At 43.9% G+C, this 55,422-nt stretch carries 62 protein-coding genes, 3 tRNA genes and 2 pseudogenes (2 of these 67 only partly in view); 51 read left to right on the top strand and 16 right to left on the bottom strand.

The features are described from left to right. The 3 genes in view from WC715_01490 to WC715_01480 are tightly spaced (at most 34 nt apart) and all read left to right on the top strand, a layout consistent with a single transcriptional unit that may run on beyond the window. A protein-coding gene (locus WC715_01490) for an NADP-dependent malic enzyme (protein ID MFA6171121.1) crosses the window boundary here: on the top strand, positions 1-878 show its 3' portion. It extends 256 nt beyond the left edge of the window; only the last 878 of its 1,134 coding nucleotides appear in the window; its start codon lies beyond the left edge, outside the window; the stop codon is at positions 876-878. Positions 879-912: 34 nt separating this feature from the next. Further along, positions 913-3,630, top strand: a complete 2,718-nt coding sequence (locus tag WC715_01485) for an HAD-IC family P-type ATPase (protein MFA6171120.1) — start codon at positions 913-915, stop codon at positions 3,628-3,630. Continuing rightward, positions 3,630-4,073, top strand: a complete 444-nt coding sequence (locus WC715_01480) for a septum formation initiator family protein (protein ID MFA6171119.1) — start codon at positions 3,630-3,632, stop codon at positions 4,071-4,073. The genes WC715_01485 and WC715_01480 overlap by 1 nt, the downstream gene beginning before the upstream one ends. 20 nt (positions 4,074-4,093) lie before the next feature. Here the strand turns inward: WC715_01480 and WC715_01475 are convergent. Together WC715_01475 and WC715_01470 are read right to left on the bottom strand one after the other, a co-directional pair. After that, a tRNA-Thr gene (locus tag WC715_01475) sits at positions 4,094-4,166 on the bottom strand. 12 nt (positions 4,167-4,178) lie between these two features. After that, positions 4,179-4,249, bottom strand: a tRNA-Gly gene (locus tag WC715_01470). Between the two features lie 97 nt (positions 4,250-4,346). Here WC715_01470 and WC715_01465 point away from each other — a divergent pair. From WC715_01465 to mtnP, 8 genes are all read left to right on the top strand, one after another. After that, positions 4,347-5,984: an RlpA-like double-psi beta-barrel domain-containing protein gene (locus tag WC715_01465; protein MFA6171118.1), complete on the top strand. Its 1,638-nt coding sequence runs from the start codon at positions 4,347-4,349 to the stop codon at positions 5,982-5,984. A 77-nt stretch (positions 5,985-6,061) separates the two neighbouring features. Further along, the gene (locus tag WC715_01460) at positions 6,062-6,265 is read left to right on the top strand and encodes a hypothetical protein (GenBank protein MFA6171117.1); all 204 of its coding nucleotides are present in this window, start codon (positions 6,062-6,064) and stop codon (positions 6,263-6,265) included. Positions 6,266-6,289: 24 nt separating this feature from the next. Next, positions 6,290-6,796, top strand: coding sequence for a prepilin-type N-terminal cleavage/methylation domain-containing protein (locus WC715_01455; GenBank protein MFA6171116.1), 507 nt, complete (start codon positions 6,290-6,292; stop codon positions 6,794-6,796). A 61-nt stretch (positions 6,797-6,857) separates the two neighbouring features. Next, positions 6,858-7,538, top strand: a complete 681-nt coding sequence (ftsE, locus tag WC715_01450; protein ID MFA6171115.1) for a cell division ATP-binding protein FtsE — start codon at positions 6,858-6,860, stop codon at positions 7,536-7,538. 30 nt (positions 7,539-7,568) lie between these two features. After that, a complete protein-coding gene (locus tag WC715_01445) occupies positions 7,569-8,480 on the top strand; it encodes a permease-like cell division protein FtsX (GenBank protein MFA6171114.1) in 912 nt (303 codons plus the stop codon). A 221-nt stretch (positions 8,481-8,701) separates the two neighbouring features. Next, positions 8,702-9,673, top strand: a complete 972-nt coding sequence (locus WC715_01440; GenBank protein MFA6171113.1) for an ATP-binding cassette domain-containing protein — start codon at positions 8,702-8,704, stop codon at positions 9,671-9,673. Beyond that, entirely contained in the window at positions 9,663-10,481 is an 819-nt protein-coding gene (locus tag WC715_01435; protein MFA6171112.1) for an ABC transporter permease, read from the top strand. Before WC715_01440 ends, WC715_01435 begins: the two co-directional genes overlap by 11 nt. Before the next feature lie 106 nt (positions 10,482-10,587). After that, the gene (mtnP, locus tag WC715_01430) at positions 10,588-11,388 is read left to right on the top strand and encodes an S-methyl-5'-thioadenosine phosphorylase (protein ID MFA6171111.1); all 801 of its coding nucleotides are present in this window, start codon (positions 10,588-10,590) and stop codon (positions 11,386-11,388) included. Between the two features lie 40 nt (positions 11,389-11,428). Here mtnP and WC715_01425 read toward each other — a convergent pair whose 3' ends face one another. The 11 genes from WC715_01425 to WC715_01375 all read right to left on the bottom strand — a co-directional run bounded on the left by WC715_01425 (position 11,429) and on the right by WC715_01375 (position 17,750). After that, positions 11,429-11,899 carry a phosphoribosyltransferase family protein gene (locus WC715_01425; GenBank protein ID MFA6171110.1) on the bottom strand — a complete coding sequence of 157 codons (471 nt, stop codon included), beginning with the start codon at positions 11,897-11,899 and terminating at the stop codon, positions 11,429-11,431. 119 nt (positions 11,900-12,018) lie between these two features. Beyond that, positions 12,019-12,735 carry an aromatic aminobenezylarsenical efflux permease ArsG family transporter gene (locus WC715_01420; GenBank protein ID MFA6171109.1) on the bottom strand — a complete coding sequence of 239 codons (717 nt, stop codon included), beginning with the start codon at positions 12,733-12,735 and terminating at the stop codon, positions 12,019-12,021. 3 nt (positions 12,736-12,738) lie between these two features. Next, the gene (locus WC715_01415) at positions 12,739-13,230 is read right to left on the bottom strand and encodes a nitrophenyl compound nitroreductase subunit ArsF family protein (protein MFA6171108.1); all 492 of its coding nucleotides are present in this window, start codon (positions 13,228-13,230) and stop codon (positions 12,739-12,741) included. A gap of 22 nt (positions 13,231-13,252) precedes the next feature. Further along, positions 13,253-14,281, bottom strand: a complete 1,029-nt coding sequence (locus tag WC715_01410) for a permease (protein MFA6171107.1) — start codon at positions 14,279-14,281, stop codon at positions 13,253-13,255. Between the two features lie 3 nt (positions 14,282-14,284). Beyond that, entirely contained in the window at positions 14,285-14,590 is a 306-nt protein-coding gene (locus WC715_01405; protein ID MFA6171106.1) for a thioredoxin family protein, read from the bottom strand. A 7-nt stretch (positions 14,591-14,597) separates the two neighbouring features. Beyond that, positions 14,598-14,912, bottom strand: coding sequence for a metalloregulator ArsR/SmtB family transcription factor (locus tag WC715_01400; GenBank protein ID MFA6171105.1), 315 nt, complete (start codon positions 14,910-14,912; stop codon positions 14,598-14,600). 193 nt (positions 14,913-15,105) lie between these two features. After that, entirely contained in the window at positions 15,106-15,978 is an 873-nt protein-coding gene (locus WC715_01395; GenBank protein ID MFA6171104.1) for a pentapeptide repeat-containing protein, read from the bottom strand. Between the two features lie 3 nt (positions 15,979-15,981). Further along, complete coding sequence (locus WC715_01390) at positions 15,982-16,317, bottom strand: PadR family transcriptional regulator (GenBank protein ID MFA6171103.1); 336 nt, start codon at positions 16,315-16,317, stop codon at positions 15,982-15,984. 101 nt (positions 16,318-16,418) lie between these two features. Beyond that, positions 16,419-16,979 carry a DUF4256 domain-containing protein gene (locus WC715_01385; GenBank protein ID MFA6171102.1) on the bottom strand — a complete coding sequence of 187 codons (561 nt, stop codon included), beginning with the start codon at positions 16,977-16,979 and terminating at the stop codon, positions 16,419-16,421. Between the two features lie 375 nt (positions 16,980-17,354). Further along, positions 17,355-17,582 (bottom strand): hypothetical protein, encoded by a 228-nt coding sequence (locus tag WC715_01380; GenBank protein MFA6171101.1) that lies wholly within the window; start codon positions 17,580-17,582, stop codon positions 17,355-17,357. A gap of 94 nt (positions 17,583-17,676) precedes the next feature. After that, positions 17,677-17,750 (bottom strand) — tRNA-Gln (locus tag WC715_01375). Positions 17,751-17,958: 208 nt separating this feature from the next. Between WC715_01375 and WC715_01370 the strand changes: the two genes are divergently transcribed. The 7 genes from WC715_01370 to WC715_01340 all read left to right on the top strand — a co-directional run bounded on the left by WC715_01370 (position 17,959) and on the right by WC715_01340 (position 24,871). Further along, a complete protein-coding gene (locus WC715_01370) occupies positions 17,959-18,336 on the top strand; it encodes a hypothetical protein (GenBank protein ID MFA6171100.1) in 378 nt (125 codons plus the stop codon). Positions 18,337-18,396: 60 nt separating this feature from the next. Then, positions 18,397-21,150, top strand: a complete 2,754-nt coding sequence (locus WC715_01365; protein MFA6171099.1) for an AAA family ATPase — start codon at positions 18,397-18,399, stop codon at positions 21,148-21,150. A gap of 14 nt (positions 21,151-21,164) precedes the next feature. Beyond that, complete coding sequence (locus tag WC715_01360; protein ID MFA6171098.1) at positions 21,165-22,247, top strand: MraY family glycosyltransferase; 1,083 nt, start codon at positions 21,165-21,167, stop codon at positions 22,245-22,247. A gap of 54 nt (positions 22,248-22,301) precedes the next feature. After that, entirely contained in the window at positions 22,302-23,399 is a 1,098-nt protein-coding gene (gene rlmN / locus WC715_01355; GenBank protein MFA6171097.1) for a 23S rRNA (adenine(2503)-C(2))-methyltransferase RlmN, read from the top strand. Between the two features lie 80 nt (positions 23,400-23,479). Next, positions 23,480-23,683 (top strand): hypothetical protein, encoded by a 204-nt coding sequence (locus tag WC715_01350; protein ID MFA6171096.1) that lies wholly within the window; start codon positions 23,480-23,482, stop codon positions 23,681-23,683. After that, complete coding sequence (locus WC715_01345) at positions 23,665-24,324, top strand: nucleotidyl transferase AbiEii/AbiGii toxin family protein (protein ID MFA6171095.1); 660 nt, start codon at positions 23,665-23,667, stop codon at positions 24,322-24,324. Before WC715_01350 ends, WC715_01345 begins: the two co-directional genes overlap by 19 nt. 10 nt (positions 24,325-24,334) lie before the next feature. Beyond that, entirely contained in the window at positions 24,335-24,871 is a 537-nt protein-coding gene (locus WC715_01340; protein ID MFA6171094.1) for a DNA polymerase ligase N-terminal domain-containing protein, read from the top strand. Between the two features lie 90 nt (positions 24,872-24,961). Here WC715_01340 and WC715_01335 read toward each other — a convergent pair whose 3' ends face one another. Next, a complete protein-coding gene (locus tag WC715_01335) occupies positions 24,962-25,462 on the bottom strand; it encodes a GNAT family N-acetyltransferase (GenBank protein MFA6171093.1) in 501 nt (166 codons plus the stop codon). A gap of 360 nt (positions 25,463-25,822) precedes the next feature. Between WC715_01335 and WC715_01330 the strand changes: the two genes are divergently transcribed. Together WC715_01330 and WC715_01325 are read left to right on the top strand one after the other, a co-directional pair. Beyond that, positions 25,823-26,260, top strand: a complete 438-nt coding sequence (locus WC715_01330; protein ID MFA6171092.1) for a CBS domain-containing protein — start codon at positions 25,823-25,825, stop codon at positions 26,258-26,260. Between the two features lie 15 nt (positions 26,261-26,275). Then, entirely contained in the window at positions 26,276-27,244 is a 969-nt protein-coding gene (locus WC715_01325; protein MFA6171091.1) for a hypothetical protein, read from the top strand. Between the two features lie 164 nt (positions 27,245-27,408). Here WC715_01325 and typA read toward each other — a convergent pair whose 3' ends face one another. After that, complete coding sequence (typA, locus tag WC715_01320) at positions 27,409-29,229, bottom strand: translational GTPase TypA (protein ID MFA6171090.1); 1,821 nt, start codon at positions 29,227-29,229, stop codon at positions 27,409-27,411. Between the two features lie 292 nt (positions 29,230-29,521). Between typA and WC715_01315 the strand changes: the two genes are divergently transcribed. From WC715_01315 to cfa, 3 genes are all read left to right on the top strand, one after another. After that, positions 29,522-30,817, top strand: a complete 1,296-nt coding sequence (locus WC715_01315; protein ID MFA6171089.1) for a hypothetical protein — start codon at positions 29,522-29,524, stop codon at positions 30,815-30,817. Between the two features lie 256 nt (positions 30,818-31,073). Next, entirely contained in the window at positions 31,074-31,646 is a 573-nt protein-coding gene (locus WC715_01310; GenBank protein MFA6171088.1) for a M48 family metallopeptidase, read from the top strand. A 141-nt stretch (positions 31,647-31,787) separates the two neighbouring features. Then, on the top strand, positions 31,788-32,921 hold the full coding sequence (gene cfa, locus WC715_01305; protein ID MFA6171087.1) for a cyclopropane fatty acyl phospholipid synthase: 1,134 nt from the start codon (positions 31,788-31,790) through the stop codon (positions 32,919-32,921). A gap of 150 nt (positions 32,922-33,071) precedes the next feature. Here the strand turns inward: cfa and WC715_01300 are convergent, their stop codons facing one another. After that, positions 33,072-33,257 (bottom strand): L28 family ribosomal protein, encoded by a 186-nt coding sequence (locus WC715_01300; protein ID MFA6171086.1) that lies wholly within the window; start codon positions 33,255-33,257, stop codon positions 33,072-33,074. A 131-nt stretch (positions 33,258-33,388) separates the two neighbouring features. On the opposite strand from WC715_01300, the gene WC715_01295 reads away from it, so the two are divergent. The 28 genes and pseudogenes from WC715_01295 to rplN form a co-directional block, all read left to right on the top strand. Further along, the gene (locus WC715_01295) at positions 33,389-33,997 is read left to right on the top strand and encodes a site-2 protease family protein (GenBank protein MFA6171085.1); all 609 of its coding nucleotides are present in this window, start codon (positions 33,389-33,391) and stop codon (positions 33,995-33,997) included. 430 nt (positions 33,998-34,427) lie between these two features. Next, complete coding sequence (locus WC715_01290; GenBank protein ID MFA6171084.1) at positions 34,428-36,719, top strand: serine protein kinase PrkA; 2,292 nt, start codon at positions 34,428-34,430, stop codon at positions 36,717-36,719. A 22-nt stretch (positions 36,720-36,741) separates the two neighbouring features. Beyond that, positions 36,742-37,791: a sigma-54 dependent transcriptional regulator gene (locus WC715_01285; protein ID MFA6171083.1), complete on the top strand. Its 1,050-nt coding sequence runs from the start codon at positions 36,742-36,744 to the stop codon at positions 37,789-37,791. Positions 37,792-37,986: 195 nt separating this feature from the next. Then, on the top strand, positions 37,987-38,403 hold the full coding sequence (gene rpsL, locus WC715_01280) for a 30S ribosomal protein S12 (GenBank protein MFA6171082.1): 417 nt from the start codon (positions 37,987-37,989) through the stop codon (positions 38,401-38,403). 81 nt (positions 38,404-38,484) lie between these two features. Then, positions 38,485-38,952, top strand: coding sequence for a 30S ribosomal protein S7 (gene rpsG, locus WC715_01275; GenBank protein ID MFA6171081.1), 468 nt, complete (start codon positions 38,485-38,487; stop codon positions 38,950-38,952). A 71-nt stretch (positions 38,953-39,023) separates the two neighbouring features. Next, positions 39,024-39,314, top strand: a complete 291-nt coding sequence (locus WC715_01270; GenBank protein MFA6171080.1) for a nucleotidyltransferase family protein — start codon at positions 39,024-39,026, stop codon at positions 39,312-39,314. A gap of 11 nt (positions 39,315-39,325) precedes the next feature. Then, entirely contained in the window at positions 39,326-39,676 is a 351-nt protein-coding gene (locus tag WC715_01265; GenBank protein ID MFA6171079.1) for a DUF86 domain-containing protein, read from the top strand. After that, on the top strand, positions 39,673-40,359 hold the full coding sequence (locus tag WC715_01260) for a hypothetical protein (GenBank protein MFA6171078.1): 687 nt from the start codon (positions 39,673-39,675) through the stop codon (positions 40,357-40,359). The genes WC715_01265 and WC715_01260 overlap by 4 nt, the downstream gene beginning before the upstream one ends. Positions 40,360-40,392: 33 nt before the next feature. Continuing rightward, complete coding sequence (fusA, locus tag WC715_01255) at positions 40,393-42,471, top strand: elongation factor G (protein MFA6171077.1); 2,079 nt, start codon at positions 40,393-40,395, stop codon at positions 42,469-42,471. Between the two features lie 141 nt (positions 42,472-42,612). Next, on the top strand, positions 42,613-44,829 hold the full coding sequence (locus WC715_01250; protein MFA6171076.1) for a CARDB domain-containing protein: 2,217 nt from the start codon (positions 42,613-42,615) through the stop codon (positions 44,827-44,829). A 212-nt stretch (positions 44,830-45,041) separates the two neighbouring features. After that, on the top strand, positions 45,042-45,344 hold the full coding sequence (locus WC715_01245; GenBank protein MFA6171075.1) for a hypothetical protein: 303 nt from the start codon (positions 45,042-45,044) through the stop codon (positions 45,342-45,344). Further along, positions 45,278-45,898, top strand: a complete 621-nt coding sequence (locus WC715_01240; protein ID MFA6171074.1) for a nucleotidyl transferase AbiEii/AbiGii toxin family protein — start codon at positions 45,278-45,280, stop codon at positions 45,896-45,898. The genes WC715_01245 and WC715_01240 overlap by 67 nt, the downstream gene beginning before the upstream one ends. Before the next feature lie 152 nt (positions 45,899-46,050). Further along, a complete protein-coding gene (locus WC715_01235) occupies positions 46,051-46,284 on the top strand; it encodes a type II toxin-antitoxin system HicB family antitoxin (protein MFA6171073.1) in 234 nt (77 codons plus the stop codon). Positions 46,285-46,309: 25 nt separating this feature from the next. Further along, entirely contained in the window at positions 46,310-46,480 is a 171-nt protein-coding gene (locus tag WC715_01230) for a type II toxin-antitoxin system HicA family toxin (protein ID MFA6171072.1), read from the top strand. 3 nt (positions 46,481-46,483) lie between these two features. Next, positions 46,484-47,140: a hypothetical protein gene (locus WC715_01225; GenBank protein MFA6171071.1), complete on the top strand. Its 657-nt coding sequence runs from the start codon at positions 46,484-46,486 to the stop codon at positions 47,138-47,140. A 116-nt stretch (positions 47,141-47,256) separates the two neighbouring features. Continuing rightward, positions 47,257-48,444: an elongation factor Tu gene (gene tuf, locus WC715_01220; GenBank protein ID MFA6171070.1), complete on the top strand. Its 1,188-nt coding sequence runs from the start codon at positions 47,257-47,259 to the stop codon at positions 48,442-48,444. A gap of 195 nt (positions 48,445-48,639) precedes the next feature. Then, positions 48,640-48,933, top strand: coding sequence for a 30S ribosomal protein S10 (gene rpsJ / locus WC715_01215; protein ID MFA6171069.1), 294 nt, complete (start codon positions 48,640-48,642; stop codon positions 48,931-48,933). 261 nt (positions 48,934-49,194) lie between these two features. Beyond that, positions 49,195-49,836: pseudogene (gene rplC / locus WC715_01210) on the top strand (50S ribosomal protein L3). A gap of 239 nt (positions 49,837-50,075) precedes the next feature. Beyond that, complete coding sequence (gene rplD, locus WC715_01205; protein MFA6171068.1) at positions 50,076-50,843, top strand: 50S ribosomal protein L4; 768 nt, start codon at positions 50,076-50,078, stop codon at positions 50,841-50,843. A 23-nt stretch (positions 50,844-50,866) separates the two neighbouring features. Next, positions 50,867-51,367, top strand: coding sequence for a 50S ribosomal protein L23 (gene rplW, locus WC715_01200; protein ID MFA6171067.1), 501 nt, complete (start codon positions 50,867-50,869; stop codon positions 51,365-51,367). A 116-nt stretch (positions 51,368-51,483) separates the two neighbouring features. After that, a complete protein-coding gene (gene rplB, locus WC715_01195) occupies positions 51,484-52,317 on the top strand; it encodes a 50S ribosomal protein L2 (GenBank protein ID MFA6171066.1) in 834 nt (277 codons plus the stop codon). 22 nt (positions 52,318-52,339) lie between these two features. After that, a complete protein-coding gene (gene rpsS, locus WC715_01190) occupies positions 52,340-52,636 on the top strand; it encodes a 30S ribosomal protein S19 (GenBank protein MFA6171065.1) in 297 nt (98 codons plus the stop codon). Positions 52,637-52,653: 17 nt separating this feature from the next. Further along, positions 52,654-52,980: pseudogene (rplV, locus tag WC715_01185) on the top strand (50S ribosomal protein L22). Positions 52,981-53,347: 367 nt separating this feature from the next. After that, on the top strand, positions 53,348-54,040 hold the full coding sequence (gene rpsC / locus WC715_01180) for a 30S ribosomal protein S3 (GenBank protein MFA6171064.1): 693 nt from the start codon (positions 53,348-53,350) through the stop codon (positions 54,038-54,040). A 65-nt stretch (positions 54,041-54,105) separates the two neighbouring features. Further along, the gene (gene rplP / locus WC715_01175) at positions 54,106-54,510 is read left to right on the top strand and encodes a 50S ribosomal protein L16 (GenBank protein ID MFA6171063.1); all 405 of its coding nucleotides are present in this window, start codon (positions 54,106-54,108) and stop codon (positions 54,508-54,510) included. A gap of 56 nt (positions 54,511-54,566) precedes the next feature. Beyond that, positions 54,567-54,779: a 50S ribosomal protein L29 gene (gene rpmC / locus WC715_01170; protein MFA6171062.1), complete on the top strand. Its 213-nt coding sequence runs from the start codon at positions 54,567-54,569 to the stop codon at positions 54,777-54,779. Positions 54,780-54,801: 22 nt separating this feature from the next. Beyond that, a complete protein-coding gene (gene rpsQ / locus WC715_01165; protein MFA6171061.1) occupies positions 54,802-55,056 on the top strand; it encodes a 30S ribosomal protein S17 in 255 nt (84 codons plus the stop codon). 26 nt (positions 55,057-55,082) lie between these two features. Next, positions 55,083-55,422 carry the 5' portion of a 50S ribosomal protein L14 gene (gene rplN / locus WC715_01160; protein ID MFA6171060.1) on the top strand. It continues 32 nt past the right edge of the window, so only the first 340 of its 372 coding nucleotides appear in the window; it begins with the start codon at positions 55,083-55,085; the stop codon falls past the right edge of the window.

Raw genomic sequence — 55,422 nt, 5'->3', positions numbered from 1 at the left:
CGGTTATGGAAGGCAAGGCGGCGATTTTTAAATCTTTCGCCGACGTTGACGCCGTGCCTTTATGCATCTCGACTTGCGAAACCGAGGAGATAATTAAATTCTGCAAGGATATTGAACCCAGCTTCGGCGGAATTAACTTAGAAGACATTTCCGCGCCCAGATGCTTTGAAGTTGTCGAACGCTTGGAAAAAGAGTTATCCATACCGGTATTCCATGACGACCAGGACGGGACCGCCATTGTTGTTTTGGCCGCCCTTTTAAATGCCTGCCGGGTAACCGGAAAGGTGATGAGTAATTTGAAAGCGGTCGTAAACGGCGCCGGCGCCGCCGGGATTGCGATAACCAGGCTGATTTTACACGCCGGAGTTAAAGATATTATTTTAGTCGACAGCGTGGGAACCATATATGAAGGCCGCGCGGACATGAATAAATACAAACAGGCAATTGCCAAATTGACCAACAAAAAAAAGGTTGCCGGCCGGCTGGAAGAAGCCATGCGCGGGGCAGATATTTTTATCGGCGTTTCCAAAGCTAACCTGGTCGACCAAAAAATGGTTAAGACCATGCGCCCGGGCCCGATAATATTCGCCATGGCCAACCCTAACCCTGAAATTCTGCCCCAAGACGCCTTAGCCGCCGGAGCTTCGATTGTCGGAACCGGACGTTCGGATTTTCCCAACCAGGTAAATAATGCTTTGGTTTTTCCGGGCATATTCCGCGGCCTTTTTGACGGAAGAAAAAAAAGAGTTACGGTTCAAATGAAACTGAAGGCCGCCCAGGCCCTGGCTTATTCATTAAAACCGCACAAGAATAAAATTTTGCCCTTGATCACCGAAAAGAAAGTGGTAAAAGTTATCGCTAAAGCCATCAACAGCTAATTTATCGCTTTTAATCGCGGACTGTCCTCTTATTATGAAGAATCTAAAGGAGCTTATTAAGAACGGCATTTTGTGGCACAACCTCGAATTAAAAAAGGTTTTGTCTCTTCTTGACTCAAATCCTAACGGGCTGGAAGAAAAGGAGGCCCTCTATCGCCAGGGTATTTTCGGGGAGAATGTCCTTCCCAGAAAGAAAAAAAGAGGCGGGCTGATAATTTTTTTAGAGCAGTTCAAGAGCCCGTTAATTTATATTTTAATCATTGCCGGCGCGATTTCCCTTTTGGTCCGGCATTTTGCCGACGCCGGAGTAATTTTTACCGCCCTAATCACAAACGCAGTCATCGGGTTTATCCAGGAAAATAAAATTAACCGGTCATTGGAAAAGCTTAATGACCTGATAGTCGCAAGCGCCCTGGTAATAAGGGCAGGAAAGAATAAAAAAGTTCTGTCAAAAGATTTGGTGCCCGGCGATATCATATACCTTTTAGCCGGGCGGTCCGTTCCGGCTGACTGCCGAATACTTGAGGGCGATGACCTTGAAATTAATGAGGCGATTCTCACCGGCGAGGCAATTCCGGCGCCAAAGGAAACGGAGATTGTTGAGGTCGGAAAAGAATTGGGCGGCCGGAGTTCTATGGCTTATATGGGGACGGTTATTACTAAAGGCAGCGGCATGGGGATAGTAATAGCCACGGGGGAGGATACTGAAATTGGAAAAATCGCCAGCCTTACCCGGAGCGTGCCCGAAGAAAAAACCCCGCTCCAGACTAAACTCCTCCACTTTTCCAACCAGCTGGGAATAATCATCCTTTTACTTTCGGGAATTATTTTTTTTATCGGAATCCTTTCCCATTATGATCTTTTTCAAATATTCTTAACCGCCATTGCCATTGCCGTATCGTCTATCCCGGAAGGTTTGCCGATTGCCATAACTGTTATTTTGACCATCGGCATGCAGGCGCTCTTAAAAAGAAAATCATTAGTCCGGCGGCTGGCGGCCACGGAAACCCTCGGCTCGGTAACGGTAATCTGCGCCGACAAAACCGGAACTTTGACCGAAGGGAAGATGCGGATAGTAAATATAATTTTTCCCGACCAGAAAGCCGAACTAGTCAAAGGGAAATGGAAGCACGAAGATCCGGAACTGGTTTTTCACGCCCTGCGCATCGGCCTTCATGCCAACGAGGCTTTCTGCGAAGGGGAGGCGGGCGGCGGTATAGCCAAGGAAGTAAACGCTTTAAAAATTATCGGATCGCCGACCGATGAAGCGATTCTCGCGGCGCCGCTTCAGGCCGGCTTTAACTATTTCAAGGAGAAAGAGGATTATAAGCGGATTAAAGAGCTTCCCTTCACGCCGGAAAGAAAGTTCATGGCGTCGCTTAATTTAGTAAAAAGAAAGGATAAATTTATTAAAACCGGAAGAGTCCTGTTTACTAAAGGCGCGCCCGAAATAATCCTGGGCTATTCCAAATTTTTTATAAAGGGCGGAAAGATAAGCGCTATCGGAAAAAAAGACCGCGAGGACATTTTTTTTGAATTTAAAAAATTGTCTTCCGAAGGCTTAAGGATTATCGCGCTGGCCTATAAAAACGTCGGGGACGGGGAGGATGCCGATGAAATAAGCCGCCTTTGTGATAACCTGATTTTTGTCGGCTTGGTCGTCTTAAAAGATCCCTTGAGAAGCGAGGCCAGAGAAACTATTGATATCTGCAAAAAAGCCGGCATCCGCCCGGTGATAATAACCGGCGATTACAAACTGACAGCCATAAAGATTGCCAAAGAGGCGGGAATAGACATCGGAGAGAATGCGGTCTTGGAAGGCCGCGACCTTGATCTATTGGATGATGACGCTTTAAAGGAAAAGGCCGGAAATATTAATCTTTACGCCCGGGTTAATCCCGATCACAAGCTTCGGATAATCAAGGCTCTAAAGGAAAGGGGGGAAATAGTCGCCATGGCCGGAGACGGCGTTAATGACGCTCCGGCGATTAAAGCCGCCAATATCGGCATCGCTTTAGGTTCCGGGACCGACGTCGTAAAAGAGGTGGCCGATATTGTGCTTTTAAATGATAATTTTTCGATTATAGTAGAAGCGATAAAACAGGGGCGGATAATATTTACCAACATACAGAAAGTAATAGTCTATCTTCTATCCGACAGCTTTAGCGAGATGATATTAATTGTCGGCGCGCTCTTGGCCGGGTTTCCGCTTCCGATATTGCCGGCCCAGATTTTGTGGATAAATATTTTTAACGACAGCTTGCCCAATTTTTCCTTGTCTTTTGAAAAAGGCGAAGGAGAAATTATGGAAAGGGCTCCAAGGCGGCCGGATAAGCCGATTTTGGACCGGCGGATGAAAGTTATTATTTTTGCCGTCGGGATAATCCGCGATTTGCTGGTTTTAGCCATCTTTTACTATTTGTTCAATGCGTATTATAATATAGATTACGTCCGGACGGTAATTTTTGCCGCCGTGGGAGTTGATTCGTTGTTTTATATCTTCAGCTTAAGAAGCCTGGAAACCCCGATTTGGAGGATGAATCCGTTCAGCAACCGGTACCTGGTCGCTTCGGTTTTTTTAAGCCTGGGGCTTCTTCTTTCAGCCATTTATTTTAAGCCTTTTCAGTCCTTCCTCTCTACCGTAAGCCTTGAATGGTCGGTCTGGCCGGTAATAATTTTAAGCGGCCTAATAAGCATCGCGCTGATTGAAATAGTAAAATATTATTTTAACAGAAAAGTAATTAAAATATAATGGCGAGAAACAGAAATAATCCAATACTGCGCCGCATTTTCACTTCCCAAATTTTTTTGACTATCGCCGGACTGGGTATTTTAATCCTGTTGAGCTTCCCCTTGGCTAAAAATATTTCTCAAAGGCATAAAATCGATAAAGAGGTGGGAAAAATGCAGGAAGAAATAGGGAGGATTGAGAAAAAAAACAGCGGGTTGAAAAAGCTCGTTAATTATCTTGAATCTGACCAGTTTGCCGAATCAGAGGCGCGGATAAAATTGGGCTTAAAAAAAAGCGGCGAAGAGGTAGTCGGAATAAAAGAACAGACCGGGATAGCGGAAGAGCCAAGCGAACTGCAAACGGTATTTAATATGCCGGGGCTGAATAATAACCAAGATGAAAAATCCGAAAGCAATCCGGGCCGGTGGCTAAAATATTTTTTCGCGAGAAAAAACAGCCTTTGAATTTTACGAGAATCTGATTGAGCCGACTGTCGGATTCGAACCGACGACCCACGGTTTACGATACCGTTGCTCTACCAGCTGAGCTAAGTCGGCGATAATTACTAGAGCGAGCGATGGGAATCGGACCCACGCCTCAACCTTGGGAAGGTCGCGTACTGCCATTATACTACGCTCGCGGGAATTCGCATGATTTAATGGCGCTTGATTCAATACTACAGATTATAGGATAAAAAAACCCGCTATGTCAAAGCGGATAGCCATTAAAACAAAACAATGAATAAAAAAACAATCTTTAACGCGCTTTTAACAGCCGTTTTTCTACTAGCGGGGGTTTTGGGAAATTTTTCCGGAGAGGCGGCCAAGGGGGCGGGCGGAATTTTTAAAATCAATTTGGATCTTAAAACCATTGAGAAAGGCTATACGGTGAGCGATCCGGACGGCCGGTTAAAATTATCTTTGGTGCCGGGGATATTATCCGGCGATACGGGAGTGGAAATCCAGGAGCTGGATGAAAAATTTTCTTATCCCTGGGAATTGGAGAAAATCAGCCCGGTAATGCAGTTTGAATTCAATAATAAAAGCGCTTATGACAACCATAAGCCTTTTTACATCCAGTTTTCCTACAATAAAGACGACTCGGGGCTAAAGCAAGTATTTTTTTATGACAAGGGGGCCGCGGCCTGGCGGGCTTTGCCAACTTGGGACTTTCCGGATCAAAAATTCGTCCGTTCGCTTATCCATCTGCCTTTCGCCCGCATCGCTGTTTTTTCCAACCCCAATATTTTAACTAAAGGAAAGGCTAGCTGGTACAGCTACAAAAAAGGAATGTTCGCCGCTTCGCCCGATTTTCCTATTGGTTCAAAATTACGCGTCCATGTGTCGGGCGCCAAGACGGATAAGTATGTCGACGTTACGGTGAATGATTACGGTCCGGACCGAAAAACGCATCCGGATCGGGTCGTTGATTTAACTAAAGAGGCATTTAAAAAAATCGCCAGCCTTTCGGACGGCACTGCTACAGTGTATGTTGAACCGCTAGTTATAACCGGAAGCCTGAAGCTCAAGCTGGCGGAGTATGAAAAAGGGGCCAGATTCGCGCCGGACTTGAATTTTCGCGCTTCAATCGTTATGAATGAGAATACCGGAAAAATCCTTGAGGCCGTAAACGCGACAACCACTCTTCCTTTGGCCAGCCTGACGAAAATAATTGCCGTAAAAGTTTTTCTGGAAGCCCATCCGACAACAACGGAAATTGCCGCGTACAGCATGAAGGACGAAGAGTATAATTACCTTTATTGCAAACCATGGGAATCGGGAAAGCTTAAGCTTGAGGAAGGGGAAACTTTGACGGTAAAAGACTTGATTTATTCCAGCCTGACCGGGTCCACCAATAATACGGTAGAAACTTTAGTTCGGGTGAGCGGTTTGACGCGGGATGGATTTATTAAAAGAATGAACGATTTAGCTGAATTTTATGGGGCAGAATCCACTTTTTTTATCGAGCCGACCGGATTGTCGCCGAAGAACGTGAGTTCAGCCAAAGATTATGCTATAATAACTAAAGAGGTTTTAAGGGAGCCGATTATAAGAGAGGCGAGCGTCTCCAAAGTCTATAAATTCAAGACTTATAAAAAAGACGGTAAGGAAATAAGCCATTCAATAAACAACACCAATACTCTCGTCCGGCAGGGAAAATACGAGTTCACCGGATCAAAGACCGGATACTTGAACGAAGCCTTGTATTGCCTTATGTCCCGGGTCAAAGCGGCTAACGGCGAAAATTTGATCATCGTAACCTTAGGCGCTAAAAGCCGGGATGAGAGTTTTAAAAAAACCGAAGAGTTAATTCAATATAGCCTGATCGCTCTGGAAAAAAATTCCGCCCCGGATAAACTGGCGCTATCGGAGTAATAATAACAAATTAAAATGCAGGCTTGCGCCTCGCATTCCGCACTTCCGATAGAAGGATGCGGATAATTTAAACTATTATGTTTAAAAGGAAAAAGAAGAGTTTTAAAAAATTACTGGTAACCTATAATAATTTCGAGATAATCGTCGGGACGGTTATGATCGTAATGCAGATTATTTTAATAGTTACGTTTTACCACAGTTTTACCGAATTAAGGGACGCCAATATCCTGTGCGGGGCAAATTCCGAAGGAGCGGCCAATCCCGAAATAATTGAGCCTTAAGCCAAATAATCAACTACTAAATATATGACAAGCGAACTACTAAAAAAGGTGCTGGCAGCCGGTAAAATCGTACGCGGCTTCACTTTAATCGAGCTCTTGGTTGTAATTTCCATCATCGGATTTTTATCAACTTTCGCGATCGTGTCCTTGAAAAGTTCAAGGATGAAAGCGCGCGACGCGAGAAGAATGGCTGAATTAAAGCAAATCCGCACCGCCTTAAACATGTATTTTGACGCAAACGCTAGCTTTCCTACTATTAACAGGGCTTGCAGTGCGGCCTGCACCAGCCCGGCCTCGTGCGTTGTTACACCGAACTGGACTACGCTTGTTACGGCTTTAGCGCCTTATATTAAGCTTCCGGCAGATCCGTTAAACACCAATCCTTATTGCTACGCTTATGACAGTGAAGGAGGCGCCGGCTTCGGGCTGATTGCCAACATGGAAGTAAATACCGCGGCCGAATCAAGCGACGGAGGCTCATACGTCACCCTTTACGAAGTTGGTCCGGACATAAGAGCTACCTGGTGGTAAATACTTATTTCTTCAAGACCCCGCGAGCTTAAACCCTGGGGTTCGCTTTTATAACTTTCGCATGATTAAACTTTTAAACGTTTCAAAAATATACCAGCCGGATATTAAAGCCTTAAACCAGGTGACTTTGCATATTAAGCCCGGCGAATTTGTCTCAATTGTCGGCCAGTCCGGAACCGGAAAAACGACAATCATTAAAGCGTTGATAGGGGAGGAAAGGATATCATCAGGCAAGGTGGTAATCGGCGGCTGGGATGTTACCCGCATTAAGTCGGCCGACATCCCGTTTTTAAGGCGCCAGATCGGAGTGATCTTCCAGGACTACAAGCTTTTAAATAAAAAAACTCTGGGTGAAAACGTTGAGTTCGCCCTGCAGGTTTGCGGCCAGCCGCCAAGAAAAATAAAAAATATCGTCCCGCACGTAATGAAAATTGTCGGCTTGGAAGATAAGATGAACCGCTATCCGAACGAGGTGTCGGGCGGCGAACAGCAAAGGACCGCTATCGCCCGGGCCTTAGTCCATCGGCCTAAAATACTATTAGCGGACGAGCCGACCGGCAATTTGGATTCGATTAATACCAAGGAGATAATTGATCTCTTGTTGAAAATAAATAAATTTGGAACGACTGTCGCTTTAGTTACCCATAACCGCGAAGTAGTTAACCGCTTAAAGCGCCGGGTTATTACTTTGGACTGCGGCTGTCTTATAAGCGACCAGGAATGCGGAAAATATATATTGTAAATTAAATTTTTCCCAAAAGGGAATAAAGACATGTTTTTATCTTTTATAAGGATAATTAAATTCAGCCTCCAAGATATTTACCGGAACATCTGGCTGTCTTTGGTTACGATTACGATTTTAATTTTGGCGCTTTTTTCCGTAAACATGCTTTTGACTATAAAAATAATCGGCGACGCGGCTATTGATTCGGTTAAAGATAAAATTGACATTAGCCTTTATTTAAAGCCCGACTCAAAAGAAGAAGAAATCCTCGCGGTTAAATCCAAAGTGAGTAATTTGGATGAAGTAAAAGAGGTCCGCTACATATCTAAAGCCGAAGCCTTGAAAAAATTTAATGAAAAGCATAAAAACGATCCGGCGATACTGGAAGCCTTAAAGGAGCTGGATGCTAATCCCCTAACCCCGACCCTGGTAATCCAGGCTAAAAACGCCGGACAGTTTGACGGCCTGATTAGAAAAATAAATGAAATCGATTCAACGGCCATCGAATCGAGGGACTTTAACGACAACAAGGCCATCTTAAGCAAAATCAATTCCATAACTAATAAAGTAAGCGAAGTAGGAATATTTATAAGCGTTATTTTTATCCTGATTACGGCCCTCTTAGTCTATAATTCCATCCGCGTAGCCATCTATATCCACCGGAGGGAAATCGGGATTATGCGGCTGGTCGGCGCGTCCAATATTTTCATCAAAATGCCGTATATGGTTTCGAGCATTATCTATACATTAGTCGGAATACTGGTGGTAATAGCGATTTTTTTGCCCTTTCTGGGGCTTTTACAGCCGTATCTGGAAACATTTTTTATCGGCTATAATATCAATATAATTTCCTTCTTTGTCCAAAATTTCTTCAAGATCTTCGGGTTGGAATTTTTGGGCCTCGCGGCAATTAATTCGATCGCCAGCACAATCGCGGTAAGCAAATACTCAAAAGTTTAATAATCACCGGATAAAATAAGTTAAGCGCTTTGAAAATTATCAGGGCGCTTTTTTGTTTTGGAGGACATTAAAAAGCCGCAGGTCTTCGGTAATATATGGCGGGCTTTAAACGTCGTATTTAAATTACCGGCGAATCCGGACCGGGCATTAACTCGCGGATTATATTAGCGGCCGAAAGACGGCGATAAATTTTATTTTTATAACTGCTAGAAAAAAATTGTATGAATCAGGCCATTTACGCAGAAAATTTAAGGAAATCTTTCAAAGGCATTGAGGTTTTAAAAGGCGTGGATTTAGCGGTTGAAAGAGGAACTATCTTGGCCTTACTGGGTCCGAATGGGGCCGGTAAAACCACTATCATCCGCATACTAAGCACTCTTCTTCCGGACTATGCCGGCAAGGCGGCGGTAAACGGCTTTGATGTCGCGTCGCATCCCCAAAAAGTACGCAAGAGCATCGGCTTAACCGGCCAATACGCCGCTGTTGATGAATATCTTAACGGCCTGGAAAATCTAGAGATGATGGGACGGCTTTATCATCTAAACTATAATGGCGCAAAAAAACGAGCCGTTGAACTGCTTGAGCAATTTGACTTAGTTGACGCGCAAAACCGGGCGGTAAAAACTTATTCAGGAGGCATGCGCCGGCGCCTGGATTTGGCTTTAAGCCTTATAGCCGCGCCGCCCGTAATTTTTCTTGATGAGCCGACTACCGGGCTGGATCCAAGAAGCCGGATGGCGATGTGGGAGATAATAAAAAAATTAGTTGATTCCGAAGCCACGATTCTTTTGACGACGCAATACCTTGAGGAGGCGGATCTTTTAGCTGATAAGGTCGCGGTTTTGGACGAAGGCAAAATTATCGCCGAAGGCGCGCCGGAAGAGTTAAAAAATCTTGTCGGCAGAGAGCGGCTAAAATTGACCATCGGTAAAAAAAACGATTTTGAAAAAATCGCGCAAACGATTAAGGGTGAAGGCATTCAAACCAATTCGGAGGAACTTAGCATAAGTTTGGCAACGGATGGAAGCGTGCCGGAGATACAGAGAGTTTTAAATTACATTACCCAAAGCGGCGCCGAAATAAGTTCTATGTCCTTAGACAAGCCGACTATGGATGATGTTTTTCTGCATCTAACCGGCCGCATGGCCGCTGAAGAAAATAATAAAGCTAACAGCCAAAAAAATGGAAGATAAAATTTACCCATTAGGACGATACAAGCCGCAGAAGCGCTCCAAGCTATATTTTATTTTGCTTGATAGCTGGGTTTTAATTAAACGCAGTTTGATGCATATTTTAAAAAACCGCGACCAAATAATGGGCCTGACCATCCAGCCGATAATGTTTATGCTTCTTTTCCGCTATGTTTTCGGCGGGGCAATCAACACCGGCCCGATTAACTACGTAAATTTTCTGGTCGCCGGCATTTTAATCCAGAGCGTGGCCTTCGGCTCCTTAACCACCTCTTTAAGCGTCGCGGCCGATCTCCAGCGCGGCATCATTGATCGGTTAAAATCCCTGCCGATTTTCGGCCTGGCCACGATCCTCGGGCATATCGTTGCAGATATCGCGCGGAATCTAATTCAATCTCTGGTTATGATCGCTGTCGGCTTTCTGGTTGGTTTTCGTCCGACCGCCGGCCTTGGCGAATGGCTCGAGATTGCCGGGCTGCTGCTCTTATTTACTTTGAGCATGTCCTTTATCGCCGCCATTTTGGGACTCATCGCTAAATCAGTTGAAAGCGTGCAATGGCTTGGCTTTTTCGTCGTCTTCCCCCTCACTTTCGCCTCCGCCGCTTTTGTACCCACGCAAACTATGCCGAGTTTTTTAAGAGTTTTCGCGGAAAATCAGCCGGTTACGCACGTAATTGAGGCGGTGCGCGCCTTAATGAACGGCCTGCCGGTCGGCAGCCACGCCTGGATTTCAATCGTCTGGAGCGCCGGCATTATTGCTGTTTCCGCGCCGATCACGGCTTATCTTTTCCGAAACCATACCGGACGATAAATACCGAGTAATTCCTAATAGATAGACGAGATTTTTGCCGTCTGTTTTTTCAACTGTACAAAATCAATTATATCAGATAAAATAAGAAAGATTTAAGCAGTGCTTTATGAATAAAATCAAACTGGCGATTATCGGGGGAACCGGGTTTTACGGCCTGGAGGGCATAAATTTTACTGATCGCAGCGTTAAAACTCCTTACGGACAGGTAAAAATTAAGACCGGAGAATACAAAGGGATTGAGTTGGCTTTTTTAAACCGCCACGGGGAAGGGCGTAATTTGCCGCCCCATTTAATTAATTACCGGGCCAATATTTTTGCCCTGAAAAAAATCGGGGTAAGAGCGATTCTGGCGACCAATACGGTTGGTGCGATTAACACCAAAATGAAGCCAGGAAGTTTAGTGTTTATCGACCAATTTATTGATTTTACGAAATCCCGGAGCGGAACTTTTTTTGACGGCGAAAAAGGCGTCGTACACATTGACCTGACTAATCCGTATTGCGAAATAATTAGGCAAGAGTTAATAAAGGCGGCTAAAGAAAAAAATATGCCGTTTCATGAAAAGGGAACGCTCATCGTTACCGAAGGGCCAAGGTTTGAAACGCCCGCCGAAATAAAATTTTTCAGGTCTATCGGCGCGGATTTAGTAGGCATGACCGGATTTCCCGAAGCGGCATTGGCGCGCGAAGCCGGAATTTGCTACGCCTCAATCTGCATTGCTACCAATTTCGCCGCCGGCGCCAGTAATGAGCTTTTAAATATTGAAGAAATAGGCGCGGCCATGGAAAAAGTTAAAAAGCCTCTTTATGAATTAATTTTAGCTGTCGCCGATCGCCACGTTTTTTCTTCGGACTGCCAGTGCAAAAGCAGTGAAAAACAATTTGAATTGCTTCTTAATAAAAAATAGCCCCCAAGAGGCTATTTGAAATTCAACCCTCGCCAATTTATTATTCCCAGGGATAAACGATATAATTATCGTTTGATTTTTTTTCGAGAAAATAGTCGGGCGCGAAGGCCGAAGAATGCCTTACGTGAATAACCGCCGAGCGGACTTCTTGCGGACCCATAGCTTTTAATATTTCAGAGACTTTCTTCAGGGTTTTTCCCGAATCGCAAATTTCATCGATTACCAGGATTTTTTTCCCGAAAATATTTTTTTTATCTATTTCCTGGTAAACCTGCACCTCTTCCATTTCGCCGTAATTTTCGTCATGGTGCCGGCAGCCGATAGAGAAATAATCGGCTTTAATATATTTTTTAATAATCCTGCCCGGCACCCAGCCGCCTTCGGCGATTGCGACGACTGCGTCAGGAAGATAATCCATCTTAACTTTATCGGCGAGAATTTTAACGTCGCGCTCGAACTCTTCCCAGGAATATTTTTCTTTGATTACGAATTTTTTTGGGCTGGTTTCCATAAATATAAATTATTTATATACCTATATCATAAGTCTTTAAGGCTAAAATAACAATAAGCACCTGACATGGAGACTTACCCGGTCTATTTCTCCGCGGCATTCAAATTCAACCCCGTTGCTTATAAGTTTGCTAGGTATGTGATCAAATATTGCAGATAATAGATTCCGGCCAGCATAAAAATTGAAGCAATGGCGTAGCGCATTACTTTTTCGATTTTTTGCAGCGCGTTAAACATTTTTCCGATTTTATTAACGCTAAAAGCTAAAAACAGGGAAAAGACAATAACCGGCAAACCTGTTCCGAGGGCAAAAATAGGAGGCAATAGCAGACTCTCGGCTGAACTTAAGACCAAGGGGATAAGAACACTGAAAAACAATACTCCGCTATAAGGACAAAATACTAGGGCAAACAACATCCCGAGGAGCATGGAGCCAATGTAGCCTTTTTTAGAAAGCCATTCTTTTATTTCGTCAAACTTTTTGTTTTTTAATCCTATGTTTATTTTTATCACCCCAAACATTATGAGGCTGATTATGATGAGCGCGACTCCAAGAATTTTATCACCCCAGCCTTGAAAAATACTTGAAATTGAAAAAGAAGAGATGCCAAAGTAAATGAGAGTCGCCAGCAGAGTGTAGCTTACGCCTCGTCCAAATGTGTAAAATAAGCCATTCAATAAAGTGTTTTTTATTGTCTTAATTTCTTTGGAAATGTAGGCGATTGCCGTAATATTGGTCGCCAAGGGGCATGGGCTGATAGAGGTCAAAATGCCTAGTAAAAATGCGGTAAGCAGGGGGATATTGTAATTGTCTATTAGGGCACTGATAAAATCCATAGATTATTTTCCGAGTAAAGCATTAATCCGTCCTTCAAGGTAGTCCTTGAATGCTGTCGGATTGCCGGTCAGTTGCCAGACTTTAGTGTTTTGGACGATATGATCCTCTCCGTTGTAGTTAGAATTTAAAAAAAGCGCCGACCCGCTGGCCTGGAATTTTAACGCCAATTCCTTATTCTCGGGCAGGTCGATATTTATTTCCTTAAACTCAATTTTTCCCGCTTTAAGCTCGTCCCGGAATCTTTCGTTTACTGTTTCTCCGGCCAGTTTGCCTATGGCAATGCAAGTAGCGCAGCGCTGGGCCGCATGGAAAAGAAATACCTGGACTTTATCGGCCGGAATTTCTCTCGCAGGAACAACTTCAGTTTCCGCTGATTTTTCAGTGGTCATGTTTCCGTCTTTATCAAAGTAATATGTTTTATTTTCGCCTTCGCATCCCGCTAAGAGCAAAGGAGCAATAATAATTAACGAAAACAAAAGAATTTTCTTTTTCATAAGCATGGGTTTCTTAGAAGAATTATTTGTTAGCCTGAACCGGAATTTTATGGGCCAAGTTTTTGTTAAGAGTTGAATCATTATTTAAGACAAAATTAAACATATAGCCGGTAAAAATAATCCCGATTCCTACGACGCTGGCGAAAATAATAATCAGCCTGGTCTTCATCACCTTTTTTAAAATCATGAATTCGGGAAGGGAAAGGGCCGTAACCGCCATCATAAAAGCCAGAGTAGTTCCCATGCTTACGCCTTTTTCAGTCAAAGCGCTAACCAAAGGAATTATGCCAGCTGCATTGGAATATAGCGGAATGCCGATTAAAGTCGCGAAAGGCACGGCATACCATTTGTCGGCTCCGGCGTATTTAGCGAGAAAATCAGTCGGCACATAGCCGTGGATCCAGGCTCCGAGGCCAATTCCGACAATAATATAGGGCCAGACTTTTTTAATTATATCTTTAACGTAATTCCAGGCATATTCCCGCCGGTCTTTAAATGTCATTTGCATTAATGGCATGGTGTTCTGACTGGCCCGGTTTTTATTGATAAAATCCGCCAAAAGATGCTCAACATTAAAAAAGCCGATGGCTACCCCGGAAAAAATGGCGATCAAAAGACCGCTTAAAACATAAAGAGAAGCAATTTTCCAGCCAAACATTCCTAAGAGCAGAACTAAGGCGACTTCATTGATCATAGGAGAAGAAACAAGAAAGGAGAATGTCACGCCGAGCGGCACACCCGCTTCAACAAAACCCAAAAATAACGGCACGGCGCTACAAGAACAAAACGGCGTAATAATACCGAATAGGCTGGCCAATACATGGCCTAAATATTTATTCTTACGCGATAAAATATTCCGGATTTTTTCCGGGGGCAGATAGGTGCGAACAAGTGATACAATATAAATAATAACCGCTAACAGTAGAAATACTTTAATCGTGTCAAAGATAAAAAAATTAACCGCTTCTCCGGCTAAAGTGCCTGGCAAAAGATTAAAAACTTCAAAAGAAACCCATTCGGCGAATAACTGTACGGGATAAAATATGTTCATAAATTAACACTTGCCTCCGCAAGAACAATGGCCGCCTTCTTCTTTCGGGGCGGATTTATGTTCGGCGGCTATTATTTCTTTTATTTTTTCTAACCCGGGCAATTGCCCGGCTAAAATAACCTTATTATTTATTACCAACACCGGGCTGGACATCACGCCCAAAGACATTATCTTTTGAATATCGTCCGAATATTCAACTTCTATGCCCAAATTTAAACCCGCAACAGCCTGCTTAGTCTGTTCAAACAGCTTTTTGCAGGTCGGACAACCCGAGCCAAAAACTTGGACACTCTCGATTTTGTTACTCATAATTTCGTCAAATATAGTTTTTTAAAAAATTGGTTAATAATGAATTATATTTTTTAAATGTCTTTTTATCTATTGAGTAGTATATTCTTTTCCACTCTTGGCGGCTCTCCACAAGCTTTAAATTTTTTAAAGCCTTTAAGTGGGCGGAAACGAGGTTTTGGGGCAAATCCAGATACTCTTCAATTTCACAGACGCAACGCTCTCCGTCTTTTAGAATGCAAATGATTTTTAGCCGGTTTTCTTCTCCGATAAGACGCAAAAATTTCGCCAAATTGGCGAACTCTTTAGTCAATTCCTTGTTTGAACAACAAAGCGGTTTCATAAAAATAATATCAATTTATAATGATATGATAGCACTAACCAATTTTCGGGTCAAATAAAAAAATGAGCCTTTCAGCTCATTCTCTGATTTTTGTTAGCTTGCGCGGAGAGTTTCCGAATATCCGCCGGGGTAATCCCCGAATTCACAAACGCCATAAATTAAAAAAGGGTTCGATTTTTTACATATTCATCCTTCAAATAATAATAACCTTTGATAAATCAAAATCAACTCCTAAGCCTTTAAGCGCGGCATAAGTTAATTTATCCATCATCGCGCCGTCAAAGTTGATAGTCTTCATGGCACGATAGTTTTTATTGGTTAAGGAAAACGCCGGCCGGAAAGATACATTTCTCAATGTCGCGCCCTTAAACGTAGCTTCATTCAAGCTTGCTCCGTCAAATTTGACGCCGATAAAGACAAGGCCGTCCAGGCGCATCCCCCGCAGGTCGCAGTGTTTGAAGTCCACGCCGTTAAAAGTGCAGTTTAAAAAGACTGTCTTCCGGAGATCGGTCATCGTCAGCTTCGCGTCAATCAGTTTTACATCGGTGAATTTTGCCCGGGTAAGGTCTGACGTACTGAATTTGGTGCGCACAAGAATAGTTTTATTGAAGCTCGCGTCCGTAAGGTTAAGAGTAGAAAAGTCGCAGTCTGTGAGATTGGCGCCGTCAAAATTGGCTTCGCGCACGTCGCTGGCTTTAAACGAACTGCCGGTAAGGTCCGCTCCCGAAAAGTCGGAACCGCGCAACGCGCTGGCTTTAAATTTTCCATTATGCGCGGTAACGCCGGCGAAGTCGCTCTTGGCTAGGTTGCTCGCGCTAAAGTTGGTTAATACCTGGCGCTCCAGGGAGAGGGAGAGGTTTGCGACATCCTGTACTGTTTGCTCAATGTCGCCGATGCTGTCTATGGTCATCTCGAAAGCCGTTTCATCGTCCTTGCCCCCGGCTACGAATTCACGGTAGCGCTCCTGTAAATCGGAGAGCAGGTCGGCCTTTAGTTCGGCCACGCTTTTTACCCCGTCATAAGGCGCGAAAACGCCGTTCAAATAGTTTGTTAATTTCTCATTCATAATTTATTGATTAATAATTAACTGATCCAGAATTTGTTTCGCGAAATTCCAGCTTTGCTTATTATTTTTATATAATTCGCGGCCGCTTTTGGTAATACGGTAGTACCTTCTCCTGCCGCCCTGGGTTTCATCCCCCCAGTAAGAAGCAATATGCTCATCATTTTCCAGCCGTTTTAGGCTGGAATACATAGTCGCTTCTTTTAGTTCGTATTGCTGATCCGAGCGTTCGAATACGAGCTTGATAATTTCGTAGCCGTATTTATCGCCACCCAGAAGCAGTCCGAGAATGATAGTGTCCGTGTGTCCGCGAAGCAAGTCCGCTGATATTTTTTTATTCATAACTACACCATACATCATATTACTATGGCTGTCAAGGTATATGGCGATAGAGATTCAAACCCGCCCATTCAGACGGATTAACCGACGGGCGCGAAATACGCTTAGACCCTTAGCGAACCGCGGAACCCTCTAACGGCGTAGTAAGATTCCGCGCCGTTGTGATAGGTAAAAACAGCGCCGTAGCGGCGATCGCAAAAAAGGGCGCCGCCTAAATTCCTGATCCCGGAAGGCGTTTTCACCCAGCTTGACGTTTTCGCGTCAAAATTCCCAAGTTTCTGCAAATCCCTGTATTCTTCTTCCGTTAAAAGTTCAATGCCCATGGCCGCGGCCATATGAGCCGCGCTGTCTTTTGGTTTGTGCTCCTTTCTTAATTCCAGCGCTTCTTGGTCGTAGCATATATTCCGGCGGCCTTTGGGAGTTTCCGCGGAACAATCATAAAAAATATATTCGCCCGTCTTCTTATCGTAGCCGGCAACATCCGGTTCGCCGCCGGTTCTTTCCATCTCATAAAGCGAGCGCAGTTTTTCCGTATTAGCTTCCAGCCTTGCTCTTACCTTTGCCCATTCAAGGCCTTTATGGCGGTTCATATTTTTTTCAAAACGGGTTTTTAAACTCTCCAGCAGTTCTTCGCGCTGCTCTTTTAAAAGGGTTTTTTTTGGCATATTTTTACGTTAAAGACAAATAGTCCTTTTTTATTTTAATAATACTTTTATCTATTAAACTCAATTGCGCAGCCTTTATTAAATGACGTATTATTTCATAATTTATTGCCTGGCCGGCCGAAAAACTTTCATAACTTAAACTTCCTTCAAGTTAAACGCTAATTTTTCTCAACAAAAATACGCCCCGCATTTGCGAGGCGCGTTTCCTTTGGCTTGCATATTCTGAAGGCTCCTGGACTTTATTATATTATGCGATAATAAGCCTGACAATTTAAGATAAGTCAAAAGGAAACAATTTTGTCGCTTCTTTTTATTAGTTGTTGCAAGAAATGCAACAACTGAAATTAATTTGTTTCATTAAGGAACAAGTTGATATTAACACTTAATTGCAATGTGCATTTTTTGCACATTGCTTTTTTCATCAACTTCATTAGTTTTTAGAACATTATTAAGATGCTTCGTTGTCGTTGAACGATTAATACCGAAAAGACTGGCAATTTGCGCCTGCGTCGCCCAGATTGTCTCCTTATTAAAATCACCGCGAAGCTCTATCGCTCCTTTCGGAGATTGATATATTATGATTTCTTTTTTTTGCTTCTTCATAAGTTAATTTTATCATTTTTACCTGCATATGCAAAATACTATAGTCCTGAATTTCCGGATAAAAAATAACGCCCGATATTGGCGTTATTCCGACTGGCTCGGGGACCTGGATTCGAACCAGGATAAACGGCTTCAAAGGCCGCTGTCTTGCCGTTGGACGATCCCCGAATGATGTTGTTTTTAGATCAAGCGATGGGCGCAAAATAATGGGCTCGCGAGTTGTGATAAGACTTTCGCTTATTTAAACAAATCCCGAAGAGCTCGGGATGTTTTAATAATTAAATATTAGAATAAAAGACCGGTGATGTCAAACTCAAGGATTTGCCCGCACTCGGGCAAAATGGTAAAATATACGGGAAGCAAACTTCGTATTTTTATGTTTAAAGAACTCGTCAAGGACAACTTTATTTATTATTTTTTCCACCTGGTTTTTGGCTTGGTTTACGGCGTACTTTACTTTCCGATCTGGTGGTATTCCCTTGGGACGATCCGGGCGGCAAAGGGGCTTTTTAGCATGGTTGTTAACGAAGAAAAATCACTGGCCTTTTTTGTCTGGGTAAAAAATTTATTCCGGCCCATGTACGGCGTCGGGGGCTGGGACGGATTATTAATTAGCTTTTTCGTCCGCCTGGCGCAAATTGCCGTCCGCGGAATCGCCTTGGTTATTTGGATAATTATCGCGTTTATTTTATTCCTTGTTTGGCTGGCTTTGCCGATAATCGTAATCGGGCAAATTTTTTACCAGTTAAGCTAAAGTTCGCCCCGGCCCCAGCCTTGTTTTATCGGAAGGAATGGCGGGACTAAGTAATCTTAAATGGAAGAACCAAAAAAAAATGAGCCGATTTTTTCCGTCTGCGCCGAATGCGGCGGTTCGGGACAGGTTAATTTTTTACCCTGCTTCCACTGCAAGGGAGTGGGCGTTGGCTTGGCTTCCGGACCGAGCATTTTATTTTGGGGAAAGAGGCTCGGAATTACCAGTATCCGGTTGTCGAGGATTGAAAGGAAAATAAACTTGGCCGTAAATATTATTGCCTATCTTGCCGGATTGGCCGGAATTATTTCTTTGGGCTTTTGGGCTTATCTAAATTACCGGGAAGGAAACGTTGACGTTGCCGATTATTTCATTTGGCAAAAAAAGAACGCGCTTATTTTGTGGTTCTGGATTTCGGTTGTCTTCGATATGTTTTTAATTTACCGCACCAGCGAAAAAGAAAGGAAATTGAAAGCGGTGAGAATTTTGAAAGATGATGAAAAGAAGCCAAAAAATATTTTCGGCAAGAAAAAAGATGCCCGGTTGTCCAAAGTCAATATCGCGGAATCTTTCGGCCTGCCGGCCATTAAGGCGGTTGAAGACGCCTATTTTTTAGCCGCCTCTTACGGCCATGAAACCGTAGGCGTCCGGCATCTTTTTTTGTCATTGTTAAAAGATGAAAAAATACTCGGGCTTTTTTTCCGCCTGAATGCCAACGTGCCGGCGATCAAGGGAAAAATCGAGAGCCAGCTTTCTTTGGTGCAAAAAGGAGGCGGCCTCGCGCATCTCAATATTCAGGAAGATAATGATTTTAAAAAAGCCATGATTTTAGCCTACGCGGGCGCCCGCGACTTAGGACAGCCGGCGGTCGAGCCGATAAATTTTATTTTACCGATCGTGGGTTCGGACCGGTTAATTGAGGACTTGCTTTATGAAATGGAAATTGACGGGCAGAAAATCCAGAACGTCGTCAATTGGTTTCGAATTAATGACGAGATGGCGGAGAAATACAGTAAATACAGGAGCCAGTCGCGCTTTAAGCCGTCGACCAACATGAATCGGGCTTATACGGCCGTAGCTACTCCGCTTTTGGATAATTTCGGGTATGACCTTACGGTCGCGGCTAAATGGGGAAAGCTGGAATTTTGCGTTGCCCGGGAAAAAGAAATCAGCCAGGCTTTTAGCATTGTCGATTCGGGCCAAGCCGGAATCCTTTTAGTCGGTCCGCCGGGAACCGGCAAGAAAGCCATTATCCAGGGAATTGCCCAGCTGATGGCCGAAGAGGAAGTGCCGAAAATTTTCCGCGACAAAAGGCTGATCGAAATCGACACTTCGCGCCTAATTTCCGGAGCGACTGCCGCCCAGGCTGAAGAACGGCTGCAAGAGCTGATTGATGAGGCTAACCGCTCGGGAAATATAATCCTCGCCATGCATGACATCCAAACCATAACGGGAATTTCCGCCGGCGGAGAAGAGAGCCTTGAATTGTCCGAAGTTTTAGCCAATGCTATTGACCGGAAATACGTGATTTGCATCGCAACGGTTACCAGCGAAAATTATACCAAATATTTGGAAGGCAGGGCTTTGGGAAGCGCGATGGGCAAGGTTGAAGTTAATGAACCGGCGGGCGATCAGGCGGTTCGGATATTATCAAGTAAAATTAATTTTCTTGAAGGCCGCTACGGAGTATTTTTTTCCTACTCGGCTTTAGAGCAGGTAATTGCTTTAACGGTCAAATATATCCATGACAGCTTCCTGCCGGCCAAAGCGGTTAAAGTAATGGAAACGGTTTCCGCGCGGGCGGCGAAAAAAGAAAAAGAAAAAAGATTTATAACCAAAAGCGATATCGCCGAAGTCGTAAGCGAAATTACCCACATTCCGGTAGCCCAGGCGGCCGGTGAGGAAAGTGAAAAACTGCTCAACTTGGAGGAGGAGATCCATAAGTATATGATTAACCAGAAAGAAGCGGTTAACGTTGTTTCGGCGAGCCTCCGGCGGGCGCGGGCGCAGATGACCGAAGGCAAGCGCCCGATTGCGAGCTTTTTATTTTTGGGGCCGACCGGGGTGGGAAAGACTGAATTGGCCAAATCAATTGCCCGAGTATATTTCGGCGATGAAAAATGTATGATTCGGCTGGATATGTCCGAATATCAAATCCCGGAAAGCGTCAATAATCTAATCGGCGGAGAGGGTTCGCCGGGACATTTGACCGAAGCGGTGCGCAAGGCGCCGTTCTCCTTGATTCTCCTGGATGAATTCGAAAAAGCCTACAAAGATATTCTGAACCTGTTCTTGCAGGTTATGGACGACGGCCGGCTGACTGACGGCCAGGGAAGGACGGTCGACTTTACCAATTCAATTATTATCGCCACCTCGAACGCCGGCGCCCTTTATATTCAGGAAGCCTTAAAGGACAAAAAAAATGCCGACTTTGGCCAGATAAAAGAAACATTAATCAATGAGCATTTAAACAAAATACTGCGTCCGGAGCTGATAAACCGTTTTGACGGGATAATCGTCTTTGAACCCTTGGATCAGGAAAACGTCATTGACATAACCCGGCTAATGGTTAAGACTTTGTCCAAGACCCTTTTGGCTAAGGGAATTGGCTTGGAGGCGAAGGAGGAGGGAATTAAGATTTTGGCCCGCGAAGGGTTTGACCCGAAATTCGGCGCCCGGCCGCTTCGCCGCCTTTTACAGGATAAAATCGAAAACATCATCGCCAATAATATTCTTTCCGGCGAGCTGAAGCGGCGCGATACAGTAGTGATTAACGAACAGGCGGAAATTGATATAGTTAAAGGGAAAGCTTTGTAATTAGAAAATATCGGATGCAATTTTATTTTGAAATATTCGCCGCCGCTTTTTTACTGTCCGCCGCCGGCGCCCTTTTGGTAAAGCGCCTGGCATTGAGGCTGGGCGTTGTTGATCTGCCGGCAACCGGAAGAAAAGTCCACCAAGTCGCGGTTCCGCTTTTAGGCGGGACGGCGATTTTTTTCGCTTTTTTTATCGGGCTTTTTTTAGTGCAGAATAAATTGTTAGCCGGAAATTTAGCGGCGCACCATTGGATCGGATTTTTTATTGGCGCTTGCATACTGATGCTCGGCGGATTTTTGGATGATAAATACAATTTGAGCCCGGGTAAGCAAATTATTTTTCCCGTACTCGCCGCGCTCGCGGTAATCGCCGGCGGAGTCGGGATTGAAAAAATTACCAATCCTTTAGGCGGCCTCCTATACCTCGACCAATGGAAAATACCGCTTCTGGCCTGGAGCGGAAAAATGCATTATTTTGTTTTTATTTCCGACACCTTTGTACTCCTTTGGCTTATGGGCATGATGTATACGACAAAAATTTTAGACGGTTTAGACGGCCTGGTTACCGGCGTAACGGCTATCGGCGCTTTTATAATTTTCCTTTTTACCATGACGACTAAGTACTACCAGCCTGACGTCGGACTGGCGGCGCTTATATTGTCGGCCGCCTGTTTAGGTTTTTTAATCTTAAACTGGCATCCGGCTAAGATTTTTTTAGGCGAAGGCGGGTCGCTCTTTTTAGGATATGCCCTCGGCGTCCTCGCAATAATCTCCGGCGGAAAAATCGCGATCGCCCTTTTAATCCTTGGCATCCCAATACTGGACGTCGCCTGGGCGATTATCCGGAGAATTAAAGCCGGAAAAAATCCTTTCCGATTTTCCGACCGGCTCCATCTCCACTACCGGCTTTTTGATTCGGGCCTGGGGCAAAGAAAAACCGTTTTAATTTATTATTTTCTTTCGGCCGCCTTTGGGCTTTCGGCGCTATTTTTACAAAGCCAAGGAAAAGTCTTGGCGCTCGGGATTTTATTTTTACTAATGCTTGTTATAGTGGTAATCTTTAATCGGAATGGAAAAAAGAGCGATATAGGCGAGTAAATATTTCCAATTTCTACTGCGGAAGAGTAGTGAGCTCGCTATAATATAATAAATATGAATTTTAACGAACTGCATAAATACTTAAAAGAAAATAAATTGCCGGCTTTTAGGGAAAAGCAGATTTACGGGGCTTATTTTGGCGCGCTGGCTGATTCGTGGGAGGCCGTGACCGTACTACCCAAAGACTTGCGTGAAAAACTGGAAAAAGAAATTCCTTGGGACAGTTTAAAACCGGAAAGAATCGCGAAGAATAAAGAGGAGAATTGTTTTAAGGCCGGCTTGAAACTAGAAGACGGGAGGCAAGTAGAAAGCGTTTTAATCCGCCATGCTGATAAACGCAATACGGTTTGCGTTTCCTCGCAGGTCGGCTGTCCTTTGGGTTGCGCTTTTTGCGCGACCGGCCAATCCGGATTTAAGCGCAACCTTGAAGCCCACGAGATAGTTGAGCAAATAATTTTTTTCGCCCGGTGGCTGAAAAATTTAGATAAAGGCAGGGATGGACAAGACAGTGAAGAGGGAAGTGAAGGCGCGATGCATGGTAAGGATAGAAAAAATCAGGAAAGAGAAGAAGCAAAAGTAACCAATATAGTTTTTATGGGCATGGGCGAGCCGATGTTGAATTATGATAATGTCATTTCAGCAATAAAGATACTAAACGATAAAAACGGCTTTGGCTTAGGCGCCCGGCATATTTCTATTTCCACTATCGGCATCCCGGAAGGGATAAGAAAACTGGCTAAAGAAAATTTGCAGGTTAATTTGGCTTTTTCCCTGCATGCACCGAACGACAAATTGCGTTCGAATCTTTGCCCGATCAATAAAAGGTTTTCGATTAAAAGGGTGATTGAGGCGATTGATGAATATATTGAAAAAACTAACCGGAAAGTAATGGTCGAGTACGTCATGCTTAAGGGTGTGAATGACAACGAGGAAAACGCGCGGGAGTTAGCCGAACTTTTGAAAGGGCGGAAATTGTATTACGTCAATTTAATTCTATACAATAAGACTCTGGATTTTGAGCCAAGCCCTAAGGAAAAGGTGGAAAAGTTTAAGGCACTGCTGGAAAAGGCAAGAATCCAGGTAACTATCCGAAAAGAATTCGGCCGGGAAATCTGGGCGGCCTGCGGAATGCTAAAAAGCGCTAAAAATTAGAGAAAATATGATTTTGAAACAAACGCAAAAGGTTGATTTTTTCTTTAAAATAAGCTATAATTTAGGTATATCAATGTAATATGAGAAATTGGTCGGTCGATACAACCGAATTAAAGAAAGACAAAACCGGGTATGCCATCTGGCGGTTAGAGCAGATGGTTAATTTTGGTTTGGGCGGAAAAAAAATAAAGCGCGAAGAGCTGAAAAAATACTGGAAAGCTCTTAATTTGGATATTAATAAGAAGGAATATTTAAAAATGCTTTTATGGCCGAAACAATCTTAAGCGCGAATCAACTTAAGATTCTTGAGGCAATCGGCAATGATAACGAGATTTGCCGACGTTTTTATTTAACCGGCGGGACGGCGTTAGCTGAATATTATTTAAAACACCGCTTATCCGAAGACCTGGATTTTTTTTCCGAGAAAGAATTCGGCCTTCAGGCAATCAGCGTGTTTTTTGCGAAAAATAAAAAGCGGTTAGGGATAAAAAAAGTTGATTATGAACAGAGCTTCAACCGCAACCTCATCTTTCTTTATATAAAAAATGAGGTTATTAAAACCGAATTCACCTATTTTCCGTTTCCGAGAATTGAGAAGAAGGCCAAAATTAATAAATTATTTATTGACAGCCTGAAGGATATCGCGGTTAACAAGCTTTTTACGATTTACCAAAATCCCCGTTCGAGGGATTTTATTGATTTATATCTTATTATGAAAAAGACCGGCTGGAAAATCGACGACTTGGTAAAAAAAGCCAAAATAAAATTCGATTGGCACGTTGACTATTTACAGCTGGGCAGCCAATTCCTTCTGGCAAAAAAAGTGAAGGATTATCCGCGCATGATTTTAAAGCTGAAAAATGAAGACTGGCAAGAATATTTTATTGATCTGGCGAAAAGTTTTAGCGGGAAAATAATTAAGTAATTATATCCCTATGCCTCTCGGGCTGGAAAAATATTTAAAGAAAAGGGATTTTAAAAAAACGCCGGAACCAAAGGGCAAGCTTAAGCCTGGACCGGCAGGCAAGACTAAAGGCGGGAAGCTTGGCATGGCAAAGACTGGAACTGACTCTGGAAAAAGCCGGTTTGTCGTCCAAAAGCATGAAGCCTCGCATTTGCATTATGATTTTAGGCTGGAAGTGGCCGGCGTTTTAGTTTCCTGGGCCGTGCCAAAGGAGCCGTCGCTTGATCCGGCGGTGAAACGACTCGCGATAAAAGTGGAAGACCATCCGCTTGATTACATGAATTTTAAAGGCGTGATTCCCAAAGGCGAATATGGCGCCGGTACGGTAGAAATCTGGGATAAAGGAACCTATAAAAATCTCTTGGACGCGCCAATGGAAGACGCACTAAAAAAAGGCCACCTGGCTATTAATCTGAACGGGAAAAAATTAAAAGGCGCTTTTGCCCTGACCCGGTTTAGAAAAGAAAGAGGAGGAGAGCAATGGTTACTCGTAAAGATGAAAAAATAATTTTTCTTTATGTATAAAAGAAGGGCGGATTTTTAGTCCGCCCTTTTGTTTTTCCCTCGTCTTTTAAGACCGGAAGATGTTTTCTCTCTTTTAGCCCTGGTAGAGAACAGCAATTTCGTTACAAAGGTGATTGCCTTCCGGTCCGATGATATTCTTCGGGCACTTCAGGCAATCGTTTAAAATTTTAGGCCCGAAAAGCTGGATCCCGACCTTAATAAAGCCCAGCGGAAAAAAAAGTTTTTGCGCGACGATTTCGGTCGTGAGCGCGAATATTTTTCTTTTTTTCTGCTTTACCAATTCCGCGCGAATCACGCCCAGGACAATTTTCCCGAGCCCCAAGTTCTCAAAATTCGGGGCCGTCCGGAGGGCGATTATTTCCGCGTCCAAATCATAATGCTTCGCGCCGACGCAGGCTAATACGGTCCCGCTGATTTTAGCCGTCAGAAAATCGGCTATCCGGCTTTCAATTTCTTCCGGCGTCCGGTGGATAAGGTTTGACTGCCGGGTCAGTTCGCTGATCTGGAATGCATCCTCTGTGCGGGCTTTGCAGATTTCGACCGGGCCAAGAGGCGTTTTATGAACGATGCGCATGACTCTCTCCTCCTTGAGTTAATGGAAAGAACAAAAAACAACCTCGCTTGAGGTTGCGTGGAAGAGTTCAAATTATTTATTAGTTATTGATTTTGAGCGCGGTCAAACAACCTCAAGTGAATATTTGAGGTGCGGCGGCGGTTGAGAATTAAGATTGTTTGGCTTTTAGTTTCCATATAAATATTGTTCGTGCTTATATTGTAGAATTCCCGGCAGCTCGCGTCAAGCCTTGCCTGATATAATATTGCAGGCTCTTCCGCAATATGCTATTATATAATTAATAAACTGAACAATGCGCCTGATCCTCGCGGCGCTAACTATGAGGAACGGCCAGAAAAAATTATGCGGATAAAGGATATTATGACAAAAAAAGTCATTTCAGCCAGCCCGGAGGCGGGGATTAAGGAAGTGTCTTGTCTTTTAATGAAATATAAAATACACGGGATTCCGGTTGTTGATGAAAAGGGGCGCATACTAGGGATAATTACGGAAACGGATTTTTTTACCAAGGATGAAGTGGATATTTATTTGCCGTCCTATATCGATATCTTGCGGAAAACAAAGATTTTAAATGCGGCAACGAAAGATAAAGATAAAAAAATTCATCAAGCCCTGCTGGGGATGACTGCCGGTGATATCATGACTAAAAAAGTCATTACTATAGAAGAAAACCGGCCGATTAAGGATTTGTATAAGCTATTCAGGAGAAAAAAGCTTTTTACGGTTCCGGTTGTGAATGAAGAGAGTTTATTAGTCGGGATTGTAACCTTGGCCGACATAATTAAATTAATTAAATAATAATTAGTGAAAACTATGGCAAACAATGCAGCCGGGAAGAGGCCGGTTGATAAATTGGCCTCAAAAAGTTATTCGCAGCTCCAAAAGATGGAAATCAAAACCTGGAAAGGCGTATTTATTATCGCTTTGTTCGCGGGTATTTTCGGGGCGTTCGCCTTTATGGCAAATAGCGATTCAGAAGCTTTCATGAGCTCTTACGCGAAAGTTTCCAATTCCAGGCCGCCGGCAACTGATTTAGAAACCGGAGGAAGAGATGCCGACGCTTCGAAAAAGAGGAATATTACATGCAAAACCGAAAAAGACTGCAGTGGACTCATCTGTCCCATGGTCGTAGGAGGCGACAAGCCGAAGTGTGATTTAATAGATAGAAAAGCTGGAACTTGCTACTGCGGGGGAAAATGCGGAGATAAATATTGCGATTCAGTGGAGAAGAGGGACAATACTTGCCCGAAAGACTGTAATAAAGATTATTCGGAAAGCTTCGAAAGCGGCTTTGGCGGGTGGGTTCCAAAACACCAAATAGATTGCGAGACGGATGCTTCTCGTTGTATTTTTAATTGGAGCATAAAACGTTCTAAGCAAAAGGCGTATGACGGGGTTTATTCTCTGGCTGGCTACCTTGACGGGAACCATGACGATGGCACAATTTGGGTTGAGCGCCCTTTTGAAGTAGCTCCAAACTCAAGAATTAACTGCGAGATCAGCTTTTATCTTTGGAGTGAAAATGATTCCGACTCTAACCAGTGGCCAGTGCTAGCTTATGCCGGATTAAAAAATCCCTTAAAAGAAAAGGATTTTAGTATAATCGGAAGGACTGATGAGGTCGCGGGCCAGTGGAAAAAATATTCCTATTCGGCACAATTGACCTCCGATGCTTCCGGCAAGGTATGGATGGCTTTTGGATTTGGGGCAACGTCTGAATTCCAGCGCACTTATTTTCTAGATAAAGTAAGCGTCAGCCTTGAAACAATCCTCGATCGCTAAAGTTTGCTTTTTTTTCTTCCAACCTGGTCTTAAATTTCGCCAGTTCAACCGCTTTGGCGCCGAGATCAATCTTTATTTAATCCAATTCAACTTCTCTATCCTTTAGTCCTTAATTAATTTTTTACCCCGCCCGCTTTCGGCGGGGTAATTTATTAAGTCCAATATTAAGTATTGTTTTTCGACTTTTCTCGGGCTTTCTTTTCTTTTTCGGCTTTGATTTTCTCGTTTTCGGTTAAGTATTTTTTTCTCATGCGGATATTTTTCGGAGTAATTTCCAAGTACTCGTCGCTTTTCATTATGCCCATGCCTTTTTCCAAGGTCATCTCAATCGGCGTGGTTAACCGAATAGCTTCGTCCGAACCCGAAGCGCGCATATTGGTAAGCTGTTTTCCTTTGGTCGGGTTGACCCTTAAGTCAGTGCCCTTGGAAACGTTCCCGATTACCATGCCTTCGTAAACTTCGGTATTGGCGCCGATATATAACGCGCCGCGCTCTTGGAGGTTAAATAAAGAAAACCCTAAAGCTTTGCCGGTGGCCATGGAAATCATGGAGCCGGATTCGTGCTTTTTAATTTCACCGGCGTGCGGTTTAAAGCCGATTACCCGGGTGTACATTATCCCTTCGCCGCGGGTATCGATGACGAATTCGTTTCGGTAGCCCAAAAGCCCCCGGGTCGGGATTTCAAAAATAATCCGCGTATTGCCGTGCTCTGGCTTCATTTCCATCATGTTGCCGCGCCGCTTGGAAAGCTTTTCAATCACCGCGCCGGACATGTCGTTCGGGACGTTAATTGTTACCTCTTCATACGGCTCAAGCTTAACGCCGTCCTTTTCTTTGATAATTACGTGGGGCTGGGAAATTTGGAGCTCATAACCTTCCCGGCGCATGTTTTCGAGTAAGATAGCGATATGCATTTCGCCGCGGCCGAAAACTTTGTAGTAATCGGCGCGGGAAAAATCGATTTTTAGTCCGACGTTAACTTCCAGTTCTTTTTCCAGGCGCTCTTTAATCTGCCGGTTGGTAACATATTTTCCGTCTTGGCCCGCGAAAGTAGAATTGTTGACCATGAAATTTAAGGAGATAGTCGGAGCGTCAATGTTAATCGCCGGTAAGATTTCCTGGGCATCGTTTTCGCAAATTGTTTCGCCGATAAAGATGTCCGTGAGCCCCGCGATCATAACAATGTCTCCGGCTTTGGCTTCGCCGACTTCTTTTCGTTCTAGGCCCTCAAAAGTAAAAAGCTTGGTAATTTTTCCGGTGCGGTTGTCTTTGCCGGCGTGCCTTATTAGGACGCTCTGCCCGCTTTTAACTATGCCTTCGTAAATTCTTCCGATAGCCAGGCGCCCCAAAAAATTATCATAAGCTAAATTAAAAGGCTGCATGCGAAGCGGCTGGGAATCGGCTTTTTCGCTTGAAGCGACCGGAACCAGCTTTAAAATCGCGTCCAAAAGCGGGGTCAAATTTTTTGAATCGTCTTCAAGCTTTGCCTTGGCGATTCCTTCCCGGGCAATAGCGTAGATGGTGGTAAAATCCAGCTGTGCGTCACTCGCCCCCAAATCCAAAAACAATTCATAAACCATTTCTTCGACCTCTTCGGGCCGGGCGGCCGGTTTGTCAATTTTATTAATTACCACGATCGGCTTTAATCCGAGCTCGAGAGACTTTTTTAAAACAAATTTAGTCTGGGGCATCGGGCCTTCCTGGGCGTCAACGACGAGTAAAACCGAATCAATGGAACGCAAAACCCGCTCGACTTCAGAACCGAAATCGGCGTGGCCGGGCGTATCAACGATATTAATTTTCGTGTCCTTAAAGTAGACCGAAGTATTTTTCGAGTAAATTGTAATGCCGCGCTCCAGTTCCAGGGCGTTTGAATCCATCGAGACTCCTTTTTGCGCCATGCCGGTTTGCTGCATCAGCGCGTCGGTAAGGGTGGTTTTCCCGTGGTCAACGTGGGCTATTATAGCGATGTTCCTAATTTCCATATGTATTGGCGACTTGTCCGCCGTAGCGTAAGCGAAGGCGGATAATGGCAATGTTTCTTATTTGCATATAAAATAAAAATCTGCCCAGTGGCAGGTAAGTCATTTATACATTAATATGTAGTAGTTGTCAATTATTTTTGACTTATTAATAAAGATATGTTAAAAGTAGAAACTACTTTTTCGCCATTTAGCTTAGCTAATAGCAGTAGTATTAATATTGTTCTTTAAATAAAAGATGGGAATTTTTCCCGCTTAAGATTTCTAAATTTTTTGCATTCAAATCGAGGGGAATATGAAAATAAAAGAAATCTCTTATGATGTGGATGGATTGGCTGTGCTGGTTAAGTATGAAATTGACCGCGCTTATGCTTTTTACACCCTGCCTTTCACTCTTCCAAATGGCCGACCAGTTTCAGGATTTTGTCCCAGGGCCAAATTAGAAAAAAGAGTGAAAGCGGCTATTAAGAAATGTTTGACGGATGAAAGACAGAAAGGAGAGCCCCAAGCAATTGTTGACTCTGAACGGGCGCTAGTCGCAGACCAGGCTCGCCGGGAACTTCTAAAATCACCTAAGCCGAGGAAGGGAAAAAGCGGAAGGAACGAGCAGGAAAAGATTTATTCCCGCGAAACCATAATCGCGGAATTAATTTTTCTTTTTCTTCGGCTCTGGAGGACTCCTTCCAGCTCGGATATCAATAGAGCCCACTTAAAATGGGGCTGTGTTAGCTTACCAACAGTGATTTTGGCTTTCGGATCGTTGACGGCCGCCCAAAAGGCTGCGGGATTGACTCCTATCCATTTGATAATCTACTCTCCCGAGGAGCTTATCAGCCAACTTAAAAAGATGAAGGAAGATTTGGGTCGAGCGCCTGATACTCACGATCTAGTGCAAATGTCTAAAGAAGGAAAGGGCGCCAGTCTTCGTGCGTTTTATAGATGTTTTGGCTCGTTGTCCATAGCGAAAGAAATCGCAGGAGTTTCCAGTCCAAGAATCACCGTCCCAAGAATCACCGTCGAAGGAGCCAAAGAAAAACTTCAAAAACTAGCAAGTGAACTGGGGAGGACTCCTACCTACTGCGATATTGATAATGCGCACATTCAAGGAAAGGATATTCCCTGCACGCGTACTTACTTCCGCCTTTTTGAATCCTTAACTAAAGCACAGAAAGAAGCTGGGCTGGAACTTAATAAGATCAGACGTGGAAAAATACCGTATTCAGACAATTATCTGCTTGACTTGTTGCGAGGATTGTCTAAAGACGGTGAGGCTTTGTCGAGTAAGGAAATTCAAGAAGCTGCCAGCCGCGGCGATTGCTTGTCGACGACGACCTTCTGGGCACGTTTTGGCACTCTCGCAAAAGCTGTTGAGGCCGCAGGTTTGAAATATACCGGAAGGAGGATAATAACCGACATACAGCTGCTTGATAGATTAAGAGGCTTAGGAGAGGAGTGTTTGTCCCCAAAAAAAATTATTAAAGCTTTTAAAACAGGGAAGTGTTCTTCCCCCGCAACCTACAAAAAACACTTTGGCTCTTTGGAAAAGGCCGTAGAGCTGGCCGAACTTGAATATACCCGCTGGGAAAGGTAATTTGGGTAATTTACTCTTTGGGAGTAAAATCGGTAGCTCTGGCCTCTCAAAAAGCCAACACAATTATCAACCTGCTACCGCTTTGAGACCCGGCGGTAGCAGAAATTCAGTAATGGGTCTCTTTTTTATTTCTACAACCTGCCTTCTTTTTCTGGATTTAGCGCTTCAGCTTGCCATCTTAATATTAGGAGACTAGAATTAAGGTATTAGCTTCTTAGCTTATTCTCCTCTAATATTAAAATTTGCCATAATCCCCATGAAACCTCAAAAAACCCTAACCAAAGTTTTAAACTTTTCGGGCCGGGAAGTGCCTTGTATTATAAAAAAATCTCCGACGGCCCGCCGGTTTTATATTATCGTCCGGCGCGACCGGAAAATAATCGGCGTCATTCCCCGGGGCGGCCGGATGGACCAAATCGAATCTTTTATCGAGCGGAAAACTCCCTGGATCGCGCGAGTCTTAGACCGGATCGAACATGACACGCCCGGGATGCTTGAGAGCTCTAACCGGGAAGAATTTTTAAAAGCAAAACAAACCGCCCTTAGCCTGGTGAAAGAAAAAATTAATTGCTTCAATAAATTTTACAATTTTAAATTCAGCCGCGTCTCAATAAAAATCCAAAAAAAGCGGTGGGGAAGCTGTTCGCGCCAGGGCAATTTGAATTTTAATTACAAAATCTGCGATTTGCCGGAGCACCTGGCCGACTACCTGATCGTCCACGAACTTTGCCATTTAAAAGAAATGAACCATTCGGCCCGCTTCTGGAACCTCGTAGCTAAAACCATTCCGGATTACCGGGAAGGCCGGAGGGAATTAAGAAGGATGTAATTACGGACTGGCCCGGAATAAAAGCCGGGGCCGGATGAAGTGAGGCTGGGAGTGTCAAGCCAGGGGTTGCGAACGAAAAATAATTGTTTTAAACTATAGTTGAGCAATACAGGAGTCTTTCATTTAAAACAATGAATTCATATGAAGGGAAATGAACCGCGAGCTTTGGCGGAAACAATCCTTTCCTCGGCCGGCATAGAGTTAAACGGCAGCCGGCCTTTTGATCTCAAGGTTAAAAACGAAGAATTTTTTGCCCGCGTTTTAAGCGAAGGGTCTTTGGGTTTGGGCGAAAGCTATATGGACGGCTGGTGGGACGCTCCTAAACTCGACGAATTTTTTTACCGCCTGCTTTCCGCTGGCATTGAAAAGCAGATTAGAGGCAACTGGAAAACGCTTTTACGGCTTTTACCGCAAATAATTTTTAACCGCCAGAAAAAATCCAAAACCCATATTATCGGCGAGCGCCACTACGACATCGGGAATGACTTATACCAAGTTATGCTCGACAAGCGCTTGACCTATACTTGCGGCTATTGGAATTCGCCAGCTGGCGAAGCTAAAAACTTGGACGAGGCCCAAGAGGCTAAACTAGACCTGGTCTGTAAAAAAATTGGGTTAAAATCCGGCCAAAGGATTCTAGATATCGGCTGCGGCTGGGGAAGTTTTGTTAAATACGCCGCGGAAAAATACGGCGTATCGGCCGTTGGCGTTACGGTTTCCAAAGAGCAGGCTGAACTCGCTAAAAAATTGTGCGCCGGTTTGCCGATTGAAATTCTTTTAACTGATTACCGCAATATCACCGGCGAGTTCGACCATATCGTTTCCTTAGGCATGTTTGAGCACGTTGGCTATAAAAATTACCGCGCCTATTTCGAAGTTGTGGCGCGGCATTTAAAAGACAGCGGATTATTTCTATTGCATACTATTGGCCGCAACTTTTCGGCTAAAGTAACGGACGCGTGGACGGAAAAATATATTTTCCCCAATTCCATGCTCCCTTCGATTAAGCAAATCGGCGAAGCAATCGAAGGGCTTTTTGTTATGGAGGATTGGCATAACTTCGGGACCGATTACGATAAAACCGTTATTGCCTGGCTGGAAAATTTCAATCAAGGCTGGGAAAATTTAAAAGAAAAATACGGCGAGCGTTTTTACCGGATGTGGACTTACTGGCTTTACTCTTCGCAAGTCGCTTTTCGGGTCAGGAAGATGCAAGTTTGGCAGATTGTGCTTTCAAAAAAAGGCGTTCCGGGCGGCTATCGGTCGATACGCTAAACGAAAAATTCCGGAAATTTTCCGGAATAGCTTTAGAGTTTCAAGGATTTGTCCAGCATTAGAGCTGGATTTTTATTTGGATCAGATTTTAATTATTTTTGCTTTATGAGTTTTTGTATCGTAAATAGAGATGGAAACAAAAAAACAGCTTTATTTAGCTGTCTTTTTAACTTTTTTTCTTGTCTTCAAGCAGGAAGTGCAGACTTTGAGATTTTTGCCGTCGATTTTTCTAGCCTGTAGATTGATGTATTGCCTTTTCAGGGTTCTTATATTCGAGTGGGAGCGGCTGGCATCGCGGGTGGTTCCTCGTCCGCATAGATCGCAGGTCTTGGCCATAGTTTTAAAATTGAAAGCGCAAAAAGGGGAAGTTTGCGCCAAAAAATTGATAAATAATTTTTACTTAATAAGAGCTTAACAGTTTTTGATTATAATGGCAAGGCGTGGTAATATTATCTGGTATGAATATTATGATTTTCCAACTGGTTGTTCTTCTTATGTCAGCCATTATCCACGAATATATGCACGGCTGGGCGGCTGACCAGCTGGGCGACGACACGGCTAAGCGCGCCGGGCGGCTTACCCTAAACCCCTTGGCCCACATTGATTTATGGGGTTCGGTTTTGATGCCGGCCTTAATTTATTTCGCGACTTCGGGCGGCTTTATTTTCGGCTATGCCAAACCGGTGCCATTTAACCCCTATAACCTGCGCGACCGGAAATACGGCGCGGCCAAAGTAGCCTTAGCCGGACCTTTATCAAATTTATTTTTAGCTTTGGTCTTCGGGCTCTTTATCCGGTTCTTCGGCGCTGGCGGGGGAATGATAAATCAAGCGGCCCTGCAGTTTGTCCAGATAGTCGTTTATATTAATCTCCTTTTAGCGGTTTTTAACGCCATCCCGATACCGCCCTTAGACGGTTCGCGGATTATAATGCCGTTTTTACCTTACGCCGCCCAAAAGTTTTTTGCCCAGCTGGAATCGGTTGGAATGTTTTTGGTTCTGGCTTTCGTTCTCTTCGGATTCTCAATCATTGTCCCGATTATTAATTTTCTTTTTCGGCTGATTACGGGAGTTTAAACATGAAGCTTTGCCGGGCAATTTTTAATTTAAGAAACTTCATTGTAATGCTAAACGCCTGTATAAAGGCGTTATTTTTTTGCTCTTGTAAAAATAAAATATTCGTGGTAAATTTGTTTTATAAATAGAAATAAAAAACATGCTAAACAACAGCTTATCCTGGCCGAACCCGCGCAACTTGAACGCCACAACCATGGGCGAAATGATTTGTATTGTAGGCTTTATGATTACAGGCCGGGATAGAGCTAATATTTAACCAAAGCTAGACGAAAAAGATTAAATATAAGCCCCGGCCATAAAACCGCCGGGGTTTTATATACAAGGAGACAATTTATTTAAAAAGGAGCGGAAGCTCTTTGACAATGGATATAGGAAAATAGGCGAAACTAAAAGGCTGAACATATTTTTCATCAGACAGAGGGAGGATGAAATGAACGACAAGCTAGACGGGCTTTTCCAAAAGATAACGGAAAGAAACTGCGTCCCGCCGCTTTCATTCGTCAGATTGGCCAACAAGGTGGCGGCGTCTCCTGATCTTATACTGCGCAACATCTTCCAGTTGTTTTATGATATGTTTTTTTACTATCTGGGAGAGGGAACAAACCCGCATTCGGACGATCCCGAATCTTCAAGGTTTATTATCTACGATTCCAGCCGGCTGTTCGAGAATGGGACGACCCCGCCTTTTTTCGCGGACAATCTTTTTGTTAATGAGCTCGCCCGGCATGTTGCCGGTTTCAGAAAAGGCCGGATGCAAAATCAGATTTTTATTTTCGAGGGTCCGTACGGCGGAGGCAAGAGCACGCTTCTGAATCGCTTGCTCGCGATGTTTGAAGCATACACGAAAACCGAAGCCGGGGCGACTTATGAGACGGTTTGGCGGATCAAAAGAGAAATGGCGGAAAGAGCTATTACCAGAACCGGCTCCGACAGCTACTTGGTTTCCCAGCTCAAAGCTCTTATCCCCAATTCTTATGAGTTTAGTGACGAGAACAAAAAAGGATGTCATCCAGTCGACGAATATCTCGAAGTCCCGTGTCCTAACCACGATAGCCCGATCCTCTTGATACCCAAAGAGCATCGGGCCGAATTCCTCGATGAACTGATAGAACATGAGGGATTTAAGAAAAAACTCTTCGAGCAACGGCAGTATGAATGGGTGTTCAAGGACAGTCCGTGTACTATCTGCCAATCTCTTTATTACGCCCTTCTGGATATATTAGGCTCTCCGTCCGAAGTTTTTCAGATGCTATTCGCAAAGAAGTGCAATTTCGACCGGAGGATGGGGATAGGCATAGGCGTTTTCAATCCCGGAGACCAGATACCAAAAGTCCAAGTGATGTCAAACGATCTTCTCCAAAAAAAGCTTAACGCTCTTTTGGGGGACAGTAGCCGGGTGAAATACCTTCACTCGAGGCATGCCAATACTAACGGTGGCATATACGCTCTAATGGACATCAAGGGTTGTAACAAGGAGCGGATGGCAAATCTGCATGGCCTCATTAGCGACGGTTCGCACAGAATTGAGGAGCAATTGGAAGAGCGTATAAATTCCCTTTATTTGGCTGTCACGAATCCCGAAGACCGTGAAAACATCGCCGACGCGCCGTCTTTTTCCGACCGGATAACCTACATTAGAGTCCCGTATATCAGGGACTACGAAGTGGAGGTGAAGGTTTGGGAGAAAGTTTTTGGAGAGGAAATCAGAAAGATATTCCTTCCCGGCGTGCTCGAAGCTTTTGCTAAAGTGATTATCTCAAGCCGATTAAAGGGATCCAAGGTAATTTTTGATTGGATTTCGAGCCGCACAAGATACGCTCACATTTGCGACTGGGATTTCCTGCTTCTAAAGATGGAACTTTACGCGGGAAAGATTCCCAAGTGGCTCACAGACGAGGATAGAAAGAAATTCTCTCCAAAGGTTAGAAGAAAGTTTCTTTCCGAGTCAGAATCGCTTAGAGAAGGCGGATCGGGCATTACCGGAAGAGATTCAATCGGGCTGTTTGGAGAGTTTTACTCGGCCCATCTGGCTATACGCTCCGGAACTGGCAGGCTTGTAACCATCGGCATGGTGCGCGATTTTTTTGAAAAGAAATTTCCGGGCAGGCAAAACAGTCCTATACCGGAAAATTTTCTCGGTTTACTCATTTCCATGTACAACTACTTAACCCTTCAGGAGATAAAGGAGGCGTTTGGCAGCTCCAACGAAGAACATATTTCAAGAAAGATCCTCAACTATTTAACCGCGGTGAATTTTGAGCTCGGAACAAAGGCAAAATGCTACTTTACCAAAGAGGATCTGGAAATAAGCGATGGTATGTATGGGGATGTGGAACGGGTAATTCTGGGAAAAACCGCCGGCCGGGGAAGAATCCTGGAGTTTCGAAAAGAAACCCAGAAGCGCTACGCTACCGAAGCTCTAGCCCGAGAAATGTTAATTGACGAGAAACCGATAAGGGAAACGGCGCTTTACTGTTACTTGATCGAAAGCTATAAGCGTCGCCTGAAAGAAAACGTTCTCGCGCCCTTCGCGAATAAGAACTTTCGAAGCGCAATTAAGGAATTTGGAGAGGACAGCTTCCGTTCATTCGATAAGCGCATTCAGGAAGATGTCTCCCGCCTAATACAAAATCTCGTTGCAAAATACGGCTATAGCGAAGAAGGAGCCAGGGAAATCTGCGTTTACGCGATAGACAAAAACCTGGCCACGCAATTTTCATAAAGCCATTTTGAAGGAGGGGAATATGGAGGAGTCAAGGAAAGTCGTGCCCATCCGATCGGGCTATAGCCTCTCGGACGCGGCAGGTGAAATAATCGCCGAGAGTCCGGCGATGAAAAGGGTTCTTGAAAGAGCGGAGATGATTGCTCCGACAAGCTTCCCGGTACTCATCACCGGAGAAAGTGGTACCGGCAAGGAACTAGTCGCGGGGCTACTGGCTCGGTTCAGCGCGAGGGTAAATGGGTCTTTCATTAAAGTCTTATCCTCGGGGTTTTCCGAAACTTTGGTGGAATCCGAATTGTTTGGCCATGAGAAGGGGGCTTTTACCGGTGCAAAAGACAGACGGGTGGGAATGTTTGAAGCCGCGACCGACGGAACCCTGCTTTTGGACGAAATCGGAGAAATTTCCCCAAACGTCCAGGCAAAACTGCTTCGGGTTCTCGAAGAACGGGAAATCCAGCCAGTAGGCAGCAACAAGACCCGGCGGATAAACACGAGAGTAATCGCGGCCACCAACCGCGATTTACAGGAAATGGTTGATCAGGGAAAGTTTCGCGGAGATCTGCTTTGCCGATTTCCGTATCAGATTCACATCCCTCCGCTCAGCGAACGCCCTGAAGACATTCTTCCTCTGGCCCGGAAGTTTCTGCTTGAAGCTTCGAGCGAACTTCAATTAGATTCTGCTCCGGAGATTACCAGAAGAGCCGAAAAATACCTCTTGGAGCGCGAATGGCCGGGCAACGCCAGGGACATCCGCAAAGCCGTGCTTAACGCTCTGGTGAACTATCCCTCGAGAGAGACGTTGGACGTTGATGTCTTCGGGAATTCAATCGCCCAGAAGAAAAGAAAGGCCTATTCGGTCGGGCATGATACGAATTTTTTGGCGAAGGGTGAAATAATCGACTTGCCGTCAGTTTTAAAGGAGGTGGAAATTCAGTATATTTTGGAAGCGTTGTCCGCAACTGATGGCAATAAGAAAAAGGCCGCGGAAATGCTGGGCATGAACCGGACCACGCTTTCCATGAAAATGAAAAGCCTCGGAATACCGCTACAGGGCCAGCATGTTTCTTCGTGACCCGACGCAATTAGCCTCTTTCCTTAATCTGTAACCTATTTTTCTCTGTTCATAAGTCAAGGCTTGCCCCTAGCTCGCCTTGACTTATTTTTTTTATTTTGTTAAATTATTCATACACGTGACAGCTCCTCCGGGGCTTTGTTTTAGTATTCAAGCGAACATATTTTTTAATGGCCTCCAATTTTTATCTCAATTATGCCAACAATAAACCAATTAGTCCGTCATGGACGAAAACAAATTAAGACCAAAAGCAAATCGCCGGCCCTGCAGTCGACTTTGGATACCCTGCATAAGCGCCGAACCGATTTGCCTAAAGGCTCGGCTTTTAAGCGCGGAGTCTGCGTTAAAGTTACGACTACCACGCCGAAAAAACCGAACTCGGCTTTAAGAAAAATCGCGAGAGTCCGGCTTTCAAACGGCATGGAAGTTACCGCCTATATTCCGGGCATCGGCCATAACCTGCAAGAGCACTCCATTGTTTTAATCAAAGGCGGGAAAACCAAAGATCTTCCAGGCGTGCGCTATAAAATCGTCCGCGGCGTTTACGACGCCCAAGGCGTGTCAGGAAGAAAACAAAGCCGCTCATGCTACGGCGCCAAAAGGGAGAAGTAATTTATAATTTGAATTGATATAATCATGGACATGGATGAATTGGAAAAAGCAAGAGACCATGGCCAAGAAAAATAATTTACTATGAGAGGAAAACCAGCACCAAAAAGAAAAATTGAAGGCGATATAAAATTTAATGACGTTGACGTCGCTAAGTTCATTAACTACTTAATGATTGAAGGCAAAAAATCCATAGCCGAAAAGGTCGTCTATGGCGCTTTTGATATTATTAAGGAAAAAACCAAGCAGGATCCGCGCCACGTCTTTAACCGCGCGTTGAAAACTGTTTCGCCGCTTTTAGAAGTCCGCGGAAAAAGAGTCGGCGGAGCGAACTACCAGGTTCCGTTTCAGGTTCGGGGAAAACGCCGGTTCGCTTTGGGCTGCCGCTGGATTATTGACGCGGCTGATAACAAAAAGGGCGGAAAGATGGCCGAGAAGCTGGCCGATGAACTGATCGCCGCCATGAATAACGAAGGCGCGGCCGTCAAAAAACGGGAAGACGTTCACCGCATGGCTGAAGCCAATAAAGCCTTTGCCCACTTCGCGAGGTAAATTCGCGAATGCCGCCCGAACTTTCCGAATCATAACGAATGTTCAAAAAAACGCGAATAAAAGGCAAATATATGGCCTTGGAAGATATAAAGAAAATTTTAAAGGAGCTTTTACCCGGCTTAAGAGAAAAATACCACGTAAGCGAGCTGGGAATTTTTGGTTCTTACGCGACCGGAGAGCAGAAAGAAGGAAGTGATGTGGATGTTTTGGTGGAGTTTAGAGAACCGATAAGCTTATTTAAATATGTTGAGTTAAAATTGTTTTTGGAAGAGAAGTTAAAAATGGAGGTGGATCTAGTTCAAAAGTCGGGATTAAAAAGGCTTATCAAAGATGATATATTAAAGGAAACTTTATATATCTAAGAAGCAATAATATGGGCAAAAGAAAAATAAGCCCCTACATTAATGACATTATAGAATCAGCGGAAAGGATATTGGAATACGGGGAGAGCAAGAGTTATGAAGAATTCGAAGTGGATCAAAAAACAGTTGACGCGGTGGAGCGGTGTTTTGAAATAATCGGCGAAGCCTCTAAAAATATTCCCATGGAAATAAAAGATAAGTACGAGGATATTCCATGGGTAGAAATTATTGGAATGCGCAATATGATTTCCCACGAGTATTTTCAGGTAAGCTTGAAAACTGTCTGGAAAACAATTAAAGAAGATATACCGGAGTTGATTGAGTTAATGAAGAAAATGCTAAAAGATTTTGAGAATTTATGACCAGGGCTATAAAAATTTTATTAATCATAGCCGGGACATTAGCGGTAGTTTCGGTAATATTTTCTGGTATTGTTTATAATAATAATAATAAATCAAAGCTTAATAGTGAGCCTGCCACTAGCCTGAAAGAGATAATAAAAGAACCAGAAAACGGAAATCAAGATAAATTAATTCTTGATAAGAAGTATGACAGTCGGGACACTTATAAATTAATAAAACCTTTTACTTTTAAATATCCTCAAAACTGGGAGCTTATAGAGGGTAAAGGTGGAATAGAAATTCGACCTCAAGAAAAAGGGACATTTAAGGAAATTGTAATAATACCTGGTGAATATTCAGAAAAGGTTTGCGGGATAAATAACCCCTGCTTTGATGAATTGTGGTATCAGAAAAAGGACAATACAAGTATTGAAGATTGGTGTATTAATAAACTTATAAATGAACCGCCGGAGGTTGGCAGAAAATTTTTCTCCAGAGAAGAGTTCAATCAAGCTAAAAAGGATATTATAAGTGAAAACAAAGTTATTGACGACAATGAGGCTTACATTATAAGGTATAAAGATTGGATTACTGCCTGCATTGATACCGATACAGGGAGATATGAAATTAGGGGAGATTATTTGGATGATAATGATTTTAAAGTTTATAATGCAATACTTGATACTTTTAAATTTATTAAATAGACTGATAATTATCAGTGGAAAGAAATACACAATATGCCACGAGAATATTCGATTGAAAAAACAAGAAATATCGGGATTATCGCCCATATCGACGCCGGAAAGACAACCGTAACCGAACGGGTGCTTTTTTATACCGGTAAAAAACATAAAATCGGCGAAGTGCACGAAGGCGCGGCTGAAATGGACTGGATGGAGCAGGAGCAGGAACGGGGAATTACGATTACTTCGGCGGCCACTACCTGCTTTTGGAAAGATTGCCGGATTAATATCATTGATACTCCCGGACACGTGGATTTTACGGCTGAAGTGGAGCGCTCGCTCCGGGTTTTAGATGGCGGCGTAGTAATTTTTGACGGCGTGGCCGGAGTAGAACCGCAGTCGGAAACTGTCTGGCATCAGGCGGACAAATACAATGTTCCGCGGATTTGTTTTATCAATAAACTCGACCGCATGGGCGCGGATTTTTATAAAGACGTCGCTTCAATTCATGACCGCTTAACTAAGAGCGCTTTTCCGGTCCAACTGCCAATCGGCCAGGAATCGGATTTTAAGGGCATTGTTGAATTGTTTGAAAGAAAAGCCCGCATCTATTTGGATGATTTGGGAACCAAATGGGAAGATACGGAAATCCCGGAAGACATGAAAGAAAAAGCCGAAGAATACCGGGCTAAATTAATTGAGGCGATTGTGGAGAATAACGAAGCCTTGATGACTAAATATTTAGCCGGAGAAGATATCGCGATTCCCGATTTAAAAAGAGAACTCCGTAAAGCCGTAATCGCCGGAAAAATTGTTCCGGTATTCTGCGGAAGCGCTTTGAAAAATAAAGGCGTCCAATTTATGTTAGACGCCGTAGTAGATTATCTCCCGGCGCCGACCGATTTGCCTCCGATTGAAGGCTTTGATCCTAAAGATCCGGAAAAGAAAATCGCGGTAAAATATTCGGATGAAGAAAAATTCGCCGCTTTGGCTTTTAAAGTCGCGACTGATCCTTTTGTCGGAAAATTGACTTTTATCCGGGTGTACGGCGGAGTATTAAAATCCGGCTCCTACGTTTTAAACGCCTCCAAAGGCAATAAAGAAAGAATCGGCCGGATTGTTCGGATGCACGCTAACCACCGCGAAGAAGTCGGCGAAGTTTATTCCGGAGAAATCGCCGCGGTTATCGGCCTGAAAGACACGACTACCGGGAACACTTTATGCGATGAAAACCGCCCGGTAGTTTTGGAATCAATTACTTTCCCCGAACCGGTTATTTCTATCGCCGTCGAACCGAAAACCAAGGCCGACCAAGAAAAAATGGGCGTGGCTTTGGCAAAATTGGCCGAAGAGGACCCGACCTTCCGGGTAAAATCCGACGAAGAAATAAACCAGACTCTAATTTCCGGCATGGGAGAATTGCACCTGGATATTATTATCGACCGGATGAAGCGGGAATTCAACGTTGAAGCTAACGTCGGCAATCCGCAGGTAGCTTACCGCGAAACCGTAAAAAAGTCGGCGGAAGCCGAAGGAAAATATATTAAGCAATCAGGCGGCCGCGGACAATACGGCCACTGCTGGTTAAGAGTTGAACCGAATGAAGCCGGAAAGGGTTATGAATTTTTGGACGAAGTAAAAGGCGGATCTATCCCTAGAGAATTTATTACCCCGATTAATAAAGGCGTAAAAGAAGCTTTGGATAAAGGAATACTTGCCGGCTATCCGATGGTTGACGTTAAAGTCGCCGTTTATGATGGTTCTTACCATGACGTCGATTCCAACGAAGCGGCTTTTAAAATCGCCGGATCAATGGCGTTCCAGGAAGCGGCCCGGCGGGCTACTCCGATTATTTTAGAGCCGATTATGAAAGTGGTAGTCGTTACTCCGGAGCAGTTTATGGGCGACGTTATCGGCGACTTAAATTCCAAGCGCGGACAGATTGAGGAGATGGGCGACCGCGGACAGGTAAAAGAAATTACCGCCAAAGTGCCTTTAGCCCAGATGTTCGGTTACGCGACGCAATTACGGTCAATGACCCAAGGCCGGGCGAGCTACTCAATGGAACTCCTGCATTACGCTGAAGTCCCGAATAATGTCGCGCTGGAAATTATTGAGAAGAGGAAGAAATAAGCTTAAAATAAAACATTGTTTGAAGCAGAGCATTTGTTGGCTCTGCTTTTGTTTTTGGGAAAAGTTAAATAAATTTGCTTTTATTATCTTAATGGATGTGGTATAGTAAATAATGAGTTAACTATAATATGAGCAAGAAATATGTATAAAAAAATTCAGTATTTTATTTTGTCAGCTATTTTGTGCTTGTCTATTTTTGGAGTTGCTATAAAACTTAAGGCAGAAGTTGCTAAACCCGATCTAGCGGCTACAGATATTAAATTTACCTCACCCGGCGGGCTAGCAGGCGAAGATGGCACTATTTGGGTAACTGTTAAAAATTTAGGAGGCGATTTAACCGATTCGAAGGGTTTAACAAATACTTATTTCAACCTGTCGCTTCAGGGATTCGTATTTAACAGCGCTACTCCAAGTATTACTGATTTCCAAACCAGCCGAGCCCTGCCTACCGTCGCCAATCCGCTGAAAACCAATGAATCAATTACTTTTTCCTGGGTAGGAAAATTTTCCATCGCGGGAAACAAGATATTAACATATACGGTCGATAACGCCAATGAGCTAGAAGAGTCAAATGACGCCAATAACTCCCTGACAAAGACTATTGTTATAGGAAGTGAAAGCGCAACCGCTCCAGATCTTGCCATTACCAGCCTCAAATTCAGCGCTCCGGAAATGGAAACCGGAGTGGATGGGACAATGTCCGTAACTATTAAAAACCTTGGCGCTGATTTGACTGATGCTAAAGGACTTACTGATTTTGAACTTAATTTAGCCGGCCAGAATTTTAAGTTTAATAAAGTGACACCTGACATAAATTCTTATCAGGCCAGCCGGAACTTACCGACGGCCGCCAATCCGCTGAAAACCAATGAATCAATTACTTTTTCCTGGGTAGGCAATTTTTCTACCGGCGGCAATCTATATATGCAATTTACCGCCGATAATAAAAATGAGCTGGAAGAATCAAACGAGAACAACAATAGTATACAAAGCACGATTGTGATCACTGATAATAGCGAAAGCAAAAAATGTACAGACTCGGATAACGGTAAAGATGTAAATGTAAAAGGGACCGGCAAGGGAGTAGCTTACTGGGGCAAAGCGTTAAACCTGACGGAAAGCTTTGATGATTATTGTTTGGGCGGCAATGAATTAAATGAAATTACTTGCGGTTCGGACGGATATGTCCACCAGGAGAACATTAAATGCGAGCATGGCTGCTGGCTCGGCGCCTGTTGCGGACCCGAAGGATGCAAAAAAGAGAGCTACTGCAAGGATTCTGACGGCGGTAAAATTTACGGCCAGGCGGGGTACGTTTCAACAGTCAAATATAACGATATCCTTAAATTCAACGACAAATGCGTTGTCGTCGCGGCTACTCAAGATGGCAATAATTTTTACGTCCAGTCAGGCAATAAATATTATTCCTCGGCCGATAAATGTTCAGGAGCAGGCTGTTACATAGCCGAAGCCTACTGCAGTGGAGTAAATGATAAGTTTAAAGTGGTAAAATGCGCGTCCTGCGAAAACGGGGCCTGTACCGGCTATAGCGAAGACGAATCAAGCGGCGATGGGTCTGAATTAGCGAAAGATAATTATGACGCGCAGATAAATAAAATTAAAGACAAGGCCAATTTACTGCAAAACGACAAGGTTAATGAAATATTGTCCGAACTAAAGCTTTTAAGGGATACGGTAAAAGAACAGGCGGCGAAAATAAAATATCTAGATAGATTAGTTAAAGAATTCAAAAAAATAACGGAAAAAATGGAAACGGCTATTAATAATTTTATCACTTACGGCGTTGATGCTAACACCCAGAAATTAGGAGAAGGGGAGCGGGCGGCCGTTATATATTCTTACAAAGCCGCTTTTGACAAATTGCCGGAAACCGAAGCCGAATTAACCGAAGCGATTAAAATTGCCAACGGCCGGTTCCCAAGCGTAACAAGCGACGCGGCCGAAAAGAAAGCCAAAGATCAGTTTGTAAAAATATATAAGCGCGTGGCGGATATGAATGACGCCAAAGACGCGGCGGCTGTCAAAGTCATGGCTTACGGGTTAAGGCAAAAAGCCGAGAATCGGAATTTAAACTCGGAAAAAGCCGGCATCAAAATTTTCAAGAATATTTTCGGTAAAGCTCCAAGCACGACCGAAAACTGGAACGCCATGCAGGCGATAACCTATTCCGGCGCCACCCAGAAGAAGGACTCGGACAAGGACCTGGTCGCCGATGAGACCGAAGCCAAGCTCGGAACCGATCCGAAAAAATCCGACACCGACGGCGACGGATTCAAGGACGGAACCGAAGTGCTGGACGGCTATAATCCCAAAGGAAGCGGCAAAATAATTGAGTAGAATATCTGCCGGGCGAGCTACTCAACGGAACTCCTGCATTACGCTGAAGTCCCGAATAATGTCGCGCTGGAAATTATTGAGAAGAGGAAGAAATAAGCTTAAAATAAAACATTGTTTGAAGCAGAGCATTTGTTGGCTCTGCTTTTGTTTTTGGGAAAATTTGGCCACCTTAAAATCTTTGCAAAAAACGCCAAATAGTGTATAATATTAGTATGAAACCAACCGAAAAAAAAGCGCTTTTTTGGGATACGGACAAAATTAATGCGGTAAAAAACAAGGTGTTTGTAATCCGCCGGATATTGGACGCCGGAGATTTAGACGACTTCCGGTGGGCGAGGAAGTTTTACGGTTTGGAAGCGATAAAAAGTTTGGTGCCGGGGAGCGGGGCGGTTTTGAATAAAAAATCATTTTCTTTTTGGTGCCAGTATTTTAACATAGATAAAAATAAATGTTTGAAAAAACAGTCAGCCAGGAAACAAGGCGCGTTTTGGAAAAGATTGCCGGGAGCGGTATAGCCGATAGTTTTTATCTGGCTGGAGGTACGGCTTTAGCGCTCCAGCTTGGGCATAGAATATCTATCGATCTTGACTGGTTTACGGCCGATAGTTTTTCTTTGGAAGCCGTAAAGAAAAAAATATCCGTCCTTGGCGAGTTTAAATTGTCCGGCGAAGAAGAATGGACTCTGCATGGAGCGCTAGACGGCGTGAAAGTCAGTTTTTTACGCTACGACTATAGCCTGCTTTATCCGTTAATCGGTTGGGAGGGAATAAAGCTGGCCGATGAAAGAGATATCGCGGCTATGAAAATTGACGCCGCCTCTTCCCGAGGCAGTAAAAAAGATTTTATTGATATTTATTATTTGCTTCTAAAATACCGGTTGCCGGAATTAATCGGGTTTTTTGAAAAAAAATTTCAAAATATAAAATACAATAAGCTGCACATACTGAAAAGTTTGGTTTTTTTTGAAGATGCCGAAGATGAGCCGATGCCGATTATGATAAAAAAAACGGACTGGGAAGCGGTGAAAAAAAAGATAGCGGCGGAAGCCAATAAAATTTTAGAGGCGTGAGTTTAATATTTAACGAATATAACAAGCATAAAGACGGGCTGCCACCCGTTTTTAACTTCTTTCGGGACTCTTGACGCTTTTTTTAAATTCATATAATATTAAAGAAGATTTGAAAAGCTCTAGGGAGAGCGATTTTTCGGACTTTTAAAAATATGGAACTAAAAAAGTACAACGTAATTTTTTCCGAAGAGGCGGATGGGGGCTATAGCGTAAGCGTTCCTTCGTTGCCGGGCTGTTTTTCCCAGGGTGATACTTTTGAAGAGGCTATTAAAAATATTAAAGAAGCTATTGAATTATATCTGGAAGGAAATGAAAAAAAATTCTGCGAAATCGAGAGCGAGAATGAATTTATGGTTCCGGTAGAAGTAAAATGCAGTTATGCCTAAATTGCCCTAAATTTCGGGAGAACAGTTGGTAAAAACCCTGATAAAAGAGGGATTTGAATTAGCATCCCAAAAAGGAAGCCACATAAAGCTGAAGAAGAATAAGATAATTGTTATTGTCCCCAACCACAAGGAGTTGCGAAAAGGCACGCTTGGCAATATTATAAAAATCACTAATATTGACATTAATTGTCTTTAAATTATGCAAAACCAACTCAAGCGGGCGATGGAATTGGCGAAAAAGACCGGCGACCGGCTGATTGTTTTTGATAACGTAAAATCTGATGCCCCGTATGTGGTTTTGGCCCTGGATGAGTATGAAAGATTGATGGTTAAAAAGAGCGGGGTTCGGGGGTTGACAGAAGATGAATTACTTGATAAAATAAATCGCGATATTGCTATTTGGAAAAGTGATCAGGTTTTTTTTAATGAGTATCTGGATAAGGACTATGAAAATGGCTGTGGTGAAGAAATCGCGGATGAGGATGAAATAGAAAGCTTGCATGAAGAGCTGGAGGATGAGCTAGAAGAAGAATTCTATTTTGAGCCGGAAGAATATAAACAATTTTCGCCGAAAATGGGCGTCCAGTTTGAACAGGCGGAATTTAAAGCCGAAGAGAGGCCCGGCCGGCATGATGCTTTAAGAGATGAATCAGACTTAATTAAGGCTGTAGCGGACAAAAAATATTATTACGGCCCGTTTACCGAAGAAGAAGTTAGAGACGATGTTTCTTTGGCCGAAGCGATGGAAAACAAGCCGCGCAGATGGTCTATACCGACTGACCGAAAAAAAGCGGCGGACGAAGTAGTTGAAGAAGGAAAGAATTATTTGGAAGAGATTGATGAATTGCCCTATTAAAAAGAAGACATTTTTTATAAATAATTTATAAATTTTAATATTTTTCCGGCTGGTTCTCCCGAGTTCTCGGGAGAAAAAACCCCGATGCCTGGCATGGGGGCCGAACCAATTAAACTATGGCAGAGAAATTTGAACGCACCAAGCCCCATGTCAATGTAGGGACCATTGGCCACGTAGACCATGGTAAGACCACGTTGACGGCCGCCATCCTTAATGTTGTGGATGCCAAGGGGATGAGAGCAACAAAAAAATCGGTAGATCAAATTGACTCGGCTCCTGAAGAAAAGGCCCGAGGAATTACCATCGCTACCGCCCACGTCGAGTACGAGTCGGAGGCCCGCCACTACGCCCACGTAGACTGTCCGGGACACGCTGACTACGTAAAAAACATGATTACCGGAGCCGCCCAGATGGACGGAGCAATTTTAGTCGTTGCCGCTACTGACGGACCGATGCCCCAAACTCGGGAGCACATCATTTTAGCCCGCCAAGTCGGCGTGCCTTCAATCGTCGTCTTTCTAAACAAATGCGACATGGTTGAAGATAAAGATTTGATTGACTTGGTCGAAGAAGAAATCCGCGATCTATTGAAAAAATATGAATTCCCCGGCGACACCATCCCGGTGATAAGAGGTTCAGCCTTAAAGGCCTTGAATAACCCGTCTGGCGAAGACGCCAAGCCGGTGCTCGACCTCTTAAAAGCTTTAGACGAATCCATCCCGGAACCGGTAAGGCAAACCGATAAGCCATTCCTCATGCCGATTGAAGATATCTTCTCAATTGAAGGCCGCGGAACCGTCGTTACCGGAAGAATTGAAAGAGGAGTAATTAAAGTCAATGAAGAAGTGGAAATCGTCGGACTGGGTCCGACTTCGAAGACTGTGGTTACCGGCGTAGAAATGTTCAATAAACAATTGGACGAAGGCCGGGCCGGAGATAACGCCGGACTGCTTTTGCGCGGAACCAAAAAGGATGACGTCGAAAGAGGCCAGGTTTTGGCTAAGACTGGAACCGTAACTCCGCACACTGATTTTGAAGGCGAAATTTACGTTTTGTCTAAAGAAGAAGGCGGACGCCACAAACCGTTTTTCAAAGGCTATAAGCCCCAATTCTATATTCGGACCACTGACGTAACCGGAGAAATTGAATTGCCGGAAGGAACCGAGATGGTTATGCCTGGCGATACCGTTAATTTAAAAGTGAAGCTGATCGCGGCGGTCGCTTTGGAAGAAAAGCAAAGATTCGCCATCCGCGAAGGCGGAAGAACCGTCGGTGCCGGAGTAGTAACTAAGATTTTCAAGTAGGAACTTTTTGTCCGCACACTGCCAGTGTGCGGATTTAAGTGTTTATTTGATTGAAAAATTTAAACAGTAAATTGTAAAGCAAGAATCATGCCAGCAGTAAAAACCAAACCTGCCTCAACGGCAGTCAGGCAAGAAGAAAAGAAAGCCGCACCGAAAACACCTGCTCGACCGTCAGGCGGGGACGAAAAGCCGAAAATTCGGATTAAGGTAAAAGCTTTTGATCATAAAATTATCGACGAATCAGCCCGGACGATTATTGAAACCGCCGAGCGAAGCGGCGCCAAAACTTTTGGACCGATTCCCCTGCCGGTGGAAAAGAAGAAATATACGGTTAACCGATCGACTTTTGTCCATAAAGACGCCCGAGACCAGTTCGAAATGCGAATCCACAAAAGATTAATTGATATTATCGACCCGACGGCCCAAACGATTGAGGCTCTGTCCTCTTTGACGCTTCCGGCCGGCGTGGATGTGGAAATAAAGATGTAGCTTGTCCGCTGAACTTGTTGCCTAAAGAGGCAGAAGAGGCGGAAAAGGCGCGGTTATTTAAAATTTGGAGCCGATAATTATAGGTACTCCCAGGGGGGTTGCAAAACGCGAGGGAAAGTCCTATAATAATTAGCACCAAAGAAGAGGAGAATATTTTCTCTAAAAAAGTCTAAAACACAACAAAGAAACGGCGATAAATTGTTATGCTGGTTTTTGTGTTAAGACCAGTTTTTTTGTTTAAAGAACAATCCAGTTAAGCGTATGAAATTCATACTAGGAAAAAAATTAGATATGACCCAGGTTTGGAAAGGGGACGCCGTAATACCGGTGACCCGGGTTCAGGCCGGACCTTGTCTCGTAACCCAGGTGAAAAATTCCGATAAGGATGGTTACCAGGCCGTGCAGGTGGGCTACGGCGCGAAGAAAGAAAAGAACATGACCAAGCCGGTGAAAGGACATTTGAAAAAAGCCGGAAAGCTAGCCGGGCAAAAAGAAAAAACCGATTTAAGATACGTGCGCGAATTCAGATTGGATAAGAACGGAAGAAGCGAAAAAGCCGAGGTAAAAATGGGCGACATCATTGACGTAACTACTTTTAAAGTCGGTGATGTTATAAAAGTAACCGGCACTTCCAAAGGCAAAGGTTTTCAGGGAGTGGTAAAACGGCACGGATTTTCCGGACAAAAGGCTACTCATGGAAATAAAGACCAGCTGCGCATGCCGGGTTCGATCGGCGCTACCGAACCGGCCCACGTTTTTAAAGGGATGCGCATGCCGGGCCATATGGGCAACGCCAAGTCCACGACCACTAATCTGGAAGTTATCCAAATCGACGAAGAAAATAATATTTTGTATATTAGAGGTTCAGTCCCGGGAGCGAGAAACAGCCTGGTTATGGTCCAGGGTCCGGGAGAACTGAAAGTTGCCGTTCCGGAAGTTAAAGCTGAACCGGTCGTTGAGCCTGCCGTGGAAGTGGTGAAAGACGAGGATGTTAAGCCGGTTGAAAAGGTGAAGACTGAATCCGAAACAGTTAACGCAGAAGTAAAAGCTGAACCAGCCGCGGAAGAAGCAAAGACTGTGGATGTGAAGCCGGCTGAAGAGGTTAAGGCGGAAAATAAAACCGAAGAAAAAGCTAAATAAATATGTCAATTAAAATAAAAGTTCAAAACCAAGAAGGCGCGGAAGTCGGAGAAATGAATTTATCCGATAAAGTTTTCGGCGTGGAAGCTAATAACGAAGTTTTGCGCCAGGTGGTAACCGCCATGATGGCCAATAAAAGAAAAGTTTTAGCCCACACCAAAACCCGGTCAAACGTCCGCGGCGGAGGAAAAAAGCCCTGGAAACAAAAAGGGACCGGACGGGCCAGAGCCGGAACAATCCGTTCCCCCTTATGGAAAGGCGGAGGAATCACTTTCGGGCCGTTAAAAGAGCGCAATTTCAAATTGAAAATCAATAAGAAGACGAACCGGAAAGCGATCTGCATGGTAATGTCTGACCGGGTAAAAGATGAAAAGTTTTTTGTTTTGAACGAATTGAAATTGGAAGAATATAAAACCAAAAAATTCGAAGAGGTGTTAAATAAAATTTTAGGAAGCGGGAAAATTTCTGCCCAGGAAGTTAAGCCTGTAGGCGGACAGGGAGACAAAGCAGGCGCCAAAGCCGCCAAAAAGAAAGAAAAGAAAAGAAGCGCCATTGTCGTTTTGGATAAAAAGGACGACAAGGCGGCGAGATCGGGAAAAAATTTAGAAGGAGTCCGGGTGATTAATTTGGACAATATTAATGTTTTGGATTTATTAAAATACCGGGAAATGATAATTACGGAACCGGCAGTAAAAAAATTGGAAGAAAAATACGGCTCGTCCGGCGTTAAGCATAGCCAGCCGTCCGCCAGAAAAAGCAAACAAAAATAATAAATTAGAAATTGAGATTATATATGGCAAGCGCATTATTCGGAAAACAAGAACCCGCCTCCGCCAAAGAAGCGGCGGACAAGGAAAAAAAGGCGGTAAAAAAAGCTGACAAAAAACCGGCTAGTGTTTCCAATGCGCCGGCTAAGGATGAGAAGGAAAAAACCAGCATGAAAGATTTGTATTCGGGAGCGGCCGCGAAAGAAAGCCAAGGAGCGAAGCCCGGGGAAAAAAGAAAACTCGGCCAAGCTTACCGGGTTTTAGTTAAGCCTTTAGTAACGGAAAAAGCCTCGATTTTAGGTTCGGGGAACAAATATCTTTTTTCCGTCGCCCGACACACCAATAAGATTGAAGTGGCTAAAGCGATTTTTGAAGTTTACGGAATTAAACCGATAAAAGTAAACATGATTAATAATATGGGAAAGAAAGTCCGATACGGGCGCATATCCGGAGAAAGAAAAAGCTGGAAGAAAGCCATTGTTACTTTGCCCGAAGGAAAAAGCATTAATGTTTACGAGGGAGTATAATCCATCGAATAAAATTTTTATGGCCCTAGGGCTTTGCCCGCTATAAAAATTTTATTCGATACATTATATTTTTTGAAAGCGTTGAAAACTTTTTTTAAAAAAGTTTTCAAATATCTATGGCAGTAAAAAAAGTAAAACCAACAACCCCGGGACGGCGTCAAATGACTTTTGACGATTTTAACGATATTACCAAAACCGAACCGGAAAAGCGGCTTATAATTTTCAGAAAACAGCAGGCCGGAAGAAATTCCCAGGGAAAAATTACCATCCGCCACAGAGGCGGCGGCGCCCGGCGCTTTATTCGAATCGTTGATTTTAAGCGCGATAAGTTCGAAGTGCCGGCTCGAGTCGCTTCAATTGAATATGATCCGAACCGCGGAGCGCGGCTGGCCTTGCTTCATTATCGGGACGGAGAAAAGAGATATATTATCGCCCCGGTGGGAATGAATGTCGGCGACACGGTAGTGAGTTCAAAGAAAGAAGCTCCGGTTAAGCCGGGAAATACTATGCCCTTGGAATTTATCCCGGCCGGCGTTTTTGTCCACAATGTCGAGTTAGAACCCGGGCAAGGCGGTAAATTGGCCCGTGGAGCCGGAAACGCGATTTCGGTCATGGGCATTGAAGGAAAATTCGCCCAGCTTCGGATGCCATCAAAGGAAATCCGGCTGGTAAAAAAAGAATGCCTTTCAACTATCGGACAAGTTTCCAACCCGGAATTTAAAAATATTTCTTACGGAAAAGCCGGAAGAAAAAGGAATTTAGGCATCCGCCCGACTGTCCGCGGAACGGCCATGAATCCGGTTGACCACCCGCACGGAGGCGGAGAAGGAAAGCAATCAATCGGCCTTAAGCACCCGAAAACTCCGTGGGGCAAACCAGCTTTGGGCGTCCGGACCCGGAATAAAAGAAGAAGATCCAACAGGTTAATTATAAAGAGAAGAAGCCAGTAAAGAAGCTAAATAATCAATAAATATGTCCAGATCACTAAAAAAAGGACCCTACATAAATCAGCGAATATTAAAGAAAATAATGAATCTGCGCCAAGGCGATAAGACCGTTATTCGCGTTTGGGATCGGGCTTGCACAATTTCCCCGGAAATGGTAGGGTTTACTATCGGGGTGCATAACGGAAAGCAGCATGTCCCCGTTTTTGTTACGGAAAATATGGTTGGACACCGTTTAGGCGAATTCGCTATGACCCGGAAATTCGTTTCCCACGGCGGAAAGATTGCCAAAGAACAGGCCAGGGGAGCCGTAGTGCCGAAATAAATTTTTTGTTTTCATATATGGAAGTAAAAGCCCAATTAAACAATTTAAGGATATCGCCGAGGAAAGTCCGCCTCGTAGCATCTTTAGTGCGGGGAATGGAAGCTAACAAGGCCCTGACCCAGCTGAATTTTATTAAAAAAGAGGCGAGCCGGCCGGTGGCTAAATTGATAAGTTCCGCCATAGCCAACGCCGAACATAATTTTGACTTAGACAAAAATAATTTATTTATTAAAGAAGTTAAGGTTGACGGCGGAGCGATGCTGAAGCGCTGGATGCCGAAAGCCCACGGCCGGGCCACCCCGATAAGAAAAAGAACCTCGCACATCAGTCTTACTTTGGGCGAAATCGTAGCCAGCGGAAAAAAAGGGCCGAAGATGCAGAAAGTTGAAGCGCCGGTAAAACTGGGAGATCTCGCCCGAGGCAAAGCTCCAAAAGAAGATGATGGCGTAAAAATCAAGCATAAAAAAGAAGATAAGCCTTTGGTGAAAGCTAAAGATGAAAAGGGAAAAAAGATTGTTGACCCGAGGGCCGAAGGAAAGGGAAAACATACAAAAATAGAAGGAGCGTCGGAAAAAGGATTCATCGGAAAAGTTTTTAGAAGAAAAAGCGGTTAAATCAATTATCAGATAACAATGAGCAATTATCAATTAAAATGAAGAAGAATTAAGCCATTGAAAATTGATTAACTGACAATTGTAAATTGAATATAATATGGGACAGAAAGTAAATCCAAAAGGATTCAGAGTGGGAGTAATCAAGACCTGGTCGTCTCGGTGGTTTTCTGATGACAAAAAGCAATATATAAAAAATCTGGAAGAAGATGTTAAAGTAAGTAAATTTTTAACCCGGGAGCTTCGCGAAGCCGGCATCGACCGGGTGGAAATCGAAAGAAACGCCAATAAGATTACGATAAATATCCATACCGGCAAGCCGGGTTTCATAATCGGGCGAAGCGGAAAAGGAATTGAAGATTTAAAAATAAAAATCCATAAGAAATTTTTATGTCACTACCGGCCGTCAGACATCAACATTAACGTTTCCGAAGTTGACCGCCCGAGTTTATCCGCCCAAATTGTAGTTCAGCAAATCGCGGCCGACCTTGAAAAAAGAATCGCTTTCCGGAGGACGATGAAGCAGGCCGTCCAAAGAGTGGAGCGGGCCGGAGCTTTGGGAGTAAAAGTGCTGGTTAAAGGAAGATTAAACGGAGCCGAAATCGCGAGAGAAGAAAAATTAGCTTCCGGCAGTATTCCTTTGCATACCTTGAGAGCCGATATTAATTACGCCCGCGGAACGGCTTTTACCACCTACGGAGCCATCGGCATAAAAGTCTGGATTTACCGCGGAGAAGTTTTTAAAAAAGCCGATAACGGCAAAGGCGAAGTGGTTGGAAGAAGAAAATCATAAAGCCTGAAGCGCGGAATGCAAAAATAAATTAAAGAAAATAAAGTTAATAGCCAACAGATTTAAATATGTTAATGCCAAAAAGGACAAAGTTCAGAAAAATGATGAAAGGCAAGCGGGGAGGAAAAGCCACTCGCCTCGTTAAGGTTAGCTACGGAAGCTTCGGATTGAAAAGCATGGAAAATTGCTGGGTCTCTTCAAAACAAATTGAAGCCGCCCGGCGCGTTATGACCCGCTATACGAGAAAAGGCGGAAAAATTTGGATCAGGATTTTTCCCGATAAGCCGGTTACGTCCAAAGGCGGGGAAATGCCGATGGGAAAAGGCAAAGGAGCGGTTGACCATTACGTCGCCGTAGTCAAACCCGGGATGATTATGTTTGAGATGGAAGGAATAACAAGCGAGCAGGCCCGCGAAGCTATGGAAATGGCCGCTTATAAACTGCCGGTTAAGTGCAAGTTTATCGCCAAGTAAATTTGAAAACTTCCTGTCTGCCGGCAGGCAGGTTTTAAAAGATGAAAATATAGCATATGGAAATGAAAGAAATAATAAACAAATCCGAAAGCGAACTGCAAAGAATGCTCGCCGAGTTGCGCGATAAGCTCCGGGATTCGAGGTTTAAGGACGCGTCCAAGCAGTTAAAAAATGTCCGAGACATCCGCAAGCTCCGGGAAGACATCGCAAGAATCATGACCGTATTGAATAATAAAAAACAACCGGCCCGCCGGAAGGGAGAGAAATAAATTTGAAGCGAAATATTATTATATGGAGAACAATAAATCCAAAAAAACAGCAAAGTCAAGAAAATTTTTAGGAGTGGTGGTTTCTGATAAGATGCAGAAGACTATTGTAGTCCGGGTTAACCGGACAAAAATGCATCCCCGCTATAAAAAAAGATATGTCGTTTCCGAAAGGTATAAAGTCCATGATGAAAAGGACCAATACAAAGAAGGCGACAAGGTCCAGTTCGTTGAATGCCGCCCCTTGTCCAAAGATAAAAGATGGAAAGTTGTATATTAATTTGAAGGCAAAAAGATTAAATATTTATGATTCAAGTCCAATCGAGATTAAAAGTTGCCGATAATTCAGGAGCAAAGACCGTAATGTGCATCCGGGTTTTGGCCGGCTACAAACGGCGGTATGCCGGAGTAGGCGATATGATTACCGCCGCGGTCAAAGAAGCGGTTCCGCACGCGCCGATAAAAAAAGGCGACGTGGTGCACTGCGTCATTGTCCGGACTAAAAAAGAAATCCGCAGAGCCGACGGGACTTACCTTCGCTTTGGCGAGAATGCCTGCGTCGTAATTGATAAGGCCAAAAAAGAGCCGAAAGGCACCCGCGTATTCGGGCCGGTAGCAAGAGAGATAAGAAAAGCCGGATACATTA

The organism is Patescibacteria group bacterium (assembly GCA_041661505.1).
Classification (GTDB): domain Bacteria; phylum Patescibacteriota; class Patescibacteriia; order Patescibacteriales; family JBAZCA01; genus JBAZCA01.
The sequence above is the reverse complement of the archived record's forward strand: the minus strand, read 5'-3'. Positions and strand labels throughout refer to the sequence as shown.

What these genes read in the sequence shown, in the direction of transcription:
- WC715_01485 (MFA6171120.1), top strand. Translation starts at nt 913, where the DNA reads ATGAAGAATCTAAAGGAGCTTATTAAGAACGGCATTTTGTGGCACAAC.
- WC715_01480 (MFA6171119.1), top strand. Translation starts at nt 3,630, where the DNA reads ATGGCGAGAAACAGAAATAATCCAATACTGCGCCGCATTTTCACTTCC.
- WC715_01465 (MFA6171118.1), top strand. Translation starts at nt 4,347, where the DNA reads ATGAATAAAAAAACAATCTTTAACGCGCTTTTAACAGCCGTTTTTCTA.
- WC715_01460 (MFA6171117.1), top strand. Translation starts at nt 6,062, where the DNA reads ATGTTTAAAAGGAAAAAGAAGAGTTTTAAAAAATTACTGGTAACCTAT.
- WC715_01455 (MFA6171116.1), top strand. Translation starts at nt 6,290, where the DNA reads ATGACAAGCGAACTACTAAAAAAGGTGCTGGCAGCCGGTAAAATCGTA.
- ftsE (MFA6171115.1), top strand. Translation starts at nt 6,858, where the DNA reads ATGATTAAACTTTTAAACGTTTCAAAAATATACCAGCCGGATATTAAA.
- WC715_01445 (MFA6171114.1), top strand. Translation starts at nt 7,569, where the DNA reads ATGTTTTTATCTTTTATAAGGATAATTAAATTCAGCCTCCAAGATATT.
- WC715_01440 (MFA6171113.1), top strand. Translation starts at nt 8,702, where the DNA reads ATGAATCAGGCCATTTACGCAGAAAATTTAAGGAAATCTTTCAAAGGC.
- WC715_01435 (MFA6171112.1), top strand. Translation starts at nt 9,663, where the DNA reads ATGGAAGATAAAATTTACCCATTAGGACGATACAAGCCGCAGAAGCGC.
- mtnP (MFA6171111.1), top strand. Translation starts at nt 10,588, where the DNA reads ATGAATAAAATCAAACTGGCGATTATCGGGGGAACCGGGTTTTACGGC.
- WC715_01425 (MFA6171110.1), bottom strand. Translation starts at nt 11,899, where the DNA reads ATGGAAACCAGCCCAAAAAAATTCGTAATCAAAGAAAAATATTCCTGG.
- WC715_01420 (MFA6171109.1), bottom strand. Translation starts at nt 12,735, where the DNA reads ATGGATTTTATCAGTGCCCTAATAGACAATTACAATATCCCCCTGCTT.
- WC715_01415 (MFA6171108.1), bottom strand. Translation starts at nt 13,230, where the DNA reads ATGAAAAAGAAAATTCTTTTGTTTTCGTTAATTATTATTGCTCCTTTG.
- WC715_01410 (MFA6171107.1), bottom strand. Translation starts at nt 14,281, where the DNA reads ATGAACATATTTTATCCCGTACAGTTATTCGCCGAATGGGTTTCTTTT.
- WC715_01405 (MFA6171106.1), bottom strand. Translation starts at nt 14,590, where the DNA reads ATGAGTAACAAAATCGAGAGTGTCCAAGTTTTTGGCTCGGGTTGTCCG.
- WC715_01400 (MFA6171105.1), bottom strand. Translation starts at nt 14,912, where the DNA reads ATGAAACCGCTTTGTTGTTCAAACAAGGAATTGACTAAAGAGTTCGCC.
- WC715_01395 (MFA6171104.1), bottom strand. Translation starts at nt 15,978, where the DNA reads ATGAATGAGAAATTAACAAACTATTTGAACGGCGTTTTCGCGCCTTAT.
- WC715_01390 (MFA6171103.1), bottom strand. Translation starts at nt 16,317, where the DNA reads ATGAATAAAAAAATATCAGCGGACTTGCTTCGCGGACACACGGACACT.
- WC715_01385 (MFA6171102.1), bottom strand. Translation starts at nt 16,979, where the DNA reads ATGCCAAAAAAAACCCTTTTAAAAGAGCAGCGCGAAGAACTGCTGGAG.
- WC715_01380 (MFA6171101.1), bottom strand. Translation starts at nt 17,582, where the DNA reads ATGAAGAAGCAAAAAAAAGAAATCATAATATATCAATCTCCGAAAGGA.
- WC715_01370 (MFA6171100.1), top strand. Translation starts at nt 17,959, where the DNA reads ATGTTTAAAGAACTCGTCAAGGACAACTTTATTTATTATTTTTTCCAC.
- WC715_01365 (MFA6171099.1), top strand. Translation starts at nt 18,397, where the DNA reads ATGGAAGAACCAAAAAAAAATGAGCCGATTTTTTCCGTCTGCGCCGAA.
- WC715_01360 (MFA6171098.1), top strand. Translation starts at nt 21,165, where the DNA reads ATGCAATTTTATTTTGAAATATTCGCCGCCGCTTTTTTACTGTCCGCC.
- rlmN (MFA6171097.1), top strand. Translation starts at nt 22,302, where the DNA reads ATGAATTTTAACGAACTGCATAAATACTTAAAAGAAAATAAATTGCCG.
- WC715_01350 (MFA6171096.1), top strand. Translation starts at nt 23,480, where the DNA reads ATGAGAAATTGGTCGGTCGATACAACCGAATTAAAGAAAGACAAAACC.
- WC715_01345 (MFA6171095.1), top strand. Translation starts at nt 23,665, where the DNA reads ATGGCCGAAACAATCTTAAGCGCGAATCAACTTAAGATTCTTGAGGCA.
- WC715_01340 (MFA6171094.1), top strand. Translation starts at nt 24,335, where the DNA reads ATGCCTCTCGGGCTGGAAAAATATTTAAAGAAAAGGGATTTTAAAAAA.
- WC715_01335 (MFA6171093.1), bottom strand. Translation starts at nt 25,462, where the DNA reads ATGCGCATCGTTCATAAAACGCCTCTTGGCCCGGTCGAAATCTGCAAA.
- WC715_01330 (MFA6171092.1), top strand. Translation starts at nt 25,823, where the DNA reads ATGACAAAAAAAGTCATTTCAGCCAGCCCGGAGGCGGGGATTAAGGAA.
- WC715_01325 (MFA6171091.1), top strand. Translation starts at nt 26,276, where the DNA reads ATGGCAAACAATGCAGCCGGGAAGAGGCCGGTTGATAAATTGGCCTCA.
- typA (MFA6171090.1), bottom strand. Translation starts at nt 29,229, where the DNA reads ATGGAAATTAGGAACATCGCTATAATAGCCCACGTTGACCACGGGAAA.
- WC715_01315 (MFA6171089.1), top strand. Translation starts at nt 29,522, where the DNA reads ATGAAAATAAAAGAAATCTCTTATGATGTGGATGGATTGGCTGTGCTG.
- WC715_01310 (MFA6171088.1), top strand. Translation starts at nt 31,074, where the DNA reads ATGAAACCTCAAAAAACCCTAACCAAAGTTTTAAACTTTTCGGGCCGG.
- cfa (MFA6171087.1), top strand. Translation starts at nt 31,788, where the DNA reads ATGAAGGGAAATGAACCGCGAGCTTTGGCGGAAACAATCCTTTCCTCG.
- WC715_01300 (MFA6171086.1), bottom strand. Translation starts at nt 33,257, where the DNA reads ATGGCCAAGACCTGCGATCTATGCGGACGAGGAACCACCCGCGATGCC.
- WC715_01295 (MFA6171085.1), top strand. Translation starts at nt 33,389, where the DNA reads ATGATTTTCCAACTGGTTGTTCTTCTTATGTCAGCCATTATCCACGAA.
- WC715_01290 (MFA6171084.1), top strand. Translation starts at nt 34,428, where the DNA reads ATGAACGACAAGCTAGACGGGCTTTTCCAAAAGATAACGGAAAGAAAC.
- WC715_01285 (MFA6171083.1), top strand. Translation starts at nt 36,742, where the DNA reads ATGGAGGAGTCAAGGAAAGTCGTGCCCATCCGATCGGGCTATAGCCTC.
- rpsL (MFA6171082.1), top strand. Translation starts at nt 37,987, where the DNA reads ATGCCAACAATAAACCAATTAGTCCGTCATGGACGAAAACAAATTAAG.
- rpsG (MFA6171081.1), top strand. Translation starts at nt 38,485, where the DNA reads ATGAGAGGAAAACCAGCACCAAAAAGAAAAATTGAAGGCGATATAAAA.
- WC715_01270 (MFA6171080.1), top strand. Translation starts at nt 39,024, where the DNA reads ATGGCCTTGGAAGATATAAAGAAAATTTTAAAGGAGCTTTTACCCGGC.
- WC715_01265 (MFA6171079.1), top strand. Translation starts at nt 39,326, where the DNA reads ATGGGCAAAAGAAAAATAAGCCCCTACATTAATGACATTATAGAATCA.
- WC715_01260 (MFA6171078.1), top strand. Translation starts at nt 39,673, where the DNA reads ATGACCAGGGCTATAAAAATTTTATTAATCATAGCCGGGACATTAGCG.
- fusA (MFA6171077.1), top strand. Translation starts at nt 40,393, where the DNA reads ATGCCACGAGAATATTCGATTGAAAAAACAAGAAATATCGGGATTATC.
- WC715_01250 (MFA6171076.1), top strand. Translation starts at nt 42,613, where the DNA reads ATGTATAAAAAAATTCAGTATTTTATTTTGTCAGCTATTTTGTGCTTG.
- WC715_01245 (MFA6171075.1), top strand. Translation starts at nt 45,042, where the DNA reads ATGAAACCAACCGAAAAAAAAGCGCTTTTTTGGGATACGGACAAAATT.
- WC715_01240 (MFA6171074.1), top strand. Translation starts at nt 45,278, where the DNA reads ATGTTTGAAAAAACAGTCAGCCAGGAAACAAGGCGCGTTTTGGAAAAG.
- WC715_01235 (MFA6171073.1), top strand. Translation starts at nt 46,051, where the DNA reads ATGGAACTAAAAAAGTACAACGTAATTTTTTCCGAAGAGGCGGATGGG.
- WC715_01225 (MFA6171071.1), top strand. Translation starts at nt 46,484, where the DNA reads ATGCAAAACCAACTCAAGCGGGCGATGGAATTGGCGAAAAAGACCGGC.
- tuf (MFA6171070.1), top strand. Translation starts at nt 47,257, where the DNA reads ATGGCAGAGAAATTTGAACGCACCAAGCCCCATGTCAATGTAGGGACC.
- rplD (MFA6171068.1), top strand. Translation starts at nt 50,076, where the DNA reads ATGTCAATTAAAATAAAAGTTCAAAACCAAGAAGGCGCGGAAGTCGGA.
- rplW (MFA6171067.1), top strand. Translation starts at nt 50,867, where the DNA reads ATGGCAAGCGCATTATTCGGAAAACAAGAACCCGCCTCCGCCAAAGAA.
- rplB (MFA6171066.1), top strand. Translation starts at nt 51,484, where the DNA reads ATGGCAGTAAAAAAAGTAAAACCAACAACCCCGGGACGGCGTCAAATG.
- rpsS (MFA6171065.1), top strand. Translation starts at nt 52,340, where the DNA reads ATGTCCAGATCACTAAAAAAAGGACCCTACATAAATCAGCGAATATTA.
- rpsC (MFA6171064.1), top strand. Translation starts at nt 53,348, where the DNA reads ATGGGACAGAAAGTAAATCCAAAAGGATTCAGAGTGGGAGTAATCAAG.
- rplP (MFA6171063.1), top strand. Translation starts at nt 54,106, where the DNA reads ATGTTAATGCCAAAAAGGACAAAGTTCAGAAAAATGATGAAAGGCAAG.
- rpmC (MFA6171062.1), top strand. Translation starts at nt 54,567, where the DNA reads ATGGAAATGAAAGAAATAATAAACAAATCCGAAAGCGAACTGCAAAGA.
- rpsQ (MFA6171061.1), top strand. Translation starts at nt 54,802, where the DNA reads ATGGAGAACAATAAATCCAAAAAAACAGCAAAGTCAAGAAAATTTTTA.